The organism is Aquabacterium sp. (assembly GCF_049274795.1).
In the GTDB taxonomy this organism is placed as follows: domain Bacteria; phylum Pseudomonadota; class Gammaproteobacteria; order Burkholderiales; family Burkholderiaceae_C; genus Aquabacterium.
On sequence record NZ_JBASTH010000038.1, the window covers coordinates 111,874 to 169,411 of the forward strand.

Here is a 57,538-nt window from a genome sequence, read left to right on the forward strand (position 1 = left end):
GTGCCCTTTGGCTCCAACTTCAACCTGAGTGCAGGCGTTTCGAAGGTTTCTAACGTGGGCTTTACACAGAACAATGATGCCACCATCGTTGCCGTTAAGGGCGTGTATTCACTGTCCAAGCGAACCGCGCTGTATGGCCTGATAACCAATGTCAGCAACGACAATGGTTCACGTTTGGCTGTTGCCGGTTCGCCCGCCAGCCCTAGCGCAGCGCCTGTGACAAGTGATCGGACCTCGCGCGGTATCGCCTTTGGTGTTCGTCACCAGTTCTGATCAAAACAAGAAACATTCGTTTCTCGTTTGAAAAGGGGCCTTCTGGCCCCTTTTCTTATTTCTGTGTCCGTTTGAATCATCCGCATTGTTGCGATGTTGCGACATTGGGTGGAAACCCGAAATGAGCATCTGAGGGGGCAGGGCAACAATTTGCCGGTCCCCCATCCCGGGGGGGTGTTCACAGGAGCCCTCATGAAAAAAACCGCAATGACCAAGGCAGCACTGCTGGCCCTGGCAACCTTCGGCGCCAGCGCAGCTTTCGCACAATCCAGCCTGACCATTTACGGCAACATCGACATCGGCCTGGACAATGTTAATAAGGGGCAAGGCAACGTATCCGGCACGACGCTGGGTGCGGTACCTGCCCTGTCGGCAGCCTTCTCGAACAAGAGCACTGTCACGCGCCTGAGCTCCAGCATTTCGTCTGTCAACGCCCTTGGCTTTCGTGGTGTTGAAGATCTCGGCGGCGGCTACAAGGGTGGCTTCGTGCTCGAAGGTCAGTTCCAGGTGGACACCGGCGCCCAAAGCGGCCAAGACGGCCGTATGTGGGGCCGCCAAGCCTTCGTCAGCCTGACCACGCCGGGTGGTGAAATCCGTCTGGGTCGCCAATATGCCCCGATGTTCTTTACCTTTGCGTTCACCACGGTGGAAGCACTGGGTGGCGCTGACATCCAGGGTTCCGGCCTGATCGTGAACAACCTGCAGGTTCGTCAGGACAACCAGGTCAGCTACTGGCTGAAGACCGGTGGGCTGACGGCTGCGCTGTCTTACGCGACCAACGCTGGTGTTGATGCCGCCGTCAGCAGCTCGCGTGGTCAAGCAGCCGGTTCAACTAGCGGCCAGATCATTGGTGGTCAGACCGCTGGCAATGAAACCCCCAACTCTGGCAACCGTGGCCAGACCTTCGGTCTGTTCGTGAACTATGCGTTCGATCCTGGCTTCCTGATCAACGGTTCGTACCACTCCAACAAGTTCGGTGATGCTCGGTTGGTCAGTGGTGCGCTCACCTGGGCTGATCTGGACAAGTACGAATCCTTCGCGATTGGCAGCAAGTACACCATTCCTGGTGCTGGCACGATCCTGTCGGGTATCTTCCATCAAGGCAAGTTCACCAACGATTCCGGCAACAACGAAGGCCCGAAGATCAACACTTGGGCCCTGGGTGTGAAGCAGCCGATCGGCAACTTCGCTGTTGGTGCTCAGTTCGCTCAGTCCAAGTTCGCTAATTTCACCGAGGGCAAGGACACCTCGCTGATGCTGATTGGTGACTACAACTTCTCCAAGCGTACCAAGCTGTACATCCGCGCCGGCTATGCCAAGGACGAGGCTGGCAACACTGCTGCAACCGGCCGCGCTACCCCAGGTGGTGGTGTTCGTGGTGGCCCGCTGCCTCTGCTGACCGGCTTCGGGTCGCTGGAAACCCCGTTCTTCTCGGGCGGCGGTGCCAACGTCGATGCCACCACCCGCGTGGTCGCTATCGGTGTCCGCCATCAGTTCTGATCCCTCCGGATCCGAGCCAACAAAAACCGCCCCTCGGGGCGGTTTTTTCATGGGCTGTGCATAAAGAGCCCCGACAGAGGCGCCTTCTTTCGAAGGCGACTTGTCAGCCCGCGGGCAGCAACCGCTCCTGCTTGAACAGTTCGGCCACGGTCTCCCGCTCGCGGATCACCCACACTTGGTCGCCATCGACCATCACCTCGGCCGCGCGGCCGCGCGTGTTGTAGTTGCTGGCCATGGTCATGCCATAGGCGCCTGCCGACAGCACGGCCAGCACGTCGCCGGGCTGCGCGCTCAGTGAGCGGTCGCGGCCCAGCCAGTCGCCCGACTCGCAAACCGGCCCGACCACATCCCACACGGTGGCGGTGGCGGGCTCGGTGCGCTGCTGCACGTTCACGATGCCCATGTAGGCTTCGTACAGGGCGGGGCGCATCAGGTCGTTCATGGCGGCGTCCACCACGCAGAAGTTCTTTTGCTCGCCGGGCTTGAGGAACATCACTTCTGTCAGCAGCACGCCGGCATTGCCTACCAGCGAACGGCCGGGCTCGAACATCACCTCGCGATGGCCGTGGCCGCGCGCATCGATCTTGCCCAGCAGCAGGCCGATCAGTTCGTCGGCGGCGGGGGGCTTTTCGTCGGTATAGGTGATGCCCAGGCCGCCACCCAGATCCAGGTGGTGGATCTTGACGCCGGCAGCCTCGATGGCTTCGACCAGGTCCAGCACGCGGTCGAGTGCGTCCAGGTAGGGGCCGGTGTCTGTGATCTGCGAGCCGATGTGGCAATCGATGCCGACCACCTCGATGCCGGGCAGCGAGGCCGCGCGCTGGTAGGTCTGCACCGCCAGTTCGTGGGCGATGCCGAACTTGTTGCCCTTGAGGCCGGTGGAGATGTAGGGGTGGGTGCCGGCGTCCACATCCGGGTTCACGCGCAGGCTGATGCGGGCGTTCAGCTTGAGGGCGGAGGCCACGTCGGAGAGCACCTCCAGCTCGGCGGTGCTTTCCACGTTGAAGCACTTCACGCCGGCCTTCAGGGCCTCGGTCATTTCGTGACGGGTCTTGCCTACGCCCGAGAACACCACCTTGGCCGGGTCGCCGCCGGCCGCCAGCACGCGGGCCAGTTCACCGGCCGACACGATGTCGAAGCCGCATCCTGCGCGGGCAAAGGTCTGCAGCACCGCGATGTTGGAGTTGGCCTTCACGGCGTAGCACACCAGGTGCGGGCGGCCTTGCAGGGCTCGCTGGTAGGGGGCCAGGGCGGCCAGCATCGCCTGGCGGGAGTAGACATACAGCGGCGTGCCGTGGGCCTGGGCCAGTGCCTGCAGGGAGACGTCTTCCAGGTAGAGGTCAGGCCCGCGGTAGGCCAGGAAGGGGGATCCGGGGAGGGCGGTGCTCATGGTCGTGTGGGCGAAGATGTGGGGGACGATGCCGCATTCGCGGACGATGGTGCGGGGGCTGCGGCCGGGGCGGCCTTGGGTGCCGCACCGTGACGGTGAGAAGCAGGGGCGTTTCCGGGCAGGTACAGCGCCCCCTTCTGCCCACAGGCCGCCAGCAGGGTCAGGCACAGGCTCAGGGCTGCAATCCGGGGGGCGCGCCAGGCCTGTTGGGGGGGCGTAGGCGCAATCCCCAGGTCACCCGGGCGGGCATTGCCGGCGTGCCGATGCGCGCAGGTCACTACAATTTTTGGCTGGCTGTTCATTGTTCCAATTTTAAGGATTGCTTTTCATGTCTGAGACCCCCACGCCATCGGGCCATTCCGACGCGCTCTACGACCAGGCGGCGCAAACGGCCCTGTCGCGCATCGAAGCCCGGATCGATCAATGGCTGGAGGACGACGTGATCGACATCGACAGCGCCCGTTCTGGCGGCATGATCACCCTGACGCTGCCCAACCGTACTCAACTGATCATCAACACCCAGCCGCCCCTGCATGAACTGTGGCTGGCGGCCCGCAGTGGCGGCTACCACTTTCGCTTCGCCGGCGCGCCAGACGGTGAAGGCCGCTGGCCGGACACACGCACCGGCGAGGACTTCTTCGCGGCCCTGTCGCGCTGCGCTTCCGAGCAGGCCGGCAAGCCGCTGCAGTTCTGAGCGGCCTGGGCGCGGCAGGCCGTGAGGCCGTGCCGCTGACACCCGGAAAGGCCGAGCTCAAGGATTGCCGGGCAGCCCGCCGTGCGCGTTGCTGTTCGAGCTGCCCGTACCGAACAGATCCAGGATATTGCGCTTCTCGTCCTCGTTGGCGGGGGCCGGGGCATGCGGATCCTCGCCAGACAGCTCCCGCACGCCAGTGGCCGGGGTGTATTCCTCGTAGTACCACTCGCCACCGATGTTCACGACACCTTCTGGCGCGGTGGGTTCTTCCACAGGGGTGCCCTTGAGCGCCGTGCGCATGTAGTCGATCCACACCGGCAGGGCCAGTCCACCGCCGGTTTCGCGGTCGCCCAGCTTGCGCGGCTGGTCGTAGCCGATCCAGACCACAGCCGCCGTGCGCACCGTGTAGCCGGCGAACCACGCGTCCATCGAATCGTTGGTGGTGCCTGTCTTGCCATACAGGTCAGGACGGCCCAGTTGTGCCTGCGCCTTGGCGGCGGTGCCTGAGCGGGTCACCTCCTGCAGCAGGCTGGACATGATGAAGGCATTGCGCGCGTCGATGGCGCGCATGGATTCGTCCAGCACGGCCGGCCGGCTTTGGGCCAGCACGCGATCGCGTGCGTCGGTGACCTTTGTCACCAGGGCCGGGTTCACGCGGTAGCCGCCGTTGGCGAACACGGCGAAGGCATCGGCCATCTGCATGGGGGTGACCGAGCCCGCGCCCAGGGCCATGGTCAGGTAGGCCGGGTGCTTGGCGCCTTCGAAGCCGAAGCGCGTCACCCATTCCTGGCCGTAACCGGCGCCGATGGAGCGCAGCACGCGGATCGAGATCATGTTCTTGGACTTGGCCAGGCCACGGCGTAGCGTCATGGGGCCTTCGAACTTGCCGTCGTAGTTCTTGGGCTCCCAGGGTTGGCTGCCCGTCACGCCCGAGTCGAAGAACAGGGGGCTGTCGTTGACCATGGTGGTGGGCATGAAGCCCTTTTCCAGCGCGGCCGAGTAGATGAAGGGCTTGAAGCTCGAACCCGGCTGGCGCCAGGCCTGCGTCACGTGGTTGAACTTGTTGCGGTCGAAATCGAAGCCGCCGGCCATGGCCTTGACGGCGCCGGTGTGCGTATCCAGCGAGACCAGGGCGCCTTCCACCGTGGGCAGCTGGGTAATCTGCCAGCGCTCCTTGGCTTGCACGACACGGATCACGGCCCCGCGGCGGATCTGCAGCTTGGGCTGGGCTTTTTCGGTCAGGGCCTGTGCCACGAACTTCAGGGTGTCGCCCTGGATGTCGACCGATTCGCCGGTCTGCAGCAGCGCAACCACGCGCTTGGGCTCGGCCGACAGCACCACGGCGGCCTTGATGTCATCGCTGTCCGGGTGGTCTTCCAGGGCCTCTGCCACGCGCACGTCGATGTGCTTGGGGTCGGCGGGCAGGTCGATGAAGGCCTCGGGGCCGCGCCAGGGCTGGCGGCGGTCGTAGTCGAGCAGCCCCTTGCGCAGTGCGCGGGTGGCGGCGATCTGCTCGCTCATCTTGACAGTGGTGTAGACCTTCAGGCCGCGGGTGTAGGCATCGGCGCCGTACTGCTCGTACATCAGCGAGCGGGCGGCCTCGGCCACGTACTCGGCCTCGGGGGCGATGGGGGCCTTGACGTGGTAGTTGAGCTCTTCATCGCGGGCTTCTTCGTACTGCTCCTGCGTGATGAAGTTGTTCTCGAGCATGCGCTGCAGGATGTACTGCTGGCGTACCGTGGCGCGCTTGGGGTTGCGCAGCGGGTTGTAGGCCGAAGGCGCCTTGGGCAGACCGGCCAGCATGGCCGCTTCGGCCAGGGTGACCTTCTGGAGCGGCTTGCCGAAGTAGGTTTCGGCCGCGGCGGCGAAGCCGTAGGCACGCTGTCCCAGGTAGATCTGGTTCATGTAGAGCTCCAGGATCTGGTCCTTGCTCAACAGGCCTTCGATCTTCAGGGCCAGCAGGATCTCGTAGATCTTGCGCGAGAAGGTCTTCTCGGTGGAGAGGTAGAAGTTGCGCGCCACCTGCATGGTGATGGTGGAGGCGCCCTGGCTGCGCGATTCACCGAAGTTGGCCAGGCCGGCGCGCAGCACACCGATGTAGTCCACACCACCGTGGCGATAGAAACGGGCGTCTTCGATGGCCAGCACCGCGTCCTTCATCACCTTGGGCATCTGGCCGATGGGCTGGAAGTTGCGCTTTTCCTCGCCGAACTCGCCGATCAGGGTGGCATCGGCCGAATAGACGCGCAGGGGCATCTTGGGCCGGTAGTCCATCAGCCCGTCGAGCGGCGGCAGGTTGGGGTAGATCACGGCCAGGCCGATGCTGATCACCATGGCCAGGCCCAGGGCGCCGGCCACACCCAGGCCGATCAGCCAGGCAATGGGCCGGACCAGCCACTGGATCCACCAGGAATCGGCACTGAAGACCCTACTGCGGGACGACGTTGGGGGGCGGGTGTCAGGGGCGCTCATCAATCCAGGGGATCCGAAAGGAGCCCTAATTATAGGAACCCAGGCCTGTCGCACCGGCGTGCCGGGGCACCCCTTACGGGGGAGTCTGAATACCTGACACACCCTGTTGTTTACGTTTGAAACTGCTTGTAATACGTGTGGAACGCGCAACGACTAGGTGAAAAGCCGGGCAACTTTGGCGTTCAACCACAAAAACTTTACTGCTAGCATTGAAGTGGTTTATTAACTTCCCAGCGCCCTGACTGGGTGCATGGAGGAATTTGTGAGCTTTTTAGACACGCTGCTGGGCCGCAAGCACCCGCCCATGGTCGGGCTTGACGTCAGCTCGTCCAGCGTCAAGCTTGTCGAGCTCAGCCAGAATGCAGCAGGAGAATTGACGCTTGAGCGGTTCGCGTCGGAGCCCCTGGACAAAGGCTGGATCGCCGACGGGCAGATTGAGAAATTCGACGAAGTGGCCGAGGCCGTCCGCAAGGTCGTGACCAAGAGCGGCACGCGCACCAAGTTCGTGGCCATGGCCATGCCCCAGTCGGCGGTGATCACCAAGAAGATCATGCTGCCGGCCGGCCTGCGCGAAGAAGAAATGGAAATGCAGGTCGAGGCCGAAGCCAACCAGTACATCCCGTTCTCGCTCGATGAGGTCAGCCTCGACTTCTGCGTCATCGGCCCCGCGCCGCAGTCGGCTGGTGATGTCGAGGTGCTGATCGCCGCATCCCGCAAGGACCGCGTGCAGGATCGCCAGGGCCTGGCCGAGGCCGCAGGCCTCAAGCCGGCCATCCTCGACATCGAGTCCTACTCCTCGCGTCTGGCCATGCAGCGGCTCGTCTCTGCCCTGCCCGGTGGCGGCAAGGATGCCCTGGTCGCACTGTTCGAGATCGGCGCCGAGAACACCAGCCTCAAGGTGCTGCGCGATGACGAGTTGCTCTATGACCGTGACCAGGCCTTCGGTGGGGCGCAGCTCACGCAGTTGATCTCGCGCCAATACGGCTTCTCCTTCGAAGAAGCCGAGTCCAAGAAGCTCTCCGGTGACCTGCCCGAGGATTTCCAGTCCTCCCTGCTGGCACCGTTCGTCGACAGCCTCTCCCAGGAAATCGGGCGGGCGCTGCAGTACTTCTTCACCAGCACGCCGCACCACAAGGTGCATTACGTGATGCTGGCGGGTGGCACGGCCTCGCTGCCGGGCCTCAAGGAGCGGGTGACCGAGCTCACCGGCTTCGCATCGATGGTCGTCAACCCCTTCGATGGCATGAAACTGGGATCTGCCGTGCGTGAAAGCAAGCTGCGCCGAGAGGCGCCCTCCTACCTGACGGCCTGCGGGCTGGCCATGCGGAGGTTCCTCGCATGATCCTGATCAACCTGCTTCCTCACCGCGAAGAAAAGCGCATCCAGCGCAAACAACGCTTCTTCGTGGGGCTGGGCATGGCTGCCCTGGTTGGCGCGCTGCTCGTGGCCCTGTGGTATGGCGTCCAGCAACAAATGATCGGCTCGCAGCAGGCGCGCAACGAGTTCCTGAAATCGGAGATCGCCAAGCTCGACGAAGAAATCAAGGACGTCTCTACCCTCAAGGCTGAAATCGAGGCGCTCAAGGCGCGTCAGAAGGCCGTGGAAGACCTGCAGACCGACCGCAACATGCCGGTACACATCCTCAACGAGCTGGCCCGTCAGACACCCGAAGGCATCTACCTGAAGTCCATCAAGCAGGACGGTCAGTTTGTGCTGGTCTCTGGCGTGGCGCAGACCAACGAACGCGTGTCAGCCTTCCTGCGCAACACGGGCAACAACTCGCCCTGGCTGGAGCGCCCTGAACTTCAAGAGATCAAGGCCGCGGCGGTGACGCTGCCGGACACCAAGGATCCCAAGCGCCTGTTCGAGTTCTCGGTGCGTGTGGGCCTCAAGCGTCCTCAGGACCCCAACGCGGCGCCGGGCGGCGCATCCGCCCCGGCCCATGGTGCGGCCCCTGGTGCTTCTGCGCCTTCTCCTGTCTGAGCGCGCGGAGTCAGCATGGCCAAAGCCAATCTCAACATCGATTTGAATGCCTGGTTCGCGGATGCGCAGGATCAGTTCCGCGGTCTCAATTTCAATGAGCCGGGCCAGTGGCCCATCCTGCCCAAGATCGCCGCGGGTATTGCCGCCGGTCTGCTGGTGCTGCTGCTTGGCTGGGTGCTGCTGCTGTCGGACCAGGCTGATGAGCTGCAGGCCGAGCGTGACCGCGAGCCCCAGCTCAAGCAGGAGTACCAGGGCAAAATGCTGCAGGCCGTCAACCTGGTCGAGTTGCGCAAGCAGCGTGTTCAGGTTCAGGAGTACGTCACGCAGCTCGAGAAGCAACTGCCTGGCAAGGCGGAAATGGACGCCTTGCTCTCTGACATCAACCAGGCGGGCCTGGGGCGTGGTCTGGATTTTGAGTTGTTCAAGCCGGGGCAGGTGGTGGTCAAGGATTACTACGCCGAGCTGCCGATCGCCATCAAGGTGTCTGGCCGCTACCACGACATGGGTGCCTTTGCGGCGGATATCGCCAACCTCTCGCGTATCGTGACCCTGCATGATCTGAACATCAGCACCGTGCAGTCGGGCAGTGCGGGCAAGAGCGGCGCTGCCGCCAGTGGTGGTCCGCTGGCGATGGAGGCCACGGCCCGGACCTACCGGTACCTGGACCAGGCCGAGCTGGATCAGCAGCGGGCCGATAAGGCCAACAAGAAGGGTGAGAAAAAATGATGTCCAGACTCTCGCATGGGGTGCTGCTGGGCGTCGTGGCCATCCTGTCCGGCTGCTCGGGGCAGCAGGAAGAACTCCAGTCTTGGATGGCCCAGGAGCGCGCCCAGGCTCGCCCCAATGTCCAACCTATTTCGGCCCCGCAGAAGTTCGATCCGCAGGGCTACGAGACGGGGGAAACGGTCGAGCCATTCAGCGCGCAGAAGCTGATCGTGGTGCTCAAGCAGGATCGTTCCCAGCCCAACTCTGCCGTGGCATCGGAACTGAGTCGCCGCAAGCAGCCGCTGGAGGCTTTCCCCCTGGACAGTATGTCCATGGTGGGCAGCGTGAACCGCAGGGGCGTGCAATACGCATTGCTGAAGGTCGACAACCTTCTTTATCAGGTCAAGGTGGGTGACTACCTTGGGCAGAACTTTGGGAAGATCATGAAGGTCACGGAGACGGAAATCGAGCTGCGCGAGATCGTGCAGGACGCAGCTGGCGAATGGATCGAGCGGCCTGCCGCCTTGCAACTCCAGGAGGGGGCGTGATGACCATGAACACCATGTTCAAGTGGGTGGGTGGCTGTACGGCAGCTTTGGTGGCCACATGCGCCATGGCGGCCCCAGCTATTCAGTCAGTCACTGCCAGCCAGCAGGCTGGCACCGATGTCGTTCGCATTGAACTCAGCGAGCCCCTGGCCTCACTGCCGGCGGGCTTTGCCGTGCAGGCTCCACCCCGTATCGCTGTTGATCTGCCCGGTGTCAGCAATGCGCTGGGCCGCAATTCGGTGGATGTGAACCAGGGCAATCTGCGCACGGTGAGCGTGGCACAAGCCGGGGAACGTACCCGTCTGGTGCTCAATCTGCGTCAGCCCTCATCCTACCGGGCAAGCCTGCAGGGCAAGGTGCTGCTCCTGACGCTGGACAATGGCAACGCGCCTTCGGAGGCTGCTCCTGTCGCGCCACCGGCCGCGGCGGCCGCCAAGCCTCTGGGTGAGGCGCAGACCGTGCATTTCGCTGAAAACCGCAATGCCGTCACGTTGGACCTCAAGGACATCGATTTCCGCCGCGGCAGCGACGGTGCGGGTCGCGTCGTCGTCGAGCTGCCCAACAACCAGGTCGGTGTGGACATCAAGCAGCAAGGGCAGAACCTGGTGGTGGAATTCCAGCGCGCCAACTTGCCTGATCGACTGCGCCGCCGTTTCGACACGACGGACTTTGGTACCCCTGTGCAGGCGATGACCGCGTCGCAGGTGGGCGAGCGTGTCCGCCTGGTGGTCGAGCCGCGTGGCACGTGGGAGCATTCGGCCTACCAGAGCGACAACCAGTTCGTGCTGGAAGTGCGTCGCCAGAAGGTCGATCCCAACAAGCTCACCCAAGGCCCCGGTTACTCCGGCGAAAAGCTGTCGCTGAACTTCCAGAACATCGAAGTGCGGGCGCTGCTGCAGGTCATCGCAGACTTCACCAACTTCAACGTGGTGACCAGCGACACCGTGACGGGTACCGTTACCCTGCGCCTGAAGGATGTGCCATGGGATCAGGCGCTGGACATCATCATGCAGGCCAAGGGGCTGGGGGTACGCAAGAGCGGCAATGTGCTGTGGATCGCGCCCAAGGACGAGATCAACGCCAAGGAGAAGATGGACCTGGAAGCCAAGGTCGAGGTGGCCAAGCTCGAGCCGCTGCGTACGCAGGCATTCCAGCTGAACTACGTCAAGGCTGCAGACATTGCCAAGGGTCTGACAGGGCAAAGCCTGACGGGCAGTGGCGGCGGCAGCGGCTCGACGGTCACGAAGATGTTGTCCGAACGTGGCAGCGTGCTGTTCGAGACCCGTACCAATCAACTGTTCGTCAGTGACATCCCTTCCAAGCTGGAAGAAATCCAGCAACTGATCACCAAGGTCGACATTCCTGTGCGGCAGGTGTTGATCGAGGCGCGGATCGTCGAGGCCGATGATCGCTTCGGTCGCACCCTGGGGGTGCGCCTGGGGGCGGTGGACATGCGTGGCATACAAGGTGGTACGCCGGGTTATGGGGTGGGTGGTGACAACCGCGTCACCATTGGCGGCAACTACCAGGCGGTGGGCCAGCAGACATTGCAGGTGACTGGCGCGACTGGTGCAACGCTCTACCCCAACAGCAACTTCGTCAGCCTGCCGGCCAATCCGATCAATTCGGTGAACCCGACCACGTTTGCGGTCTCGCTGTTCAGCGCTGGCGCCAACCGTTTCCTGAACCTGGAACTGTCGGCCCTTGAGGCCGATGGCAGGGGCCGCATCGTGTCGAGTCCCCGCGTGATCACCGCGGACCAAGTCAAGGCTTTGATCGAGCAGGGTACGGAACTGCCCTACCTGGTGTCTTCGTCCAGCGGTGCCACCTCGATCGCCTTCCGCAAGGCCAACCTCAAGCTGGAGGTCACGCCGCAGATCACGCCCGAGGGCGGCATCATCCTCGATGTCGATGTGAACAAGGACAGCGTGGGCCTGCTGACCACGGCAGGTTATGCCATCGACACAAAGCATGTGCAGACGCAGGTGCTGGTGGAAAACGGCGGCACGGTGGTGATCGGTGGCATCTTCGTGCAGACCGACAGCAAGAGCGAGAACAAGGTGCCGCTGCTGGGCGATCTGCCGGTGGTGGGGCATCTGTTCAAGAATACCTCGCTCACGTCCAACAAATCTGAACTGCTGATCTTCTTGACACCCAAGGTGGTGAGTGAGCGCTCCGCGCTGCGTTGATGATGGTTTAGGGATTGATTCAAATGACTATCTTGAAATATCGGGCTGCGGCCTTGGCGATGTCTTGCGCAGCCTTGCTGAGCGCTTGTGGTGGTGGCGGCGGCGGCGGTACACCACCGTGGGGCGGTTCAACCCCCGAGACCCCGGATGCCAGTACGACGGCATCGAGCTTGCTCATGACATTGAGCCAAGCCAGTATTCAGAACGGAACCGTCACACCGGTAACTGCCACCGTGACTGCGGTGAATAGCCGTGGGCAGACCTTGAGCAATGTGCCCGTGACGTTCGAAGTATCCGGTGCGCTCTTCTCGACCGCCGGGGCTGTCACCGGGACCGATGGGAAACTGGCAGCCAGCGTGGACGTGACCAACAAGAAGGACAACCGCGTTGTCACCATCAAGGCCACATCGGGCAGTGTCAGCGTCACGAAGAACCTGGTGGTGTCTGGGGTCAAGGTAGCGGCTACGCCTAATCCGGCGATTATCTTGCCGGGCAACTCCGGAACCATTGAGTTCACGGTGCAGGACGCGAACTCCGATCCGATCGATGACATGGCCGTAACGGTCAATAGCCCGTTTGGTTCAACCTCATCGTCGGCCCGGACGGACGCATCCGGAAAGTACACATACAGTTATTCCGTTCCCAGCAACTACGGTGGCTCCGAGTTCATCGCAACCATTTCTGCGGGGGGCGTTTCCTACAATCAGACGGTGGTGGTTCAGCAAGGTGGCGGCGGTGTCACCATTCCTCCTGCCACGTCAGTGAGTACCAGGCGCGTTGAAATCAACCCGTCAGTGGTTGGTACAAACACAGGTGGCTCCACCTCGCAGTCGGCGACTGTTCGCTTCAAGGCCTTTGGTCCCACATCGCTGCCTGTCCCCAATGTGCGGGTGAGCTTTGACCTTGCGGGAGACCCTTCCGCGATCGGCGGGACGCTGACTTCTGGTTCAGGTGTCGTGTACACCGACTCCAATGGCATTGCCACGACCACTTATATTCCGGGCCCGACGGCAACCTCCACCACAGGGCTGACGATCCGCGCGTGTTACTCGTCCACAGATTTCACGCCGTCCTCGAGCGGTAATGCGACATCTGGGACAGCGGCGTGTCCTGCATCCTCCACCGAGCAGATCGTGATCAACAACGAGGCTCTGAACGTCACCATTGGTCCTGACGACACGATCAGCGAAACGGCTGATGGCCTGCGTTATTTGGTGAAGTATGTTGTTCAGGTTGTGAACGCTTCTGGTCAGGCCAAGGAAAACGTGACGATCACGCCGACACTGGACATCATCGGCTTTGAAAAGGGCCGCTTTGAGTATGACGATGCGAATTCCAAGTGGGTGCAGTTGGTCACCTCCACTGGAACCTATCAGGATCTCGATACTCCTTCGATCTCCTACGATGGCTGCGCCAATGAGGACTTGAACCGAAACGGCATCAATGATGTCGGGGAGGACAGGGACGGCGATGGGGTTCTGGAGCCGAGAAAGTCCGACGTGGCCATTTCGTTTGTGGAGGCAGGTGTCAACAGGACTGATGCGACCGGCGCTGTTGCCCTGCAGATCACCTACCTCAAAAATGTGGCGCAGTGGGGACGTATCAAGATCTACGTGAAGGGGGCGGTCTCTGGTACGGAAGGCGTTGGCACTTTCGAGACCGTTCTGCCGGCTCCGACTACGGTGATCAACCGCGAGGCTACGCCGGCTTTCGCGACCAATCCCTATGGGAACGCTGCAAGTTGCACCGCACATTGATTGTTTTGGTCGGCTTGCCCGGCGGTGGTAAATCCACCGTCGGGCGTCAGTTAGCCAGACGCCTGGGTGTCCGCTTTCTCGATGCGGACACCGTGCTCGAAGAGCGGATCGGCATGCCGATCCGTTCTTTTTTTGAGCTTCATGGTGAGCAAGCGTTTCGAGACATCGAAGAGCAGGTGCTCGATGAGCTCACGCGGTCGCCTGCGGTCGCCGCTGCGGGCGAAGCTGAAGATGGCAAGGTCCATGGGCTGGTGCTGGCCACGGGTGGTGGTGCCGTGCTGCGGCAGGCCAACCGTGAACGCCTGCAATCACGCGGGACAGTGGTTTATCTGCGCTCCACCCCGGAAGAGCTGCACAGGCGCCTGCGCCATGACACGCAGCGCCCGCTGCTGCAGGTGGCTGATCCAATGGCCAAGCTCAAGGAGCTTTACCAGCAGCGCCACCCCTTGTACGAGCAGACCGCGCATTACACCGTGGACACAGGCCGTCCCTCGGTGGGCTCGCTGGTGAACATGATCGCCATGCAGCTCGAAATGGCGGGCGTGATTCCCCGGCCGGAAGGCGGCGCTCCCGGCGCATGAGGTGATCAGCCGTCGCGGCCCGTGGCATCAGGCCATGGCCGCCGAGGCCGTGTCAGCGTGTCTCCGCGATGGGGGACCATCGGCCATGAGCCTCGGCCTGGAACAGCGGGATATAGCCTGCCGCATGCACATCGTCAGCGCCGTGCGGCAAGAGCGGTGACAGGGGCTCACGCCAGGCGTGCCCTTCCGTGAGCGCCACCACCAGGCCGCAGACCTCGGCACCCGCACGCTGCAGCAGGCGGATGGCCGCGGCCGCACTGGCCCCGGTGTTGATGACGTCGTCCACCAGCAGGACGCGTCGACCCGCCACACGGCTGAGCAGCGCAGGATCCAGATACAGCCGCTTGGCCTGGTCCGGGCTGGTGGAGGACACCACGGGCTCGCTCAGGGCTTCGTCGTACCAGAACTTGCGGGACAGGCCCAGGGACACGTAGTGGGGCAGTTGCAAGCTGCGGGCGACGCGGCGTGCGTAGTCGAGCCCCATGGTTGGCACGGCGGCCACCATCTGCGGCTTCAGTGGCCGCGCCAGCGATGTCATCTGGTTGGCCAGGGTATCCTCCACCTCGAACGGTGTCTGGTTGGACATCAGCAAGGCGATGGCCTGCTGCCCGCCAGGCAGGGCGCGCAGCGGCAGTTCGAGCACACCGCCCTGGTGGAGCGGCACGGGGTAGTGCGTCTGGAAGGCGGTGACTTGGGCAGGGGGCTTCGCGCCGGGTGGATGCCAGTGGACCTCGTAGGGGGGCAGCATGGTGTTCATGTTTCAGGCAGGGCGTGTTCGTCATGATCGCCATGACCCAGGTGGCAAAAGCCCGCCGGAAAGTGCGCGCACACGCGTTGAAAGACGGCGGAATCGAGCTTGCCCAGGTGCACGCGGCGTACCCTGGAGCGCAGGCCCTCGGGTGTGGGCTGCATGTCGGAGGCGAGCAATGTCTTGACGGTGACGCCAGCAGCCGCCATCAACCGCTGTCGCCCGGTGTTCTCCAGCTTCTCGCCGATGGTGAAGATCTCGACCACCTGAGCGCCTGCCTGGCGCACGGCCCGCACCAGGGCGGCCAGCGTGCCGCCGGTGCTGATGAGATCGTCGACCACCAGCACGCGGTCGTCAGGCCGCACGCCGTTGAGGTAGACCTGTGTGCTGCCCTCGGCCAGGTACTCGTTGGCCAGAGGCACGGCCACCTCGCCAGGGGCGCCGGAGGGTGTCCAGCGTGCCAGGGTGCGGGGCAGGTGGTACTGGCGAAGGATGTCGGCGGTGATCATGGCGCCGCGGTCTTCCTCACCCACACCCAGGGTGGGCTGGAGCGCAGGGTCGATGTGCAAGCGCGAGAGCAGGCACACGGCTTCGGACAGCGCATGCGAGAGCGGCGGGATGTTGTCGGTGATCGCCGTGGGGAAAAACTCGAAGCGCTGCCCACCCATGCCTTGCACGACATGGGTGGGGCGTCCGTCGAAATCCCGCACCACGAGCCGGATGGCCTCGACCAGCTCACCCACATCGCCGGGGAGCGATGGGGCCTGGCTCATTGCGGCATGCCTCCGATCACGCCCTTGACCAGCCAATTCATTTTGAGTTTGTCGGCATCGGGCATGTCCTTGCCGGCGGCCACGCGGGTGGTGCCGGCCTGGTCGATCAGCGGGCCGTTGAACACGGGCCTCTTGCCGGAGATGATGTCCTTGGCGCGCTGCTCGACCAGCTTGCGCACGTCGGCGGGCAGCTTGGGGCTGTAGTGGTCGTAGATGATGGCCTTGTCCTTCAGGCCCAGCCACACATTGCCGGGCTTCCAGCGCTTGGCCAGCACGTCGGCGACGACCTTGTTGTAGTGCACGCTCCAGTCCAGGCGGGCAGCGGCCAACTGGGCCTCGCCGCCCCATTCGGACATGTCCGTGTCCCAGCCGAAGCCCCAGGCGCCGACTTCCTTGGCGGCTTGCAGCGGGGCGGCCGAGTCGGTGTTCTGCATCAGCACGTCCACGCCCTGGCCGAGCAGGGTCTTGGCGGCCTCACGCTCCTTGGGCGGGTCGTACCAGGTGTTGACCCAGACCACGCGGGTCTCGATCTTGGGGTTCACGGCCTGGGCGCACAGCGTGAAGGCGTTGAGGTTGCGCACGATCTCGGGGATGGGGAAAGGCGCGACCACGCCCAGCACGTTCTTGCGCGTCATCTTGCCGGCGATGGTGCCATTGAGGCAGGCGCCTTCGTAGGTGCGGATGTCGTAGATGCCCAGGTTGGGGGCGGTCTTGTAGCCGGTGGCGTGCTCGAAGGCGATGCCGGGATTGTCGCGCGCGGCGTTGACCATGCCGTTCATGAAGCCGAAGGCGCCGCCGAAGATCACCTTGGCGCCCTGGGCCGCCAGGTCGCGCACGACGCGTTCGCTGTCACCCTCGGCCACCTTCTCGACGAAGATGGTCTGGACCTTGTCACCGAAGGTTTTCTGGACCTGCTGGCGGCCCAGTTCATGCGCATAGGACCAGCCCGCGCCGCTGGCGGGGCCGATGTAGACGAAGCCGACCTTGAGGGGCTCGGCCGCCTGGGCGAGGCTGGTGCAGGCCAGCAGGGCTGCGCTGGCACACAGGCGCAGCGAGAGGGTGGATGCGAGGGGGTGTTGGGTGGTGCTCATGGGGCGGACTGTCGGGACACGATGACGATGCCCCAGCTTAGGAGTGCCCCTGCGCGGGCGCCATCACACCTTGGTATAGGTGTGGGCGGGGGCGGGCGCGAGGCTCAGACCGATTCACCGCCTGGATGCACGATGCCGGTGCGTTCGGCATCGCCCAGGCGTGTCATGCAGCGCACCAGGTCGGCCAGGGTGGCCTGGCCCATCTTGCGCATCACCTGGGCGCGGTGCAGCTTGACGGTGACCTCGCTGAGCCCCAGGTCGCCCGCGATCTGCTTGTTGAGTCGCCCGGCGACGATGAGGTGCAGCACCTCGTGCTCGCGGCGCGTGAGGCTGGCGTAACGCTGGCGCCATTCGGACAGCTCCTGGCGCTGGGCGTGGCGTTGGGTGTCCTGGCGCAGGGCTTCCTCGATGGCGCGCAGAAGGTCGGCCTCCTTGAAAGGCTTGCTCAGGAACTCGGTGGCGCCGGCCTTCATGGCCTGCACGCTCATGGGGATGTCGCCGTGGCCGGTGATCAGGATGGCGGGCGGCAGTTCGGCATGCGCGGTGCGGGCGGATGCGCGCAGCAGGTCCAGGCCGCCCAGGCCGGGCAGGCGCACGTCGAGCACGAGGCATTGCGGGAGCGGTGTGCTGGTGTCTCTGGCCAGGAAGGACTCGACGTCGGCGTAGGTGCGTACCTGCAGGCCTACTGAGCGCAGCAAGCTGTCGAGGGCGGTGCGCACGGCGGTGTCGTCATCGACGACGTGCACGGTACCGGTCAGTGGATGCAGCACGGATCAGGTCTCCTGCAGGGGCAGCTGGAAGCGCGCCCGTGTGCCTCGGTCGGGGAGGTCTTCGATCCAGATGCGGCCCCCGTGGGCTTCCAGCAGCGAGCGCACGATGGACAGACCGAAGCCCAGGCCGTCTGGCTTGCTGCTGTGGAAGGGGTCGAAGAGGTGGGGGCGCTGGTCGGCGGGGACGCCGGGGCCGTTGTCGATGACCTGTACCTCTACGCCGTGGATGGGGGCAGTGCAAGGCTGCAGCCGCAGTGAAATCTGCCGCGGGGCCCCCTCGGGCAGATCCTGCAGGGCGTCCAGCGCGTTGACCAGAAGATTGAGCATGACCTGCTGAACCTGTGTGCGATCGGCAAGCACCAGGGGCACGCCGCTGGCCAGGCGTGCTCGCAGCCGTACCTGCTGGCGCTGGGCCCGGGCGGCGACGAGCTGCAGGCTGTCCCAGGCGATCTGCGCCAGCGCGACGGGTTGGCGTCGGGCGGGCTCGCGATGCAGAAAGCGCCGGATACGAGCCACCACCTGGCCCGCGTGCTCACCACTGCGGGCGATGCGCTGGGCCGCGGCGCGGGCTTCAGCCAGGTCGGCCGCCGGGTTGTTCAGCCAGCGCAGGCAGGCGTTGGCGTCGAGCACCATGGCTGTGAGCGGCTGGTTGACCTCATGGGCGATGGAGGTGGCCAGTTCGCCCAGTGTGCTCAGGCGGGTCAGCTGGGCCAGCTCGGCCTGTGCGAGTTCTGCGGCCTGCTCGAGGGCCAGGGTGTCGGTGAGGCCCTGGCCGATCTGGGCGGCCACCAGCTCCAGGAAGGTGCGGTAGTCGGCGTCCAGCCGCTTGTAGGGGTTGAGGCCGGCGAGCAGCCAGGCGGCACGGCGTTCAGGGCGGGGGGAGGGCACGGGCACCACGGCGATCTGTTCGGGGGGCAGGCCCCAGAAGCACGGAGTGTCGGGGGGCAGAACCTGACCAGCCTCCAGCATCTGGAAGATGCCGCTGTGCATGGCGGTGTGCAGCGCGGTGTACGGCACGGCCCACGGCATGTCGGCCGATGCATCGGCCAGCATCCGGGGGGCCGCCGCGGTCTTGGGCGATGGCTCAGGCGTGAGCGCAGCAGGCCAGGGCGCTGTGGCCGGCGCCATGGCCCAGCGCTGCAAGGTCTCCGTCTGCGCGGTGCCATCGCCCTGGGCCAGGTACAGCGCCGCCAGGGGCAGATCATGTGGATGCCGCGCCAGGCATTCGGCCAGTGCCTGGTGGTACTGGGCCTGCGTCCGTGCCGATCGCGTGCTGGTGGCCAGATCGGCCAGCGTCGCCATGCGGCGCTCGTAGAGCACGCGGGCCGTGGTGTCGTAGATGGGGCAGATCACGCCCTGCACGTGCCCTGCGGCGTCCAGCAGCGGGCTGTAGGAGAAGATCTCGTGGATCTCCTCGGTGTAGTCCTTGCGCTGGTAGAGCAGTTGCAACTGGTCGCAGCTGACCGCGCGGCCAGTGCGCTGCACCTGCTGCAGCAAGGGGTGCAGCGTGTCCATCACGTCGGGCTGCACCACGGCCAGGGGCTTGCCCAGGTCGTGCGGATGCTGGCCTTCGAAGAAATGGCGGGCCGCGTCGTTCCAGAAGGTGTGCAGCGCCTCGCCCCAGTAGACGATGTGCGGGAAGTCGGAGTGCAGGGTGACGCGCAGCACGTCGTGCAGGGCCTGGGGCCAGGCGCTGGGCGGCCCCAGCGGTGTGCTGCCCGTGGCCTGGGCCAGCAGGCAACGGCCGACCTCGCCGCCGTCCCGCAGGTAACCCAGAGGGGTCGCGGGGGGCGACAAGGTGGCCCTGTGGTTCACACCAAGGTTATGCCAAGATCACGCCAGGCGCTGGAACTGCGAGCGCACGCGTTCGAGCGCGGTGCTGAAGTCGGCCATGCGCTGCTTTTCCTGCTCCACCACGGCGGCCGGGGCGCGGGCCACGAAGCTTTCGTTGCCCAGCTTGGCCTGCGCCTTGGTGATCTCGCCTTCCAGGCGCTTGATCTCCTTGCCCAGGCGCTCTTTCTCGGCCTCGACGTCGATCTCGACGTGCAGGGCCAGGCGTGCATCACCCTGCACGGCCACGGGGGCAGCGGTGGTGGCGGCGGCGAAGGCGGCCTCGTCGAGCACCTGCACCTCGCCCAGCTTGGCCAGGGCCTTGAGGATGGGCGCGGCCTGCGTGAGGAAGGCGGCGTCGCCCGTGGTCAGCAGCGGCACGCGCTCGGCGGGCGAGAGGTTCATCTCGCCACGCAGCGTGCGCACGGTGCCCACCATGGCCTTAAGCTTGGCCACCCAGGCGTCGGATTCTTCGCAGATGCGGCCCAGATCGGGGCGTGGGTAGTCGGCCAGCATCAGGAAGGCCTCCTCGTCGGCGGCCTTGCGGCCAGCCACCGGGGCCACGGTCTGCCACAGTTCTTCGGTGATGAAGGGCGTGATCGGGTGCAGCAGGCGCAGCACGGTTTCCAGCACGCGGATCAGGGTGCGGCGGGTGGCGCGCTGCTGGGCCTCGGAGCCGGTCTGGATCTGCACCTTGGCGATCTCCAGGTACCAGTCGCAGTACTCGTCCCACACGAACTGGTAGATGGCGTTGGCCACGTTGTCCAGGCGGAACTCGCCGAAGCCTTGCTCAACCGCTGCCTCGACGCGCTGCAGCTCGCTGACGATCCACTTGTCGGCCGGGCTGAAGGCCAGGTACTCGCCGGTGGCGCAGACGCCCGCGGTGTGCGCCTTCAGGCCACAGTCCTGGCCTTCGCAGTTCATCAGCACGAAGCGCGTGGCGTTCCAGAGCTTGTTGCAGAAGTTGCGGTAGCCCTCGCAGCGCTTGCTGTCGAAGTTGATGCTGCGGCCCAGGCTGGCCAGTGCCGCGAAGGTGAAGCGCAGGGCATCCGCGCCGTAGCCGGGGATGCCTTCCGGGAACTCCTTCTCGGTGTTCTTGCGCACCTTGGGCGCGGTCTCGGGCTTGCGCAGGCCGGTGGTGCGCTTGTCGAGCAGCGGGGCCAGCTCGATGCCGTCGATCAGGTCGACCGGGTCGAGCACATTGCCTTCGGACTTGGACATCTTCTGGCCCTGCGCGTCACGCACCAGGCCGTGGATGTACACGTGCTTAAAGGGCACCTTGCCGGTGAAGTGCTTGGTCATCATGATCATCCGGGCGACCCAGAAGAAGATGATGTCGTAGCCGGTGACCAGCACGCTGGAGGGCAGGAAGAGGTCCTGCTCGATGGTCTTTTCAGGCCAGCCCAGCGTGGAAAAGGGCACCAGGGCCGATGAGTACCAGGTGTCCAGCACGTCTTCGTCACGGGTCAGATCGCCCGTGTAGCCGGCGGCGGCGGCCTTGGCGCGGGCTTCTTCTTCGGACGTGGCCACGAACAGCTCGCCGCCCGTGCCGTACCAGGCCGGGATCTGGTGGCCCCACCAGAGCTGGCGGCTGATGCACCAGTCCTGGATGTTCTTCATCCACTGGTTGTAGGTGTTGACCCAGTTCTCGGGCACGAACTTGACCTCGCCGCACTCGACCACGTCGATGGCCTGCTGGGCGATGCTCTTGCCGGAGGGGCCTGGCTTGGTCATGGCCACGAACCACTGGTCCGTCAGCATGGGCTCGATCACCTGGCCGGTGCGGCCGCAGCGCGGCACCATCAGCTTGTGCTTCTTGACCTCGACCAGCAGGCCGTCGGCCTCCAACTGGGCGACGATCTTCTTGCGGGCCACGAAGCGGTCCAGGCCACGCAGATCGGCGGGGATGTCGGCCAGGTCATCCACCACCTTCGCTTCGAGCGTGAAGATGGTGATCATGGGCAGGCTGTGGCGCAGGCCGACCTGGTAGTCGTTGGTGTCGTGCGCGGGCGTGACCTTGACGACGCCGGTGCCGAACTCTTTGTCGACGTAGTCGTCGGCGATCACGGGCACCAGGCGGCCGGTGATGGGCAGACGCACCTGCTGGCCAATGAGGTGGCTGTAGCGATCATCTTCCGGGTGCACCATCACGGCGGTGTCACCCAGCATCGTTTCGGGCCGTGTGGTGGCCACGACCAGGGTGTCGCTGCTGCCATCCACCGGGTAGCGGATGTGCCACAGCGAGCCGTCTTCTTCTTCGCTCTCGACTTCCAGATCGGACACGGCTGACTTGAGGATCGGATCCCAGCTGACCAGGCGCTTGCCGCGGTAGATCAGGCCCTGCTCGTACAGCTTGACGAAGGTGTCGTTGACCACGTTGGACAGCTTCTCGTCCATCGTGAAGTACTCGTGCTCCCAACTGACCGAATCACCCATGCGGCGCATCTGGCGGGTGATGGTCGAGCCGCTTTCTTCCTTCCACTCCCAGATCTTGGCGACGAAGTTCTTGCGGCCCAGGTCGTGGCGGCTCTGGCCCTTGTCCTGCAGCTGGCGTTCCACCACGATCTGCGTGGCGATGCCGGCGTGGTCGGTGCCGGGCACCCACAGCGTGTTGAAGCCGCGCATGCGGTGGTAGCGCGTCAACGAGTCCATGATGGTCTGGTTGAAGGCGTGACCCATGTGCAGCGTGCCCGTGACGTTGGGCGGCGGCAGCTGGATGCTGAAGGAGGGCTTGGCCGCGTCCAGCGTGGGCTCGTACAGGCCGCGCTGCTCCCACAGGGGGCCGTACTTGGCTTCAATGGGGGCGGGATCGAAGGATTTGGCGAGTTCGGTCATGTTCAATGGCGGGCGCTGCGGCAGCGCTGGGGATCGCGGTCACGGTCAGCGGCCGTGCGCGAAGGTGTTCTGGGCGGGATCCCGTGATTTTAGGCGGCGATGGCGCTTCCTGGCGCTCTTCGGCGCATTACCACCTGATTGCGATGCCTCAAGGAATCAAAAGGTTCATCCGCGCTGTCAAGGTGGGTTTTACACAGGGGGATCCCATGGCACTAAGATGGGCTTGCAACGTCAATCAAGAGGCCCTGCGCCGCAGCAAGATCTTCAGAAGGAGACACAGCCCATGTTCGAACACATCCTGGTTCCGGTGGATGGCGGCGATCTGTCGGACAAGTGCATCGAGCACAGCATCGGCCTGGCCAAGATGCTGGGCGCCTCGATCACCGGCTTCACGGTCGAGCCGCCCCTGCCGCCGCTGGTGGTCGAGCAGATGGCCGTGCCTTATTACGTCGAGACCTCCAAGGAGCACCAGGAGCGCTGCGAGGCCCATGCGCGCGAGGTGCTCAAGGCCTTCGCAGACCGCGCCGTGGCTGCTGGTGTGCCCTTCGACGGGCAGTTCATGGTCTCGGACAACGTGCAGCAGGCCATCGTGGACATCGCCCAGCGCCAGAAGTGCGACCTGATCGTGATGGCCACGCACGGCCGGCATGGGCTCGATGCATTGATCAACGGGTCCCTGACCAAGAGCGTGCTGTCGCACAGCCAGGTGCCCCTGCTGGTGCTGCATTGAGCACCGGTTTCAACTTCCAACGTTTTATTACCCTAGAAAAAGGAGCTTGAGATGAGCGATACCGCCGAACACCGCGAAAAGCTGATGGCTGATCTGAAATTGGTCGTGTCCGATGCCGAGGCCCTGCTGCAGGCCACCGCTGGCCAGGCCGGCGAAGGCGTGGCCGAACTGCGCGCCCGCGTGCAGGCCAGCCTGAGCCAAGCCAAGGATGGCCTGATCCATGTGCAGCATGCGGTGGTTGAAAAAGCCAAGGCCACGGCCAAGGCCACCGACGAGTACGTGCACGAGAACCCCTGGTCCTCCGTGGGCATCGCCGCCGGCGTGGGCCTGCTGGTCGGCCTGCTGATCGGGCGCCGCTGACCGTGGCGGGAGAGACCCCTCCGCCGATCTCGTCCCCGCCCTTGACCGGTGGCCTGTGGGCCTCTGCCCAGAACCTGCTGGCCACGGTGATCGCCATCGTGCAGACGCGGGTGGAGCTCGCTGCTGTCGAACTGGAAGAGGAAAAGCGCCGTCTGCTGGCCGTGATGGGCTGGGGGGCGGTGGCCGTGCTGATGGCCTGCTTCAGCCTGGTGTTCCTGGCCTTGTTCATCACCGTACTGTTCTGGGATGACCGCGTGGCGGTGCTGGGGTCGATCACCGTGCTGTTCCTGGTGATCGGCGGCCTGGCCTGGCAGCGGGTGGGCAAATTGCTCACCGGCTCGGGCGGCCTGCTGTCGGCCAGCATCGCCGAACTCGACGGTGACCGCAAGGCCCTGGCCGAAGCGGCCGCGCGCGTGTCCGGTCAGGCCAAACCGCCAACGCAGGAGTGAGCCCATCATGTTGACCGATGAGCAACTGGCGCTCAAGAAGCGCTACCTGCAACTGCACAGCGCGCTGCTGCGCCACAACCTGGCGGAGCAGGTCACCCAGACGCTGTCACCGGTGGCCACTGTCCAGCAGCGGCTGCATGTCGCCAGCACCTGGGCGCGTGCGCACCCTATGCTGTTGGGCGGCGCGGCGCTGGCGCTGATGTTCTGGCGGCCACGTAGCCTGAACCTGCTGGCGCAGCGTGGCCTGTGGCTGTGGCAGACCTGGCAACGGGTGCAGGCGCTGCGCGGGCCGCGCTGATCCATCCAGGCCATTTCAGGCTGCCATGACAGCCTGCGGCGGGCCAGCGTGCTTCAGCGCTGGTCCGCCTCCTTGAAGCGCGCGATGCGTTCGGCATCGGCCGGATGGCTGCTGAAGGCGATGCCGAAGTCATCCTCGTCGTCGCTCTCGTCTTCCGTGTCTGACGAGGTCTCCCGGGGATCCTGGGGCTTGTCCTTGGCCTTCTTGCCATCCTCGTCAGGGGGCGGGCGGCGTCGGTACGCCGCCAGTTCATCGAACAGGCCGGCCATCACGGAGGGGCGAATGTTGTTGGCCCGCAGCAGCTCGATGGAGGCGTCATCCGCCTCGCGCTCGAAATCGCGTGAGTAGGCCATGTGGCCCAGCAGGGCCGGCGTGGCCGCCAGCACCTGGCTGAAATCCCCGAAGGCCACGCTGGCCGCCGCACCCAACAGGCCTGATTGCACCAGCAGGCGCATGGAGTGTCGGTGCTGGACATGGCCCAGCTCGTGGGCGAACACGCCCACCAGCACCTCGTCGCGCCCCTTGAAGAGCTTGACGAGTTGATCGGTGAACACCAGGCTGCCGTCGGGCAGCGCAAAGGCGTTGGGGCCGATGCGCGCATGGCGGAAGTGGATCTTGACGGGCAGGGTCGGCGTGCCGGGGGGCTGAGCGGACTGCCATCGCGCCTGCGCCTGCAGGAACAGCGCGCGCAGGCGCTCCTGCTCGGCCTTGGGCAGCTTGCTGGGGTGTAGCCAGGTTTCTTCCACCGAGCGCATGGCGATCTCGCCGACCTGCTGATCGACCGAGCGGGGCATCACGGCCATCACGCCGCGGCTGGCCAGCGGCAGCCCCCACAGGTAGCCGGCCGCACAGAGGGCCAGCAGCACGACCACGGCCACACCGACCAGGCGCCAGCTCTGCTGCACCTGCACCACCCAGCCTTCGCCGATGTTGTGGCGGCGGGTCCATTGGTCCCATTCGGCGGGCGTGCGGGCATGCAGGGCCCCGCCATCCGGCAGCTGGGCGATGCGGGCGCCGTGCCGGGTGCGCTCGGGCCAGTGGATCTCCCGCAAGGGAATCTGGTTGTTCACCGCAGTGCCAGTGAGCTGCAGCATGTCGCCATGCACGCTCAACGCGACAGGGATGGCCTGCGCGTGCTGGCCGTCGAAGTAATCGGCGATCAGGGGTGTGTCGGCCATGTCCTGCTCAAGTGGCGCACCAACAAGGGTTCACAGGCCGAAGTCGATGCCGGCCATGTCCACGGCCGCATCGCCCGCGCCTTCCCGGTGCTGCGCCGCCTTCTGGCGCGACACCAGGGTGTCCAGATCGATCCGGGCGTGCACGGTCAGGGCCTGCAGGCGCAACCGGGCCATGGCGATGGCGGCAAAAGGCCAGTAGAACCCCAGCGTGAGCACCATCAGCGTCCAGTTGATCAGCGTCTGCTTGAACAGCGGGCCGAAGCCCAGGTGGCTCTTGAAACGCAGGTCGCGGCTGCCGGTCTGTGTCCAGACCAGGTTCTGCATGCGCGATTGCCAGTAGGGGATGGGCACCGCGTAGATGGCCACGATCACGGCGAACACCACCGGTGCGAGCAGTGGCGAGGCCATCCAGGAGGCGCCGGGCCGGCTTCCCTCTACGATGCCTGCCGCCAGCAAGACGGCCACCAGCGTGCTTCCCAGCACCGCCACGGCGATGGTCACGCCCGCCGTCTTGGCGAACACCTTGAACACATCACCAAAACTGACGCGGAACTCCGTGTGCACCTGGCCGTACACGTAGTTGTCGTGCTGGTACTTCTTGAAGCGGTAGAAGATGTAGGGGCCTGCGGCCACGTAGGCCAGGGTCATCAGGACGGCGCCGCCGATGATGCCCGCGGTGTGGCGGGTGACGACCAGCCCGATGCCTGCGGCAATGGCCGCGATCAGGATCAGCGCCGGAATGGCGAAGGCCAGGTAGACGCCCTTCATGGAGCCCGTGAACTGGAAGCGCAGCCCGCGCCAGCTGGTGTTGGACAGCCGGAACTGCAGCGAGGCACGCAGCAGCGCCGGCCACACGGCCATGAAGATCAGGCCAGCGATGCCGCCCGCGGTGGGAGACACGCTGGACGCCATGTTGTAGGCGATGAACAGCGCGCCCACCAGCAGGAAGCCGCGCAGCATGCGCTTGGGATCGCCGTGGAAATCCAGCGCGTGGCCGGCCACGTGCGTGTTGCCGTAGAAGTAGCGGAACTTGCGTACCCGGGCCCAGGGGTAGTACAGCCCGAAGGTGACGAGGGTGAGCAGCAGGTTGACGATCCAGATGCGGAAGTACTCGCTGCCCGAGCCGGTGAACTCGACCGGATAGCGCTCGGTGGTACGCGCCTGGCCTGGGTTGTCGGTGATGAGGGGCGACGCCTGAGCGTCACCCAGAGCGCCTGGCTGGCTGGGGTGCGGCATGAACAACTCTCCCTTGAGTGCCTGTGAATATTTGTGTCCGGTGGCGAAATTTACCCCAGGCGGCCAGGGCGCCTACAATTTTTGGATGAATTTCCCTGACGATGACCGCTCGCCTGACCTCCTGGGCGCCCCTGCCTCCGCCTTGCTCAAAGGGCTCAACCCTGAACAGCTGGCCGCCGTGACGGCGCCGCCCGGCCCCTGGCTGATCCTGGCGGGCGCCGGCTCGGGCAAGACGCGCGTGCTGACCACCCGCATTGCCTGGCTGCTGCAGACGGGGCAGGCCTCGCCGGCTGGCATCATGGCCGTGACCTTCACCAACAAGGCCGCCAAGGAAATGCTGACCCGCCTGTCGGCCATGCTGCCCATCAACGCGCGCGGCATGTGGATCGGCACCTTCCACGGCCTGTGCAACCGCTTCCTGCGGGCGCACTACAAGCTGGCGGGCCTGCCGCAAGCCTTCCAAATCCTGGACACGCAGGATCAGCTCTCCGCCGTCAAGCGCGTCATCAAGGGCCTGAAGTACGACGAGGAAAAGGTGATCCCCAAGCAGACCACCTGGTTCATCGCCAACGCCAAGGAAGACGGCCTGCGCCCCCGGGACATCGCACCGCGCGACGAACTGGGCCGCCTGCAGCTCAGCGTCTACGAGGCCTATGAAGACCAGTGCACCCGCGAAGGCGTGGTCGATTTCGCCGAGCTGATGCTGCGCACCTACGAGCTGCTGCGCGACAACGCCGAGCTGCGCGCGCATTACCAGCGGCGCTTCCGCCACATCCTGGTCGACGAGTTCCAGGACACCAACAAGCTGCAGTACGCCTGGCTGAAGATGTTTTCCGGCCGTCCCGAAGAAACCGGCACCAGCGTGATGGCCGTGGGCGACGACGACCAGAGCATCTACGCCTTCCGTGGCGCGCAGGTCAGCAACATGGGTGATTTCGAGCGCGAGTACAAGGTGCCCGGCGTGATCAAGCTGGAGCAGAATTACCGCAGCTTCGGGCACATCCTGGATTCGGCCAACGCGCTGATCGCCCACAACAGCCGCCGCCTGGGCAAGACGCTGCGCACCGATGCGGGCGCGGGTGAGCCGCTGCGCGTGTACGAGGCCAGCAGCGACTACGCCGAAGCCCAGTGGCTGGTCGACGAGGCCCGCCAGATGCACCGCGAAGGCCAGGCCTACAAGGAAGTGGCCGTGCTCTACCGCAGCAATGCGCAATCGCGGGTGATCGAATCGGCGTTGTTCAACGCCGGTGTGCCCTACAAGGTGTACGGCGGCCTGCGCTTCTTCGAGCGCGCCGAGGTGAAGCACGCGCTGGCCTACCTGCGCCTGATCGAGAACCCGAACGACGACACCAGCTTCCTGCGCGTGGTGAACTTCCCGGCGCGTGGCATCGGCGCGCGCACGGTCGAAGTGCTGCAGGACACGGCCCGCACCAGCGGCCGCAGCCTGGCCCAGAGCGTGACGGCCGTGCCGGGCAAGGCCGGCGCCAACCTGCAGGCCTTTGTGGCCAAGGTGGACGGCATGCGCGAGGCCACACGTGGCCTGACCCTGCGCCACATCATCGAGCACGTGGTGGAGGCCTCGGGCCTGGCTGATTTCTACCGCACCGAAAAGGAAGGCCAGGAGCGCCTGGAGAACCTGGCCGAACTGGTCAACGCCGCCGAGGCCTTCGTGACGCAGGAGGGCTTCGGCAAGGACGCCGTGGCCATGCCGGTGGACGAGCCTGTGGGCACCATCGCTCAGGGCCTGCCCGCCGCCGTGGCCCGCGTGGACACCTTGCCCGATGCCGAGACGGGCGAGATCATCTCGCCGCTGGTGGCCTTCCTGACGCACGCGGCGCTGGAGGCGGGCGACAACCAGGCCCAGGCCGGCCAGGACGCCGTGCAGCTGATGACGGTGCATGCAGCCAAGGGCCTGGAGTTCGACAACGTGTTCATCACCGGCCTGGAAGAGGGCCTGTTCCCGCACGAGAACTCGAAAGACGGCGACAGCCTGGAAGAAGAGCGTCGCCTGATGTACGTGGCCATCACGCGGGCGCGCAAGAAGCTGCACATCAGCTTCTGCCAGACGCGCATGCTGCACGGCCAGACACGCTACAACCTCAAGAGCCGCTTCCTGGACGAGTTGCCGGAAGAGGCGCTGAAGTGGCTGACGCCGCGCAACCAGGGCTTCGGCTCGGGCTATGCGCGCCAGTACCAGGAGGCCTGGGCCAGCGGACGCGGCCTGGGCTCGATGGTGGGCGCGGGGGCGCAGCCCTGGCGTGGTGGTGGTTCCACCAGCGGCGCACCCTATGGCGGCAAGGCCCGTGGCGAAGACAACTTCAAGGACCTGACTGCGCCCTTGCCCAATGCCATGGCCCAGGCCAAGACCGAGAACGGCTTCAAAGTGGGCCAGGGCGTGTTCCACAACAAGTTCGGCGAGGGTGTGATTCTGACGCTGGAAGGGCAGGGGCCCGATGCGCGCGTGCAGGTCAACTTCGGGCGGCATGGCACCAAGTGGCTGATGCTGAGCGTGGCCAAGCTGACCCCGACGGATTGATGGCGACATCGGCAGCGGCCTCTGCCGAATGGGTGATGCCGACCAGCTTCTTCGGTACGGTATTGATCTACCTTGCATCGGTGGCGCCTGCAAAGGCGCTACGATGAAGGCTCAAGCCAACCCCTAGGATCCAGGAGTCATCGCACCATGGCGAAATCCGACAAGAAACCTGCCGCCAAGACGGCTGCCAAGGCCACCAAGGCTGTTGCCTCGATCGACATCGGCATCTCAGGCCCGGACCGCGCGGCCATCGCCAAGGGCCTCAATGGCCTGTTGGCCGACACCTTCACGCTCTACCTGACCACGCACAACTTCCACTGGAACGTGACGGGTCCGATGTTCAACACGCTGCACGTGATGTTCATGGACCAGTACACCGAACTGTGGAACGCGGTGGACCCGATCGCCGAGCGCATCCGCGCGTTGGGCGTGTGCGCCAGTGGCTCCTTCGGTGATTTCCGCAAGCTCAGCACCTTGCCCGATGCGCCCAGCGAGCCGCCCAAGGCCAAGGAGATGATCCGCACGCTGGTGGCCGGTCACGAGGCCGTGGCGCGCACGGCGCGTTCGCTGTTCCCGCTGGTGGACAAGGCTTCCGACGAGCCTACCGCCGATCTGCTGACCCAGCGCCTGGATGTGCACGAAAAGGCTGCCTGGATGCTGCGTTCGCTGCTGGAAGAGTGATATTCCCGCAACGTAAAAACGGGCCTTCGGGCCCTTTTTCATGCCGGAACAGACTGGTCAGACCAGGCCGTTCCTGATGGCGTAGACCGTCAGCTCGGAGTTGTTGGTCAGCCCCAGTTTCTCCAGGACCCGGGCGCGGTACACGCTCACGGTCTTGGGGCTGAGCAGCAATTGCTCGGCAATATCAGACAGCCGCTTGCCCGAGGCGATCATCACCAGCGTCTGCAGTTCCCGGTCAGAGAGTTTCTGGTGGGCATCTTCCGGCGCTGGCGTGGTCAGGTTGTCCACCAGCATCTGCGCCATCTCGGGCGTCACGTACTTCTTGCCCTGCGACACTGTGCGCACCGCTGCCACGATCTGGGCCGCATCGCCGCCCTTGTTCAGGTAGCCGCTGGCGCCGGCTTTGAGCGCCCGCATCGCGTACTGATCCTCCGGGAACATGGACACCACCAGCACCTTGAGCGGCGTGCCTTCTTCCTTGAGCACGTGCAGCACGTCCAGGCCGCTGCGGCCGGGCAGGTTGATGTCCAGCACCAGCACGTCGCAGGAGCGCTCGCGCAGCAGGGTGCGCAACTCGCCGTAATCCCCCGCTTCGCCCACGACCTCGATGTCGCTGGCATCGGCCAGGGTGTCGCGGATGCCGCGGCGGATCAGGGCATGGTCGTCGCAAAGAATGACTTTGATCATGGTTGCCCCCAGATGGTGGGGTCGTCAGGGTCCAGGTCGGAGGCGGCCGGCATGGGGATCAGTTCGGAGCCGAACAGATCGATGAAACCGTTTTCGGGGCCGGACAAAGGCACGGACAGGATCAGGGTGGTGCCCTGCGGGCTGCTGCTGATGTCGACCCAGCCGCCCACGGTCTCGGCGCGCTCGCGCAGGCCGCGGATGCCGAAGGAGCGGGCCTTGGCCAGATCGTCCTGGCTCAGGCCCCGGCCATTGTCGGAGACCTCCAGCGACAGCACGCCGCCCGCCTGGGTCAGGTCGACCGTGACGCAATCGGCATGCGCGTGCTTGGAGATGTTGGTCAGAGCCTCCTGCGCGAAGCGGTAGGCCACCAGCGGCACGGCGTTGGGCAGGTTCAGGGTCTCGTGGCTGGTGCGGAAGGTGGTGTCCACACCGGTGCGCTTGCCGAAGCGGTCGGTCATCCACTGCAGGGCGGCGATCAACCCTTGCTCCAGGATGGCCGGGCGCAGGTTGTGCATGATGCGCTGGCTGGCCTCGTGGGCCATGTTCACGGCTTCCATGGCCTGCAGGGCCCGGTCGGCCACCGGCGTGCCATCAGCATGCCGGACGATCCAGGCCAGGTCCAGCTTGACAGCGGTTAACGCACCCCCGACATCGTCATGGATTTCGCGTGCGATGGCTGCTCGTTCCTGTTCAATGCTGGTTTGAAGGTGCTGTGCGAGTTCGCGCAACTGCTCGCGCGATTGGGTCAGGGCCAGATCGGCCTTCTGCTTGGCGATGCGGGTGCGGTTGGCCTCGATGGCCAGCACGGCCGCCGGGGCCAGGCGGGCCAGGTTGCTCTTGAGCAGGTAGTCGTTGGCGCCGTTGCGCATGGCCTGCACGGCGATGTCCTCGCCGATCTCGCCGGACACCAGGATGAAGGGCACGAGCTTGCCGGTGGCGCGCACCTTGTCCAGCGCCGCCAGGCCCGAATAGCCCGGCAGGTTGTAGTCGGAGAGGATGAGGTCCCAGTCGGCCTCGAGCGCCTCGGTCAGGGCCGCTTCGGTCTCGATGCGTTCGATGTCCGCGTCGATGCCGCCACGGCGAAGGTGGGCGGCAACCAGGGCATGGTCGGCCTCGTTGTCCTCGATGTGAAGGACACGAAGTCGGCGAGGGGTCAGGGCATCGGATTGGGCGTCATCCACTTAAGGGCTCTCAATCTCCGGATTTGCGCCAAGTTTTACCGCGTCATCGGCACGACTTGACGCGCTACAAGATGAAAAATTCTAACAACCATGCACATCATGTGCGTTGATCCGGACCAGGGGATTACACAGGTGTGTATCCCATAAGACGTCTGGGTCTTGGAGCCGCCATGCAGACTCACCAAGAAACCCCAGATTCGCTGGTCGTACGCGAGATCCCCTTGTTCGTCGCTGCCGAGTTGCAGGATCACTTGATGATGGCCACGAACGACCTGGAACGCCTGCAAAGGCTGCTCGACGACGCCTATGGCGTGCTGCAGGAAGGGTTTCATGGCACCGCGCACCAACTTGGACAGGCCATCGACGGCGGGCAGGGGGACATCACCTCCATGCAGACCGCCCTGCAGACCCTTTACAAGGCCGTGACCGCGCTGCAGTTCCAGGACATGGCCACCCAGCTCATCCACCACACCAGCAAGCGCCTGCGCAACTGCGCCGACCAGATTGCCCGCGATGCCATGGGCGATGACCCCGATGGCGAGGCCATCGTGGAGATGGAGCCCCTCAAACCCAACCCGGTGACCCAGGACGAAATGGACGCCGGTTCCGTGGAATTGTTCTAAAGCCTGGCGGTTTTTGGCCGAAAAAGTCGCAAATCGCCCCCCGGCCAGCCATACCAACAGATCTTCGCCTCTCACCTATAAAGCACCGGAGAGAACCATGCATTCGATTCTTGCCGTCGACGATTCGGCTTCCATGCGCCAGATGGTGACATTCACCCTCAAGAGCGCTGGCTACAACGTGGTGGAAGCCGTGGATGGGCAGGATGCCTACGAGAAGGCCCAGGGCCGCAGCTTCGACCTGGTGCTGACCGACCAGAACATGCCCCGCATGGATGGCATCAGCCTGACCAAGAAGCTGCGTGAGACGCCCCAGTTCAAGACCACGCCGATCCTGATGCTGACCACCGAGTCCAGCGATCAGATGAAGCAGGCCGGCCGCGCTGCCGGCGCCACGGGCTGGCTGGTCAAGCCCTTCGATCCGAACAAGCTGATCGAGGTGATCAAGAAGGTGATCTGAGCGCAAGAGGCCCCGGGGGCCCCTTTCAAGCCGAGCAGTAACGAGTTTTTCCCAGGTTTAGCAGCAGGAGCCAGTCATGGCAGAGATGAGCACGGACAGCGGACAGATGGATGCAGGCATCGATCTGAGCCAGTTCTACCAGGTCTTCTTCGAGGAGGCCGGTGAGAACCTGGAGCAGATGGAGCAACTGCTGCTGGAGCTGGACCTGACCGAGGCGGACGACGAAGAGCTCAACGCGATCTTCCGTTGCGCCCACTCGATCAAGGGCGGCGCCGCCACCTTCGGTTTCGCCGACGTGGCCGAGCTGACGCACCAGATGGAGACGCTGCTGGACAAGCTGCGCCGCCATGAACTGGCGCCCAACAACTCCATGGTGGATGTGCTGCTGGCCTCGGGCGATGCGCTCAAGGCCATGCTGGGCCGCCACCAGGGCCTGCACAGCGATGTGATCGACACGACCGAGCTGCTGAGCAACATCCGCGCCTTTGTGGCCGGCGAGACTCCGCCGCCCGCAGCGCCTGCCGTGGCCGCCGCGCCCGTCAAGGCCGAGCCTGCACCGGTGGCCGCACCCGTGGCTGCCGCACCCGCTGCTGCCGCTGCCGCACCCACCACCGGCCAGCGCACGGTGGAGTTGCAGGTCGGCCCGCTGAGCAACCCGGCCCAGGCCGACAACCTGATCGACTTGTTCAAGGAAATCACCGATCTGGGCACCATCGAGCCCTTGCCCGATGACCCCGCCCTGGCCGGCGTGCGACGCTTCACCGTGAGCACCGCCTCGGCCGAGTCCGATCTGCTGGACCTGTTCACCTTCCATGTGGCCCGCGAGCAGGTGAAGTTCGTGGCGCTGGGCTCTGCACCCCAGGTCGCGGCGGATCCTGGCTACGGCTTCTACGAGGCGGATGAGGACCGCCCGGGCCCGCCCGTGGAGTCCCCTGGCTATGGCTTCTTCGACAACGCGCCGGGCGCGCCGGCCCAGACGGCTGCAGCCGTCCAGCCCAGCGGTGCCGAGCCGGCCGCTTCGGCCAAGCCCGCGGCCCCCAAGCAGCCCGCAGCCAAGGCCGAAAAGCCCCAAGCCGCGCTGGAAGCCTCCACCATCCGCGTGTCGGTCGAGAAGGTCGATCAGCTCATCAACCTGGTGGGCGAACTGGTCATCACCCAGGCCATGCTGGCCCAGAACAGCCGCTCGCTGGATCCCGTGGTCTACCAGCAGCTGACCAGCGGCCTGACCGACCTGGACCGCAACACCCGCGACCTGCAAGAGGCCGTGATGTCGATCCGGATGATTCCGATGTCGACGGTGTTCAGCCGCTTCCCGCGCATGCTGCGCGACCTGGCCAACAAGCTGGGCAAGAAGGTCGAGCTGGTCACCCAGGGTGAAGCCACTGAGCTGGACAAGGGCCTGGTCGAGAAGATCACCGACCCGCTGACCCACCTGGTGCGCAACAGCTGCGACCACGGCATCGAGATGCCCGCCGACCGCCTGGCCAAGGGCAAGTCCGAAGTCGGCACGATCACGCTGGCGGCCTCCCACCAGGGCGGCTCCATCGTGATCGAGGTGCGCGACGATGGCCGCGGCCTGAACCGCGAGAAGCTGATCAAGAAGGCTCGCGAGAAGGGCATCGACGCGCCCGACACGATGACCGACTCGGAGGTCTGGAACCTGATCTTCGCACCGGGCTTCTCCACCGCCGAGGAAGTGACCGACGTGTCCGGCCGCGGCGTGGGCATGGACGTGGTCAAGCGCAACATCGCTTCGCTGGGCGGCACGGTCGAGATCGACTCCGCCGAAGGCTACGGCATGCGCGTCTCGGTGCGCCTGCCGCTGACGCTGGCCATCATGGATGGCATGAGCGTGGGCGTGGGCGAAGAGGTCTACATCCTGCCGCTGTCGTCCGTGGTCGAGAGCTTCCAGGTCAATGCCGACATGGTCAAGACCATCGGCGGCTCGGGCCGCGTGGTGGAAGTGCGCGACGAGTACATGCCCGTGGTTGAGTTGGAGAAGGTCTTCCAGGTGCCGCGCTTCGACTGGGAGCACAACAGCGGGATCATGGTGGTCGTCGAGGCTGAAAGTGGCCGCGTGGCCATGCTGGTCGATGAACTGCTCGGCCAGCAGCAGGTCGTGGTCAAGAACCTCGAATCGAACTACCGCAAGGTCAATGACGTCTCGGGTGCGACGATCATGGGTGACGGCCGCGTCGCCCTGATCCTGGACGTGGGTGCCCTGGTGCGCCGTTCGCGCCACTGATCAGCATTAGGAGAACACAAGCCATGGGCATGATGGAAAAGATCGACGTGCAGACCAGCCTGGCGCGCGAGTACCTCACCTTCCGGCTGGGCGACGAAGAGTACGGCATCGACATCCTGAAGGTGCAGGAGATCCGGGGCTACGAGAACCCGACCCGCATCGCCAATGCGCCGCACTTCCTCAAGGGCGTGGTCAACCTGCGTGGCACCATCGTGCCCATCGTGGACCTGCGCATGCGCTTCGGCTGCTCGTCCAGCGAGTACAACAGCTTCACGGTGACTATCGTGCTGCACATCGGGCAGCGCACCATCGGCACCGTGGTCGATTCCGTCAGCGACGTGATGGAGATCCCGGCCGATGCGATCCGCTCGGCGCCGGAGATGTCCTCGGCCATCGATGCCACCTACATTCGCGGCCTGGCCCAGGTGGGCGAGCGCATGGTGATCCTGCTGGACATCGAGAGCATGCTGATGAGCCCCGACATGGGCCTGATCGACTGATCGACCATCAACACAAGGGCCCGGCAACGGACTTTTTTACGTTTGTACCCCGCAGGAGAAAACACATGAAGATGCTTTCTGGTGTGGCTGGCGCGGCCTTGTGCGCCTGGGTGATGTCGATCGGGTCGATGGCCACGGTGGGCGTGGCCCGCGCGGCCGATGGTGGCGCGAGCAAGGACGATGCGATCGCCATGGTCAAGAAGGGCGTCTCGCAGATCAAGGCGCAGGGCGCGGACAAGACCTACGCCGCCATCATCGACAAAGAGAACAAGGACTTTCACGACCGCGACCTCTACCTGGTGGTCTACGGCCTGGACGGCACGGTGAAGGCCCACGGCGCCAACACCAAGATGGTGGGCAAGAACCTCATCGACCTCAAGGACATCGACGGCAAGCCCTTCGTCAAGGAGCGTGTCGAGATGGCGCAGAAGCAAGCCAGCTTCTGGCAGGACTACAAGTTCACCAACCCTGAGAGCAAGAAGATCGAGCCCAAGAGCATGTACTGCGAACGGCTTGATCAGACCGTCGTCTGCGGCGGCATCTACAAGTAAACCCTTGCGATTTAGGGCTTCAGCTTAGGTGATCGACCTGTCGGAACAGGTGGATGCCGGTCAACGCCCGCACCAGGCGTGGCAAGATCCCCGTTGTTGTTTAGTTGACGGAGATCGTTGTGTCCAAGAACGTCATTGCCGCCTTGTTGCTGGGCGTGAGTCTGAGTGCCGGTTTGGCACAGACCCAGCAATCACGGCCTGACGAGGGCCGCGAAACCGAGGTGCGTGTGGCGGCCCTGCGGGCGCTGTGGCCCGCCGACTTGGTGCAGGCCACCAGCGAGTACCTGCTGCAATACCCGCGTGGCCCGTGGGCCGATGTGGCCCGCAACTGGCAGCGTCGCGCCACTGATTCTGTGCGTGTGCTCGAGCGCGGTGATGTCCACCTGTACCGCAGTGCCTTCCAGGGCACGGGCGAGGCTGCCCATATCAACGACGAGATCCGTGAGGCCGCCCTGGGTAGCCAGGCCGCTGCCGTGCGCCTGGCCCACCGCTATCAGAAGGGCGAGGGCGGCCTGACTGCCGATGAGAACCGTTATGTGGGCTGGATGCAGTTCGCCTCGGTGCTGGGCAGTGCCTCTGCTTCGTACGAACTGGCGCTGCACTACCGCAAGGAGGGTCAGCCGGCACTGGCCTCGCAATATGAGGCGCGGGCCGTGAGCCTGGGCTACAACCCCCCCCTGGCGCTGGACCACGTCCGCAAATAGTCACGGAAAACGGCCCTGTCAACAGGCAGTGGCCGGCAAAGCGGTACTAGTACCGCCGCTGTAACCCCCATTTACGTGGAGATCTGCAACACTGCGTCCATCGACAAACCCTTCTGGGGGATTGCCATGACGATCAAAACTGTTGTTGCATCTTGTGTTCTGGGCCTGGCCTTCGTGGCCGGTGTGGCGCACGCCGCCGCGCCTGCACCTGAGCAGACCACGGCGGAAACCACGCTGCGCCAATCGATGCAGGAGGCCCTATGGCCCGCCGACATCGTCCAGGCCGCTGGCGATTACCTGCGCAGCTACCCCAACGGGGCCTGGGCCGATGCTGCCCGCGCCCTCTACGAGCGTGCCTCTGGCAGTGCCCAGGCGCTGGCCCGCAAGGATGTGCGCCTGTACCGTGGCGCGTTCCAGGCCGACCTGCTGCCCCAGGGCGTGAAGGACGATCTGCGCAAGGCCGCGCTGGGTGACCAGGACGCCGCCGTGCGCCTGGCCCATGCCTACAAGCAGTCTGGTGGCGACAAGGCCGGCAGCCGCTACGTGGGCTGGCTGCAATATGCCGCCGTGCTGGGCAACGAGAAGGCCGCCTACGAGCTGGCGCTGCACTTCCGCACGCAGGATCAGCCGGTGCTGGCCTCGCAGTACGAGGCCCGTGCCCTGGCGCTGGGTTATGTGATGCCCACGGTGCTGGACCACGTGCGCAAGTGAACCCAGGGCGTCAGCGCCCGCCCCATGACAAAAGCCCCCGCGGGGGCTTTTGTCGTTTCAGGCCGGGAAGAAGGCCGTTAGCTGTGGGCTTACCCCAATTGCAGCTGGATCTGCCGGTCCAGTTCCAGCAGCTTGCCCACCTCGAACAAGGGCTCGGTGGGGGCCTCGCGCTGTTGCGTGGCCCAGATGGGCTGCGGGAAGTGGGGGTCGTCGCGGTAGCGGGCGATCAGGTGCCAGTGCAGGTGCGGCACCATGTTGCCCAGGCTGGCCAGGTTCACCTTGATGGGCTGCAGGTGCATGCGCATCAGGGATTCGACCAGGGCCACCGCGTCCATGCAGCGCATGCGCTCGGCCTGGGGCAGGTCGCTGAACTCGGCCACGTGGTCGTTCCAGATCACGCGGTAGAAGCCCGGGTGCAGCGCATCGTTCACGCGGATCACGCGCAGCTCGGTGTTGCGCACCACCAGCACACCGCCCGGCTGTTCGCACAGCTCGCAACTGGCGCGGCGGGTGGTGTCCAGCTGTCCCATGGCCACTGCGTCGACCCGGCTCACACCAGCACGCGCTCGATGCCGCCTTCGTTGGCGCGCTTGACGTACGCGGGCATCCAGTCTTCGCCCAGGATCTGGCGGGCCATCTCCACGACGATGTAGTCGGCCTCGAGCAGGCCGTTGCTGGTGTCCTCGCCGTAGCGGCTCAGGCCCTGCAGGCAGGCGGGGCACGAGGTCAGGATCTTGACGTTGTCCTTGGCGCCCAGCAGGCCCTGGTCGCGCAGCGCGGCCTCGCCCTTGCGGATCTCTTCTTCCTTGCGGAAACGGATCTGCGTGGATACATCCGGGCGGCTGACGGCCAGCGTGCCGGCCTCGCCGCAGCAGCGGTCGGACTTGAGCACGTTGTCGCCCACCAGCGCCTTCACCGTCTTCATCGGGTCCTGCAGCTTCATGGGCGTGTGGCAGGGGTCGTGGTACAGGAAGGCGTCCTTGCCCTGCAAGGTGATGCCCTTTTCCAGCAGGTACTCGTGGATGTCGATGATGCGGCAGCCCGGGAAGATCTTCTCGAACTGGTAGCCCTGCAGTTGGTCGTAGCAGGTGCCGCAGGACACGACCACGGTCTTGATGTCCAGGTAGTTCAGCGTGTTGGCCACGCGGTGGAACAGCACCCGGTTGTCGGTGATCATCTTCTCGGCCGTGTCGAACTGGCCGGCGCCGCGCTGCGGGTAGCCACAGCACAGGTAGCCCGGCGGCAGCACGGTCTGCACGCCCGCATGCCACAGCATGGCCTGCGTGGCCAGGCCCACCTGGCTGAACAGGCGCTCCGAACCACAACCGGGGAAGTAGAACACCGCCTCGGTGTCGGCCGTGGTCTTGAGCGGGTCGCGGATGATGGGGACGTAGTTCTTGTCCTCGATGTCCAGCAGGGCGCGGGCCGTCTTCTTGGGCAGGCCGCCCGGCATCTTCTTGTTGATGAAGTGGACGACCTGTTCCTTGATCGGCGCGGTGCCGACCGAGGCGGGCGGCGCATTGGTTTGCTTGCGCGCGGCCAGCTTGAGCACCTCATTGCCCAGGCGCTGCAGCGGCATGGCCACGTCCACCAGCGCCGAGCGGACCACCTTGATGGTCTGCGGGTTGTTGGTGTTGAGCATGAGCATGCCGGCCTTGGCGGCGGGGCGGAACGACTTCTTGCCCAGCTTGTTGAGCAGGTTGCGCATGTTCATCGACACGTCGCCGAAGTCGATCTTGACCGGGCAGGGCGTCAGGCACTTGTGGCAGACGGTGCAGTGGTCGGCCACATCCTCGAACTCGGACCAGTGCTTGATCGACACGCCACGGCGCGTCTGCTCTTCGTACAGGAAGGCCTCGACCAGCAGCGAGGTCGCCAGGATCTTGTTGCGCGGGCTGTACAGCAGGTTGGCGCGCGGCACGTGGGTGGCGCACACGGGCTTGCACTTGCCGCAACGCAGGCAGTCCTTGACGCTGGCGGCGATGTCGCCGATGTCGCTCTGCTGCATGATCAGCGACTCGTGGCCCATCAGGCCGAACGATGGGGTGTAGGCCTCGGTCAGGTCGGCCGCGTGGACATCATCGCCCAGGGCCTTGAGGTGCGCGCCGCGCAGCAGCTTGCCCTTGTTGAATCGGCCCTGCGGGTCGACCTTGAGCTTGTAGGCCGTGAAGTTGGCGATCTCGTCGTCGGTCAGGAATTCGAGCTTGGTGATGCCGATGCCGTGCTCGCCCGAGATCACGCCGTCCAGGTTGCGCGCCAGCTTCATGATGCGCGCCACGGCCTCGTGGGCCGTCTGCAGCATCTCGTAGTTGTCGCTGTTGACCGGGATGTTGGTGTGCACATTGCCGTCACCGGCGTGCATGTGCAGGGCCACCCACACGCGGCCGCGCAGCACCTTCTTGTGGATGCGCTTGAGCTCGTTGATGACCTCGGCCATGGCGTTGCCATTGAACTCCTTGGCCAGCTCGTCGCGGATCTCCTTCTTCCAACTGACGCGGATGCTCCACGTCTGCAGCAGGTTGAAGACGGTGTCGCCATCCTGCGGGGCATAGGTGCCGTCGCGGTGCTGCTCGTAACCCAGCGCGACCAGGTGATCGCCGGCCACGCTCAGCGGCGTGTCGATGCGGTCGTGCAGGAACTGCCAGCGCTCGCGCACACGGGCCAGGTGGGCCAGCGCGAACTGCACCTTCTCGCCCAGCTGTTCGGGGCTGGGCAATTCGGCGGAATCCTCCACCTTGCCCAGGGGCAGGTTGCCGGTCTTGAAGAAGGCCTCGAAGGCGTCGATCAGGGCCAGCTTGTTGCGCAGGCTCAGTTCGATGTTGATGCGCTCGATGCCCAGGGTGTACTCGCCCATGCGCGGCAGCGGGATCACCACGTCCTCGTTCACCTTGAAGGCGTTGGTGTGCTTGGCGATGGCGGCCGTGCGCTTGCGGTCGGCCCAGAACTTCTTGCGGGCGTCGGCGCTCACGGCCACGAAGCCTTCACCGCTGCGGCCATTGGCCAGGCGGATGACCTCGCTGGTGGCGCGGGCCACGCGGTCTTCATCATCGCCCACGATGTCGCCGATCAGCACCATCTTGGGCAGGCCCGAGCCGCCGGCGTTGCGCTTGCTCTTGGTGGCATAGCCCACGGCGCGCAGGTAGCGGTCATCAAGATGCTCCAGGCCTGCGAGGATGGCGCCGCCAGGCTGCTTCATCTCGTCGAACATGAAGTCCTTGATCTCGACGATCGAAGGCACGCAGTCCTTGGGGTTGCCGAAGAACTCCAGGCACACGGTGCGCGTGTGCTTGGGCATGCGGTGCACCACCCAGCGGCAGCTGGTGATCAGGCCGTCGCAGCCTTCCTTCTGGATGCCGGGCAGGCCGGCCAGGAACTTGTCGGTGACGTCCTTGCCCAGGCCTTCCTTGCGGAAGATGCGGCCGGGGATGTCCAACTGCTCCGTGCGGATGTGGGTCTTGCCGTCGGCCTGGAAGTAGCGCAACTCGAAGTGCGCCACGTCCACGTCATGGATCTTGCTCATGTTGTGGCCGATGCGGTGCACCTCCAGCCATTGCGCGTCGGGCGTGACCATGCGCCAGCTGGCCAGGTTGTCCAGCGCGGTGCCCCACAGCACGGCCTTCTTGCCGCCGGCGTTCATGGCGACGTTGCCGCCCACGCAACTGGCTTCGGCCGAGGTGGGGTCCACCGCGAACACATAGCCTGCGCGCTCGGCCGCATCGGCCACGCGCTGCGTGACCACGCCAGCGCCTGTCCACACGGTGGCCACGGGGTGGTCCATGCCGGGCAGGGTGATGTGCTCGACCTCGGTCATCTGCTCGAGCTTCTCGGTGTTGATCACCGCGCTGCGCCACGTGAGGGGCACGGCGCCGCCGGTGTAGCCGGTGCCGCCCCCACGCGGGATGATGGTCAGGTCTAGATCGATGCAGCCCTTGACCAGGGCGGCCATCTCTTCCTCGGTGTCGGGCGTGAGCACGACGAAGGGGTACTCGACGCGCCAGTCGGTGGCGTCGGTCACGTGCGAGACGCGGCTCAGGCCGTCGAACTTGATGTTGTCCTTGGCAGTGACCTTGCCCAGCACCTTGGCCGTGCGCTCGCGCAGGGTGCCCATCTGGTCGAAGGCCTTGGCGAAGCGGTCCACGGCGCCACGGGCGGCGGTGAGCAGCTCGCCGACCAGCGTGTCGCGCGAGGTGTCGCCATCAGGGGTGCGGCGCTTGTCGACCTCGCCCAGGCGGTGGTGCAGGGCCTCGATCAGCTGGCCGCGGCGCTTGGGGTTGTCCAGCAGGTCGTCCTGCAGGTAGGGGTTGCGCTGCACCACCCAGATGTCGCCCAGCACTTCATAGAGCATGCGGGCAGAACGGCCGGTCTGGCGCTCGGTGCGCAGCAGGCTGAGCAGTTCCCAGGCGCGCTGGCCCAGCAGGCGCTGGACGATTTCCCGGTCGGAGAACGAGGTGTAGTTGTACGGAATCTCGCGCAGGCGGGGTTGGCCATCGCCGTGGTCGGCGGCGGCCTGGGCGGTCATGTGGGTCAGCTCGGTGGGTGCGTTCATGAGGGCGCCAGACGCGAAAGGGGCCTGAAAACTGAAAAGATCAAGCGTCCGGAGACAGTTTTTGCGTCCGGACGCGATGGGGAGGTGGTTTTTCGCGGCTGAGGCGTGATGGTACCGCAGCGGGGCATGTCCTGACCGGAAATGGGGCATCGGACGCCCCGGGCGTGGGGTGCCGGATGCGCGTTTGCGGACGCTTTTCCGCCCTGTGCGGCCAGCGTGGTGCGTGGGCGCGACGCCGGCCCGGCGCGTGGGGGCGGTTTTGCTAAGCTGGGGTGTCCGAACATGCCCCTGAGATGAGGTTTTTGATGCAGGCCACAAGGGATCCGCTCGCTGAATCCGCCCCGGCAGGGCCCTGGCCGTATCCGCGCTGGATCGCGCACCGGGGGGCCGGCAAGCTGGCGCCGGAGAACACCCTGGTGGCGTTCAAACGGGGGGCGTCATACGGCTATCAGATGTTCGAGTGCGATGTGAAGCTCAGCGCCGATGGCGAGGCCTTCTTGCTGCATGACGCCGAACTGGCGCGCACGACGAGCGGGCACGGCTTGGCCGGTGCGATGAACTGGGCAGAGCTTTCCCGCCTGGATGCTGGGGGTTGGCACAGCCCGGCTTTCGCGGGCGAGCCTTTGCTGCACCTGGACGCGCTGGCCGCCTGGCTGCAGGCCGAGGGCCAGGCGGTGAACCTGGAGATCAAGCCCACGCCCGGCACGGACAGGCTGACGGGTGAGGTGGTGGCGAAGCGGGTTGAGCAGCTCTGGGCGGGCAGCGAGGTCAAGCCCCTGCTGAGCTCCTTCCAGTCGGAGGCGCTGGCGGCGGCGCGCGATGCGGTGCCGTCGCTGCCCCGGGCCTTGCTTCTGACGGAATGGGTGCCCAACGCGGTGGCCTTGGCGCTGGACCTGGGCTGTATTGCCCTGGTGGTGCAGCACGCTGGGCTGGATGCACCCCGTATCGCCGAAGGGCACCGCGCGGGGCTGCGCATGCTGACCTACACCGTCAATGAGCCTGAGAGGGCGCAGGCGCTGTGGTCTGCGGGACTGGACGGCCTGATCACGGACCGCGTGGACCTGTTCGATCCGCGGTCCGTTCCCGGCGCCTGATCAACCCAGCGCCTTCAGCAGCTTCTCGTGGATGCCGCCGAAGCCGCCATTGCTCATGCACAGGATCTGATCGCCCGGCTTGGCGGCCTTGATCACCTTGGTCACCAGCGTGTCGATGTTGTCGGCCACGACGGCCTTGTCGTCCATGGGCGCCAGGGCCTCCTGTGCGTCCCAGCCCAGGCCACCACTGTGGCAGAAGGCCAGATCAGCCTCTTCCAGCGACCAGGGCAGCAGGGCCTTCATGGTGCCCAGCTTCATGGTGTTGGAGCGCGGCTCGAACACGGCCAGGATGCGCTGGTCCGGGCCCACCTTGCGTCGCAGACCGTCCATGGTGGTGCGGATGGCGGTGGGGTGGTGGGCGAAATCGTCGTAGACGGTGATGCCGTTCACCTCGCCGCGCAGCTCCAGCCGGCGCTTCACATTCGCGAAGCGGCACAGGGCTTCGCAGGCGGCCTGGGGCGCCACACCGGCGTTCTCCGCCGCGGCGATGGCGGCCAGCGCGTTCATCTGGTTGTGCTCGCCCAGCAGGGGCCATTCGACACGGCCGATCAGCACGCCGGCCTTCATCACGTCGAAGGCGTGGGGCTCGCCCCGGGCGCGGAAGCCCGGCGTGTCACCGCGCACGCCGAAGCGCGCCACGTCGCTCCAGCAGCCGCGCTCCAGCACGCGCTGCAAGTTGTCTTCACGCGCATTGACGACCAATCGGCCGCCGCGCGGCACCGTGCGTACCAGGTGGTGGAACTGCGTCTCGATCGCGGCCAGGTCCGGGAAGATGTCGGCGTGGTCGAACTCGAGGTTGTTGAGCACGGCCGTGCGCGGACGGTAGTGCACGAACTTGCTGCGCTTGTCGAAGAAGGCGGTGTCGTACTCGTCCGCCTCGATCACGAAGGGGTGGCCGGTGGTGGGGCGGCTACTGTCATCGATACGGCCCAGGCGGGCCGACACGCCGAAGTTCTCGGGCACGCCGCCGACCAGGAAGCCGGGCTGGTGGCCGGTGTTTTCCAGGATCCAGGCCAGCATGGAGGTGGTGGTGGTCTTGCCGTGCGTGCCGGCCACGGCCAGCACATGACGGCCGCGCAACACGTTCTCGCTGAGCCACTGCGGGCCGCTGGTGTAGGGCAGGCCGGCGTCCAGGATGGCTTCCATCAAAGGGTTGCCACGCGAGACAACGTTGCCCACCACGAACAGATCGGGTTCCAGATCGATCTGTTCAGGGCCGTAACCTTCGATCAGGTCGATGCCCAGGGCCCGCAACTGGTCGCTCATGGGCGGGTAGACCCCCGCATCGCAACCCGTGACCTTGTGGCCTGCCTCGCGTGCCAGGGCGGCGACACCGCCCATGAACGTCCCGCAGATGCCGAGGATATGAATGTGCATGAGGCGGATTCTAAGCCGCTCACCCGCGCCGGCAATGCGCCTGTTTGGGTGAACCCAGAGGGTGGGCGGGAAGGGCGCCAGGCCCCTCGGCCGATCAGCCCGCGCTCAGCGCCTGGCGTGCGGCGTCCACCGTGGCGGCGATGTCGTCGGCCGTGTGGGCGGCGCTGACGAAACCGGCCTCGTACAGGGCTGGCGCCAGGTACACGCCCGCATCCAGCATCTGGTGGAAGAAGCGGTTGAAACGGTCCTTGTCGGTGGCGAGCACGGCCGGGTAGTTCTGCGGCAGTTCGGGCCCGAAGAAGAAGCCGAACATGCCGCCTTCGCAATCACCGGCCATGGGCACGCCGGCCTCGCGGGCCACCTGGGCCAGCCTTTGCGACAGCTCGCGCGTACGCTGGCTCAGGGCCTCAAAGAAGCCGGGGCGCTGGATCAGCTTGAGCGTGGCCAGACCACAGGCCGTGGCCACCGGGTTGCCCGAGAGCGTGCCGGCCTGGTAGACCGGGCCCAGCGGTGCCAGTTGCGACATGATGGACCGGGGGCCGGCGAAGGCTGCCAGCGGCATGCCGCCGCCGATCACCTTGCCGAACACCGACAGGTCGGGCTTGAAGCCTGGAATCTGCCGGGCGTAAATGCTCTGTGCGCCGCCCAGGGCCACGCGGAAGCCCGTCATCACCTCGTCGAGCACGAGCAGAGCGCCGTGCTGGGTACACAGCTCGCGCAGGCGCGTCATGAAGGGGATGCTGGCGCGCACGAAGTTCATGTTGCCGGCGATGGGCTCGATCATCACGCAGGCGATCTCGCTGCCTTGCTCGGCAAAGGCTTCTTCCAGCTGGGCGACGTTGTTGTACTCCAGCACCAGGGTGTGCTGCACCACCTCGGGAGGCACGCCCGCGCTGGTGGGGTGGCCGAAGGTGGCCAGGCCCGAGCCGGCCTTGACCAGCAGCGCATCGGCGTGGCCGTGGTAGCAGCCCTCGAACTTGACCAGCTTGGCGCGGCCCGTGGCGCCGCGCGCCAGGCGGATGGCGCTCATGGCGGCCTCGGTGCCGGAGCTGACCAGGCGCACCTGCTCGGCGCTGGGCACCAGCTTCAGGATCTCTTCGGCCAGCTCGATCTCGCGCTCGGTGGGCGCGCCGAAGGAGAAGCCTTCTTCCACGGCCTTGCGCACGGCTTCGAGCACCTCGGGGTGGCCGTGGCCCAGGATCATCGGGCCCCAGGAGCCGATGTAGTCGATGTAGCGCCGGCCCTCGGCATCCCACATGTACGCGCCCTGCGCGCGGGCGATGAAACGCGGCGTGCCGCCTACGGCGCGGAAGGCGCGCACGGGCGAGTTCACGCCGCCGGGGATGACGGCCTGGGCGCGTTCGAACAGGGCCTGGTTGGTGGCAGAGGGTGAGGAGATGCGGGAATCAGTGGACATGACGCGGGTTGGGCGGGGAGGTGGGCTCGTCGGTCCCGAGGCCTTCGGCACCATCGGGATCGCCTTCGCCCTGTCCTTCGGGCGGCAGTGCCCAGAAGAAGCGGTCGGGGATGACGCCGCCCATGCCGGGGCGGAAGCCCGCGTCGAGCGACTGGTCCAGGAAGCTCAGGGCCTCGGACACGGCCTGGTCCACCGCCTCGGTGGTGGCCAGGATGGCGGTGAGCGCGGCGGACAGGGTCTCGCCGGCACCCACGAAGCTGGTGTCGAAGCGCTCGAAGCGCTCGCCGGCCAGGGCGCCCTGGGGCGAGGCCAGCACGTTGTCGATGAACTGGTCGGGCAGCTGGATGCCGGTCACCAGCACGAATTGGGTGCCCAGGCCGTTGGCGGCCACGGCCAGCTCGCGGGAGGAGGGCGGGCGCTCGGATTCCCAGTCGGGCAGCAGCAGGTCGGTCAGCGTCTGGTGGTTGCCCACCAACACGGTGGCCGAGGGCAGGATCAGTTCCTTGAAGGCGTCCAGGTAGGACACCTGGCGCTCTTCGTCCAGGAAGGACACATTGCCCAGGTAGGCCACCAGCGGCACGTCGGAGTAGTCGGCCAGGATCTCGGCGACGGCGCTCACGTTCTCGGCGTTGCCCAGGAAGCCCACCTTCCAGGCGGCGATGGGCGCGTCTTCAAGGATCGTGCGGGCCTGCTCGACCACGGCGTCCGGGTCGATGTCGTAGCTGTCCAACACCTCGGCGGTGTCGCGCACCAGCACGCCGGTGAGCACGGGCAGCGCGTGGGCACCCATGGAGGCCACGGTGGTGATGTCGGCGGCGATGCCGGAGGCACCGCTCGGATCGTTCACGTTGAACGTGAGCACGCAGGCCGGGGAGCTCAGTTCTTGCGCCTGATCATCGGGGAGACCGGGATCCTGAGGGGTTGCGGAGATGGGCGTCATGTAGTCTGCCAGTGTGATTCCGTGATGGAAGGCCCTGTGTGCACAGAAGAGTTGTATTGAATCGTTACACCAGGGAGCCCGAGGGTAGAAGTGCCCAGAAACCCTGCGTTTCGTGAGGGTTGGCGTGGCTACAATGGGTCGATTGTATTCATGCTGGCCCTGAAAACGTGAAAGCTTCCCGTACTTGGATGTGTCTGATTTGTGGGTGGATCTATGACGAGGCAGCCGGGTTGCCAGACGAGGGCATCGCGCCGGGCACTGCCTGGGAAGACGTGCCGATGAACTGGGTGTGCCCGGAGTGCGGCGCCCGCAAGGACGATTTCGAGATGGTGCAGATTTGACGCATCGTGCCGGCCTGGGCTCGGCCATCGCAGGAGGATTCGTTTCGTGAGCGACATGGGATCTGACGCAGGGGAACGAGGGCCCGCCCGGGTGCTCGTGATCGATGACAGCAATACCATCCGGCGCAGCGCCGAGATCTTCCTGAAGCAGGGGGGCTACGAGGTGCTGCTGGCCGAAGACGGCTTCGACGCCTTGTCCAAGGTCAATGACCACGCCCCGGACATCATCTTCTGCGACATCCTGATGCCGCGGCTCGATGGCTACCAGACGTGCGCCATCATCAAGCGCAACCCCAAGTTTGCCGGCACGCCCGTGATCATGCTGTCGTCCAAGGACGGCCTGTTCGACAAGGCCCGTGGCCGCATGGTGGGCTCGCAGGATTACCTGACCAAGCCCTTCACCAAGGACCAGTTGCTGCAGGCCGTGGCCGCACACACCGCGGGCCGCACGGCCACCGAATCGCCGGGCGCCTGAGCGTTCGAGCGCCTGAAGAATCCCAAGGATGTAGAAACATGCCGATTCAGAAGATTTTGTTGGTCGACGATTCCAAGACCGAACTGCACGTGCTGTCCGAGCTGCTGACCAAGCGCGGCTACCAGGTGCGCACCGCCGAGAACGGCGAGGACGCGCTCAAGCGCCTGCAGGAAGACCGCGCCGACCTGATCCTGATGGACGTGGTGATGCCCGGCCAGAACGGCTTCCAGCTGACCCGCGCCATCACGCGCGATCCGCTGTACGCCGATATCCCCGTGATCATCTGCTCCAGCAAGAACCAGGAGACCGACCGCGTGTGGGGCCTGCGCCAGGGCGCGAAGGACTACGTGGTCAAGCCCGTCAACCCCGAAGAGCTCTTGTCCAAGATCAAAGCCTTCGGCTGAGAGCACAACTGAGCGCCGCGCCACGGGAGGGGCATCGACGACATGGCCAACAAGGAAGCATTGCGCGAGCTGCAACAGCGGCTGGCCGAACGCCTGCGCCTGGCACGCGAAAGCGCGCCCACGCGCAGCTGGCTGGCGGTGGAAGCCGGCTGCCACGGGTTCCTGCTGCCGCTGGAGCAGGCTGGCGAGATATTCTCGCTGGTCGGGCTGCAGGCCGTGCCGCACAGCCAGCCCTGGTTCCTGGGCGTGGCCAACCTGCGCGGCCAGTTGCATGGCGTCATCGACCTGGCTGCCTTCATCGGGCTGCCGGCGCGCCCGGCCTCGCCGCTGGATCTGGCCAGCAAGGACGCGGGCCGGCTGGTGGCGTTCAACGCGTCGCTGCAACTGAACTCGGCGCTGCTCATCGACCGCCTGCTGGGCCTGCGGCGCCCGCAGGACATGAGCGAAGCCCCGGCCACCACGGCGGGGCGCCCGCACTTCATCACGGCCGAACTGGCCGATGCCCAGGGACGCCCCTGGTACGAACTCAATCTCGCCGCACTGGCCTCGGACGAGGCCTTCCTGAAGGTGGCGGCATGAGGGGCCTGACGGCCTGCCGCACCCTCGGGATCTGAAGAATCACTGGAGCACCTAGCAATGAGCTTTCTGAGCCGTATCAAGGATCTGGGCAAGTCGCGCGACGAGGACGAAGTCCAGCCCGACGCGCTGGTGGCCGATGGCCTGGTGACGGCCAATGGCGCCCAGACGGTGGACACGCAGACCGCCCATTCGGGCCTGCCCACCACCTCGGTGCAGGAAGAATCCATCATCTCCGAGGCAGCGCCCTCCGAGTTCCCGGCCGATTACCACGACACCAGGCTCAAGCCCGAGCTCGATCTGCTGGGCGACCAACTGCCCCCCGAGCCCAAGACCAGCCTGCCGCTGATCGGGCAGCAGCCCCTGGAGCGCCAGCAGCGCCTGCTGGTGGGCGGGGTGGTGCTGGGGGTGATCGGCCTGGTGGCCAGCGCCATCTTCGCGGTGAACGCCGCCGACCGCCGTGCCACGCAGGCCGCGGCCACCGGTCAGGCGCTGATGCAGTCGCAGCGTCTGGCCAAATCGGTGTCGCAGGCCCTGGTGGGCCGGGCGCAGTCCTTCGATGAAGTGGCCGACTCGGCCAAGGTGCTGGCGGCCAATGTGCGGGGCCTGACGCAGGGCGATGCGGCCCTGGGCATTTCCGCGGCGCCCACTGGCGTGCAGAGCGTGATCACGCCCTTGCTGCCCTTTGTGGACCGCGCCGAGAAGAACGCCGGCTTCGTGCTCAAGCAGAAGGACGTGCTGACCAAGGTGAGCACCTCGCTGCGCGAGGTCAACGGCCACTCGTCGGACCTGCTGGACTTGGCCGAGAGCATCGCCACCACCAAGATCGAGAAGGGCGGCGTGACGCCCGATGAGCTCAAGGCGCTGAACCAGCTGGTGATGCTGACGCAGCGGATCGGCAAATCCGCCAACGAGTTCCTGACCGTGGAAGGCGTGTCCACCGAGGCCGTGTTCCTGCTGGGCAAGGATTTGAACTCCTTCAAGGAACTGGCCGAGGGCCTGACCAAGGGCAATGCCGAACTGCGCCTGCCCGGCACGCGTGACCCGGAGGTGCGCGAGCAGCTCGAAGCGCTGCTGGCCCTGTTCGAAGAGATGCGCACGCAGTCCAGCTACATCCTGGGCTCGCTGCAGGGCCTGGTGGCCGCGCGTGATGCGCAGGTCAGCATCGTCGATGACAGCGAACCGCTGCGCAAGGGCCTGGAGCAGGCCCAGAAGCAACTGGCCGAAGGCGCCGGCATTGGTGGTGTCAACGTGGCCCTGCTGCTGGTGTTCCTGGCGCTGGCCGGTGCGGCCGGTTACGGCCTGGTCAACGTCTACCTGGCCGAGCAGCGTCATCGTGCGCAAGTGGCTGAGTTCCAGCGCCAACAGGCCGAGCGGCAGGAGCACGAAGCCAAGCGCGTGAACGACGCCAACCAGGCGGCCATTCTGCGCTTGATGAACGAACTGCAGATGGTGGCTGAAGGCGACCTGACACAGCAGGCCACGGTGACGGAAGACATCACCGGCGCCATCGCCGACTCGGTGAACTTCACGGTGGAAGAGCTGCGCACGCTGGTGGCCCAGGTGCAGGGCACGGTGTCGCGGGTGTCGGACACCACAGGTCAGGTGGAAGCCACGTCGACCGAGCTGCTGGCCGCTTCCGACGAGCAACTGCGCGAGATCCGCGAAACCGGCGAATCCGTGCTGAACATGGCGGGCCGAATCAACGAAGTGTCGGCCCAGGCCCAGCACTCCGCCGAGGTGGCACGCCAATCGCTGAGCGCCGCGGATTCGGGCCTGAAGGCCGTGCAGGACGCCATCGGCGGCATGAACACGATCCGCGAGCAGATCCAGGAAACCTCCAAGCGCATCAAGCGGCTGGGTGAATCCTCGCAGGAGATCGGCGAAATCACCGAGCTGATCTCCGACATTACCGAACAGACCAACGTGCTGGCGCTGAACGCTGCCATCCAGGCGGCCTCCGCCGGTGAAGCGGGCCGCGGCTTCTCCGTGGTGGCCGAGGAAGTGCAGCGTCTGGCTGAACGTTCGGGCGACGCGACCAAGCAGATCGCGGCGCTGGTGCGTACCATTCAGACCGATACGCAGGATGCGGTGGGCGCCATGGAGCGCTCCACGCAGAAGGTGGTGGAAGGGGCTCACCTGTCCGATGCGGCCGGTGCGGCGCTGAACGACATCGACCGCGTGTCGCGCCAACTGGCCGAGCTGATTCAGGAGATCTCCTCGCAGGCGCTGCGTGAGGCCGAATCGGCCAACGTGGTGGTGGCCAACATCCAGCACATCTTCGCCGTGACCGAGCAGACCGGTGATGGCACGCGCTCGACCGCCCAACTGGTGCGCGAGCTGTCCAAGACCGCCGATGAGTTGCAGCAATCGGTGGCCCGTTTCAAGATCGCCTGAGCCTGCTGACGCACGCCGACGACCGCCCCCTGGACGAACCCTTCGATGGACGATCTGATGGACAGCCCGCAAGCCTCTCCCGTGTCGGACGACCTCAGTGCCCTGGCCTGGGTGCACGATGAAGTCCGCAAGTCGCTGGAGGCCGCGCACAAATCCCTGCACCGCTGCCTCAAGGAGGCCGAGGCCACCGGCTTCTCGGATGTGGATGCGCTGGATCCGGCCGTGCTGCGCACCGCCCGCCAGCAGATCCACCAGGGCGTGGGGGCGCTGGAGCTGGCCGGCTTGCCGGCCGGTGCCATGCTGCTGCGCGCCAGCGAGGCCGTGGTGCAGAAGATCGTCGCGCGCCCGCAATCCATCAATGCCCAGGCCATCGAGGCCGTGGAGGCCGCGTCGTTCGCGCTGCTAGACCTGATGCGCCGCCGCCTGGCGGGCAAGCAGGTGTCGGCGCTGGCGCTGTTCCCGCAGTACGAGGCGCTGATGGCCTTGTCGGGCTCCGAGCTGGCCCGCCCTTCGGACCTGTGGGTGCAGGAATGGCCGCCGCTGTCGCTGGATGTGCCGCTGGCCGCGCCGGCCGACGCCACGCCGCGCGGGGTGGATGCCCAAGCGGTGGCCGCGTTCGAGACCACCTTGCTGCAGCTGCTCAAGGGCGCGCCGGTGTCCCAGGCGCGGCCGCTGGTCGAGCTGTGTGGCCAACTGGCCGCTGATGCCGAGGGCCGCCAGGCCCACCGTGAGGCCGCCACCTGGGTGCTGGCCTGCGGCTTCCTGGAGGCCCTGGCTGAAGGGCGCCTGCCGCTGAGCCTGCATGTGAAGCGCGTGCTGTCGGCTCTTTTGAGTCAACTGCGTACGCTGGCACGCCAGCCCGGCATGCCGTCCGATCGGCTGGCGCATGAGCTGCTGTTCTTCTGTGCGCAGGCCGAGCCTGCCGCATCGGCTGCGTCGCCGGCTGGCGGGGTGCTGGACCGCCTGCGAGAGGCCTTCCGACTGGGCGGGCATGAGCCGGTGGACCTGGTCCAGTCGGCGCTGGGGCGTTTTGATCCGGCGTGGGTGGCCCAGGCCGTCAAGCGTGTGGCGTCGGCCAAGGAGGCCTGGTCGTCCGTGGCCGGTGGCGAGTTGCTGCGCCTGAGCGGCCTGCACGAGCCTTTCTCGCTGGTGGCCGATTCGATCCGGCGCCTGTACCCCGATGGCGAAGCCCTGGGCACGGCCCTGCTGGCCGCGGCCGACGGCACGGTCAAGTCGGGTGCGGCACCCGAGGCATCGGCCGCCATGGAAGTGGCCACCAGCCTCCTGTACCTCGAAGCCTCGCTGGACGAGGCCGAGTTCGAACACCCGCAAGAGCGCCAGCGCGCGCAGCGCCTGGCGCAGCGTCTGCAGGCCGTGCTGGCTGGCCAGCCCGCCGAGCCGCTCGAGCCCTGGATGGAAGCGCTGTACCGCCACGTGTCTGATCGTCAGACCATTGGCAGTGTGGTGCAGGAGTTGCGCAGTTCCCTGGGCGAGGCCGAAAAGCGCATCGATCAGTTCTTCCGTGACCATGAGCACGTGACGCCGCTGGTCGAGGTGCCTTCGCAGCTGCAGTCCATGAAGGGTGTGCTGGCCGTGCTGGGCCTGGACGCGGCGGCGCAGGCCGTCTCGCGCATGCGCGGCGATGTCGAATCCCTGCTGGCCCCGGGCGCTGATCTGTTGCAGGCCGCGCACAGCGGCGTGCATGACCGGCTGGCCTCCAACCTGGGGGCCGTCGGCTTCCTGGTGGACATGCTGGCGGTGCAGCCCGGCCTGGCCAAGAACCTGTTCGTGTTCAATGCCGACACGGGCGTGCTCTCGCCCATCATGGGTCGCGCACCGCAGCCTCAGCCTGATGTCGATCCCATCGAGGTGATGGCCCGCCCGGCCGAGCAGGTCGAGCGCGTGCGCACCCAGGAAGTGGCCGAGACGCTGGCCGAATCCGTCGGGCGCGAAGACGTGCCCCTGGCCACCCTGTCCGACGAGATCCAGCACCTGGCCGACACGCCGCTGGTGCAGGACCAGCCTTCGCTCGCTGCCAGCCTGGCCAACGCCCAGGCCGCGCTGGACCGCGCCGCCGCCACCGACGACCAGTCCGAGCAGCAGCAGGCCCGTGACGAAGCCGTGGCCGCACTCAACGATTTCGTGCAGTCCGTGACCGAGCCGGTCGGTGTCGACGAGCCCATCGACCTGTTGCCCGAGCCCGTGCCGCAGGCGCCGCTGGTGCCAGAGAAGCCCGCTGCGCCCGAGGCCACCGGCCTGGAAGAAGACGATGAGATGCGCGACATCTTCATCGAAGAGGCGCGCGAGGTGATCGGCGATGCCCGCACGGCCCTGGCCGGCCTGTCGCGCCAGCCTGATGACGTGACCTTGCTCACCACGGTGCGCCGCGCCTTCCACACGCTCAAGGGCAGCTCGCGCATGGTGGGCCTGGGCGATTTCGGCGATGCCGCCTGGGGCTTCGAGCAGCTCTACAACGCCTGGCTGGCCTCGCAGAACCCCGCCAACGATGAACTGATGGGCCTGAGCATCGAGGCGCTGACCCATCTGGAGCGCTGGGTGGACGCCATCGCAGCCCGCCAGGCCCAGGGCTGGTCGCCCGCCAGTTTGGTGCAGGCGGCCGAGGCACTGCGTCTGCACAACCGGCGTGAGGCCGTGGTGCCGCCGGACCGGTTGTCGGTGGCGTCGGCGGCGATCGCTGAGCCGGCTGAGCCGGAGCCTGCCGCGCTGGCCGATGTCATCGAGCCCATCGAACCGGCTTTGTCGGTGCAAGCGCCTGTCGACGCCACGGCCGATCTGCCTGTGGCCGAGGCTGTACAGATCGCGGAAGCCGCCGAGCCGGCTGCCGAGCCAGTGGCGTCTGAGCCTGAACTGCGCATCGAGTCCGGCGAACTGCCCGCCGAGATCGATCTGATCGAGGTGTCCCTGGTCGACGACGATGCCGTGTCCCGCGAAGCCGAGGCCCAGGCCCTGGCAGCGGCCGCCGCCAAGAACGAGCCTCCGCCCCTGGATGAAACGGTGGCCGACGTGCTGTCGCCGCCCGAGGTCGAGTTGCCTGCGCATGCGGGCGATCCCATCGAAGCGCCGCCCCTGCTCGAAGAGGCGCTTGACCTCATCGTGCTGGACCTCAAGGAGGACGAGGCCTTCCGTGAGGCGCCTGCTGCCGCTGCTATCGAGACCCTTGTGCCCGAGGCTCCGCAGCCCTTCCTGGATATGGCGCCGCCAGCGTTCGAGGACACTGCGCCGCCCGTGCTGGACGTGCCTGAGGCATCGCCTGACGCTGCTTTGACGCAGGGCGATTCTGCACACCCCGTCGCTGACATGGCACTGCCGGAGTTGCATGAACTGGCCGAGCTGCCGCTGGACAGCATCGAAGTGATCGAGGCCGGTGCCGATCTGAGCCTGCCCGAGCCGGATGTGTTCACGCTGCCCGATGACTCGCAAGCCCCCGCTGAGCTGTCGCTCGACTTGTCGTCGGTGTCCTTGGCTGAGCCATCACCAGAGCCTATCGCCGAAACCGACCTGAGCGACGATGATCAGGTCAAGGTGATCGGCCCGCTGCGCATCAGCATCCCGCTGTTCAACATCTACCTCAACGAGGCCGATGAGCAATCGCGCCGCCTGAGCATGCAGCTGGGCGAATGGGCGCTGGAATGGCAGCTGCCCGTCAGTGACGAGGCCGTGGCGCTGGCGCATTCGCTGGCCGGTAACTCCGGCACGGTGGGCTATACCGAGCTGTCGCGCCTGGCGCGTGCGCTGGAACATGCCCTGGCCCGCTCGCAAAGCGCTGGCCGTGGCGACGAGGCCTCGGCCGCGTTGTTCAACGATGCGGCCGAAGAAATCCGCCGCCTGCTGCACCAGTTCGCCGCGGGCTTCCTCAAGTCGCCGAACGAAGAACTGCTGCACCGCCTGGAGCACTACGAGCCGCCCGAGCCCTTGCGCGCGGACGTGGCTGCCCGCCAGCACCTGCGTTTGGTTCGCGCTGAAGACGAAAACCCCGAGTTGACGGGCGAGAGCGCCGAGGCGCCTCAGTCGCTTGCTGGCGACGATGCTGTCCAGGTCACCGTTGACGAGTCTGCGCTGGCACAGCCGCTGGACGACGCTTCCATCGATCTCGCCATCGAGCCTGCCGCTGATGAGCCGCTGCCAGAGCCCGAAGCCGCCCAGGTGAGCGCGGAGCCCGTGCTGGATACGCCCGCCGAGGACTTTGCGCCTTCCGTGGTGACGCCTGCCATCACGCTGGGCCTGCCCGAGGTCAAGCCCTTCGAGCCCTTGCCCGAGCAGCCCGCCAGCGAGCACCTGGTGCGCGCCGTCGGCACCGATGTGGACCTGGGCGCCGATGCCGACATCGAGGCCGTCGATGCCATCGATGCCGACCTCTTCCCCATCTTCGAAGAAGAAGCCCTGGAGCTGCTGCCCCAGTTGGCCGCCGACATGCGCCAGTGGGTGCAGCACCCGCAGCGCCGTGATCTGGCCGATGCCTGCATGCGCACGCTGCACACCTTCAAGGGCGGTGCACGACTGGCCGGGGCCATGCGTCTGGGCGAACTGGCGCACCGCATGGAATCGGCCATCGAGCGGCTGATCGCCAGCGACCATATCCAGGCCGTTGACCTGGAGCCGCTGGAGGCCCGTGGCGACGTGCTGGCCGAGGTCTTCGAATCGCTGCAAAAGCGTGATCAGAGCACCCAGCAGGACCTGGCCCAGCGCCCGGCATCGCTGGTGGCTGCCAGCGCCCAGGATCAGCCTGAGGCTGTATCTGGTGCCGTGCCCAAGGCGACCGACAGCGAACTGGCCGCTTTGCCATCCGCCCAGGTCGCGCCAGCACAGCAGGCTGTGGCGCCGGTGCCGGGCGATGCGCCTTCATCCAGCGTCACGCCGATCGACTGGTCCAGGGTGCGCGCAGACTTCCAGCCCGGCGGTGCCCAGGCCGGTGCCGAAGCGGCCACCGCGTCCAGCATTGCAGCGGTGCGCGTGCGTCCGCGCCTGCTCGACCGCCTGGTCAACCATGCGGGCGAGGTGTCCATCGCGCGCACGCGCCTGTCGGCGCAGATGCAGCAGATGCGTGGCTCGGTGGGCGATCTCACCGAGAACCTGGACCGCCTGCGCCAGCAACTGCGTGACATCGAACTGCAGGCCGAGACACAGCTGAGCACCCGCATGGAAGCGGCGCGGGCCCAGCAGCAGAACTTCGATCCGCTGGAGTTCGACCGCTACACGCGCTTCCAGGAACTCACCCGCATGATGGCCGAGTCGGTGAACGACGTGGCCACCGTGCAGCGCGGCCTGATCCGCAACCTTGAATCGGCCGAAGACCAGTTGGCCGCCCAGTCCCGTCTCACGCGTGATCTGCAGGACGACCTGCTGCGCACGCGCATGGTGGAGTTCGAAGGCCTGTCCGACCGTCTGTACCGCGTCGTGCGCCAAGCCGCCAAGGAAACCGGCAAGCAGGTGCGCCTGGACCTGGTCGGCGGCCATACCGAGGTTGACCGTGGCGTGCTGGACCGCATGGCCGGCGCCTTCGAGCACCTGCTGCGCAACAGCGTCACCCACGGCATCGAGGATCCGGCCACGCGCCAGGCCCAGAGCAAGGACCCCACGGGCACCGTGATCGTAGCCGTGCATCAGGAAGGCAATGAAGTGGCCATCGAGTTCCGCGACGATGGCGCGGGCCTGGATCTGTCGCGCATCCGCGCCAAGGCCGAGGCTCAGGGCCTGCTGGCTCCGGGCGTAGAAGCCACCGAGGCCGAGTTGTCGCAGCTGATCTTCACGCCCGGCTTCTCCACTGCGGAGGCCGTGACCGAACTGGCCGGCCGTGGCATTGGCATGGACGTGGTCCGTGCCGACGTGAACGCCATGGGCGGCCGCATCGAAACCGCCACGGCGGCGGGGCAGGGCACCAGCTTCAAGCTGATCCTGCCGCTGACCACTGCTGTGACCAAGGTGGTGATGGTGCGTTGCGGCGATCTGGTCGTCTCCATCCCGACCAACCTGGTCGAGCTGGTGCGCCGCGCGCGTGCCGAAGAGATCGAACACGCCTACGTCACCGGCACGATGCCCTATGCGGACCTGACGCTGCCCTTCTTCTGGTTCGGTGCGTTGCTGCAGCACAGTGCGCGCGGCCTGGCCGAAGGGCGCACGCTGCCGGTGGTGGTGGTGCGCTCGGCCCAACAGCGCGTGGCCCTGCACGTCGACGAAGTGCTGGGCAACCAGGATGTGGTGGTTAAGAACCTGGGCCCACAGCTCTCGCGCGTGCCTGGCCTGGCCGGTATGACGCTGCTGGCCTCGGGCGCCGTGGCCCTGATCTACAACCCCGTGGCCCTGGCCACCGTGTACGGCAACGAAGCCCAGACCTGGGCCCGCCAGGCCCGCGTGGCCGATGCCGTGGCAGGGCAGGGTGATGCGCAGGCCCAGGCACCACGCATTCAGGCCCCGCTGGAAGCGCCCGCGGCGCCGCTGGTGCTGGTGGTGGACGATTCCCTCACTGTGCGCCGGGTCACCCAGCGCCTGCTCACGCGTGAAGGCTACCGTGTCACACTCGCCAAGGACGGCCTGGACGCGCTGGAAAAGATGGTCGAGGAAATCCCGCTGATCGTGCTCTCCGACATCGAGATGCCGCGCATGGACGGCTTCGATCTGGTGCGCAACTTGCGGGGTGACGAACGCTGGAAGGATGTGCCGATCGTGATGATTACGTCACGGATCGCC

48 protein-coding genes (2 of these 48 running past the window's edge) are annotated in these 57,538 nt (G+C 65.9%); 30 read left to right on the forward strand and 18 right to left on the reverse strand.

The window, feature by feature from the left end; genetic code table 11:
• Positions 1–273 carry the 3' end of a porin gene (locus tag WAQ08_RS06470; RefSeq protein ID WP_422190147.1) on the forward strand. 783 nt of this gene lie to the left of the window's left edge, so 273 of the gene's 1,056 nt are visible here — the last part of the coding sequence; the start codon falls outside the window, past its left edge; the stop codon is at positions 271–273.
• A 108-nt stretch (positions 274–381) separates the two neighbouring features.
• Positions 382–1,773 (forward strand): porin, encoded by a 1,392-nt coding sequence (locus WAQ08_RS06475; RefSeq protein WP_422190149.1) that lies wholly within the window; start codon positions 382–384, stop codon positions 1,771–1,773.
• A gap of 103 nt (positions 1,774–1,876) precedes the next feature.
• Here WAQ08_RS06475 and lysA read toward each other — a convergent pair whose 3' ends face one another.
• Both lysA and lptM read right to left on the reverse strand, forming a co-directional pair.
• Complete coding sequence (gene lysA, locus WAQ08_RS06480; RefSeq protein ID WP_422190151.1) at positions 1,877–3,163, reverse strand: diaminopimelate decarboxylase; 1,287 nt, start codon at positions 3,161–3,163, stop codon at positions 1,877–1,879.
• Complete coding sequence (lptM, locus tag WAQ08_RS06485) at positions 3,160–3,465, reverse strand: LPS translocon maturation chaperone LptM (RefSeq protein WP_422190153.1); 306 nt, start codon at positions 3,463–3,465, stop codon at positions 3,160–3,162. Before lptM ends, lysA begins: the two co-directional genes overlap by 4 nt.
• 26 nt (positions 3,466–3,491) lie before the next feature.
• Here lptM and cyaY point away from each other — a divergent pair, with 26 nt between their 5' ends.
• Positions 3,492–3,857, forward strand: a complete 366-nt coding sequence (cyaY, locus tag WAQ08_RS06490) for an iron donor protein CyaY (RefSeq protein WP_422190156.1) — start codon at positions 3,492–3,494, stop codon at positions 3,855–3,857.
• Positions 3,858–3,914: 57 nt separating this feature from the next.
• On the opposite strand, the gene WAQ08_RS06495 is transcribed toward cyaY, so the two are convergent.
• Positions 3,915–6,329 carry a penicillin-binding protein 1A gene (locus WAQ08_RS06495; RefSeq protein ID WP_422190157.1) on the reverse strand — a complete coding sequence of 805 codons (2,415 nt, stop codon included), beginning with the start codon at positions 6,327–6,329 and terminating at the stop codon, positions 3,915–3,917.
• Positions 6,330–6,633: 304 nt separating this feature from the next.
• On the opposite strand from WAQ08_RS06495, the gene WAQ08_RS06500 reads away from it, so the two are divergent.
• The 7 genes from WAQ08_RS06500 to WAQ08_RS06530 are packed head-to-tail and all read left to right on the forward strand — an operon-like array spanning position 6,634 to position 14,092.
• On the forward strand, positions 6,634–7,671 hold the full coding sequence (locus WAQ08_RS06500; RefSeq protein WP_422190291.1) for a pilus assembly protein PilM: 1,038 nt from the start codon (positions 6,634–6,636) through the stop codon (positions 7,669–7,671).
• Positions 7,668–8,312, forward strand: coding sequence for a PilN domain-containing protein (locus WAQ08_RS06505; protein WP_422190159.1), 645 nt, complete (start codon positions 7,668–7,670; stop codon positions 8,310–8,312). Before WAQ08_RS06500 ends, WAQ08_RS06505 begins: the two co-directional genes overlap by 4 nt.
• 15 nt (positions 8,313–8,327) lie before the next feature.
• Positions 8,328–9,038, forward strand: a complete 711-nt coding sequence (locus tag WAQ08_RS06510) for a type 4a pilus biogenesis protein PilO (RefSeq protein WP_422190161.1) — start codon at positions 8,328–8,330, stop codon at positions 9,036–9,038.
• On the forward strand, positions 9,035–9,565 hold the full coding sequence (locus WAQ08_RS06515; RefSeq protein ID WP_422190163.1) for a pilus assembly protein PilP: 531 nt from the start codon (positions 9,035–9,037) through the stop codon (positions 9,563–9,565). Before WAQ08_RS06510 ends, WAQ08_RS06515 begins: the two co-directional genes overlap by 4 nt.
• Positions 9,565–11,754 carry a type IV pilus secretin PilQ gene (pilQ, locus tag WAQ08_RS06520; RefSeq protein ID WP_422190165.1) on the forward strand — a complete coding sequence of 730 codons (2,190 nt, stop codon included), beginning with the start codon at positions 9,565–9,567 and terminating at the stop codon, positions 11,752–11,754. Before WAQ08_RS06515 ends, pilQ begins: the two co-directional genes overlap by 1 nt.
• 23 nt (positions 11,755–11,777) lie before the next feature.
• Positions 11,778–13,511, forward strand: a complete 1,734-nt coding sequence (locus tag WAQ08_RS06525) for a hypothetical protein (protein ID WP_422190167.1) — start codon at positions 11,778–11,780, stop codon at positions 13,509–13,511.
• Positions 13,496–14,092 (forward strand): shikimate kinase, encoded by a 597-nt coding sequence (locus tag WAQ08_RS06530; RefSeq protein ID WP_422190169.1) that lies wholly within the window; start codon positions 13,496–13,498, stop codon positions 14,090–14,092. Before WAQ08_RS06525 ends, WAQ08_RS06530 begins: the two co-directional genes overlap by 16 nt.
• 52 nt (positions 14,093–14,144) lie before the next feature.
• Here the strand turns inward: WAQ08_RS06530 and WAQ08_RS06535 are convergent, their stop codons facing one another.
• The 6 genes from WAQ08_RS06535 to WAQ08_RS06560 form a co-directional block, all read right to left on the reverse strand.
• Positions 14,145–14,849, reverse strand: a complete 705-nt coding sequence (locus tag WAQ08_RS06535) for a phosphoribosyltransferase (protein ID WP_422190171.1) — start codon at positions 14,847–14,849, stop codon at positions 14,145–14,147.
• A complete protein-coding gene (locus WAQ08_RS06540; RefSeq protein WP_422190173.1) occupies positions 14,846–15,613 on the reverse strand; it encodes a phosphoribosyltransferase family protein in 768 nt (255 codons plus the stop codon). Before WAQ08_RS06540 ends, WAQ08_RS06535 begins: the two co-directional genes overlap by 4 nt.
• A complete protein-coding gene (locus WAQ08_RS06545; RefSeq protein WP_422190175.1) occupies positions 15,610–16,704 on the reverse strand; it encodes a BMP family ABC transporter substrate-binding protein in 1,095 nt (364 codons plus the stop codon). Before WAQ08_RS06545 ends, WAQ08_RS06540 begins: the two co-directional genes overlap by 4 nt.
• Before the next feature lie 104 nt (positions 16,705–16,808).
• Positions 16,809–17,474, reverse strand: a complete 666-nt coding sequence (locus WAQ08_RS06550) for a response regulator transcription factor (RefSeq protein WP_422190177.1) — start codon at positions 17,472–17,474, stop codon at positions 16,809–16,811.
• Between the two features lie 3 nt (positions 17,475–17,477).
• Entirely contained in the window at positions 17,478–19,271 is a 1,794-nt protein-coding gene (locus WAQ08_RS06555) for an ATP-binding protein (protein ID WP_422190179.1), read from the reverse strand.
• Between the two features lie 36 nt (positions 19,272–19,307).
• Positions 19,308–22,139, reverse strand: coding sequence for a valine--tRNA ligase (locus WAQ08_RS06560; protein WP_422190181.1), 2,832 nt, complete (start codon positions 22,137–22,139; stop codon positions 19,308–19,310).
• A gap of 283 nt (positions 22,140–22,422) precedes the next feature.
• Between WAQ08_RS06560 and WAQ08_RS06565 the strand changes: the two genes are divergently transcribed.
• The 4 genes from WAQ08_RS06565 to WAQ08_RS06580 are packed head-to-tail and all read left to right on the forward strand — an operon-like array spanning position 22,423 to position 23,976.
• Positions 22,423–22,869: a universal stress protein gene (locus WAQ08_RS06565; protein ID WP_422190183.1), complete on the forward strand. Its 447-nt coding sequence runs from the start codon at positions 22,423–22,425 to the stop codon at positions 22,867–22,869.
• Between the two features lie 51 nt (positions 22,870–22,920).
• Positions 22,921–23,229, forward strand: coding sequence for a DUF883 family protein (locus WAQ08_RS06570; RefSeq protein WP_422190185.1), 309 nt, complete (start codon positions 22,921–22,923; stop codon positions 23,227–23,229).
• Between the two features lie 2 nt (positions 23,230–23,231).
• Complete coding sequence (locus WAQ08_RS06575; RefSeq protein WP_422190187.1) at positions 23,232–23,678, forward strand: phage holin family protein; 447 nt, start codon at positions 23,232–23,234, stop codon at positions 23,676–23,678.
• Between the two features lie 7 nt (positions 23,679–23,685).
• Positions 23,686–23,976 (forward strand): hypothetical protein, encoded by a 291-nt coding sequence (locus tag WAQ08_RS06580; RefSeq protein ID WP_422190189.1) that lies wholly within the window; start codon positions 23,686–23,688, stop codon positions 23,974–23,976.
• Positions 23,977–24,029: 53 nt separating this feature from the next.
• Here the strand turns inward: WAQ08_RS06580 and WAQ08_RS06585 are convergent, their stop codons facing one another.
• Positions 24,030–25,154, reverse strand: coding sequence for a M48 family metallopeptidase (locus tag WAQ08_RS06585; protein ID WP_422190191.1), 1,125 nt, complete (start codon positions 25,152–25,154; stop codon positions 24,030–24,032).
• Positions 25,155–25,184: 30 nt separating this feature from the next.
• Complete coding sequence (locus tag WAQ08_RS06590) at positions 25,185–26,390, reverse strand: YjgN family protein (RefSeq protein WP_422190193.1); 1,206 nt, start codon at positions 26,388–26,390, stop codon at positions 25,185–25,187.
• Between the two features lie 85 nt (positions 26,391–26,475).
• Here WAQ08_RS06590 and WAQ08_RS06595 point away from each other — a divergent pair, with 85 nt between their 5' ends.
• A complete protein-coding gene (locus WAQ08_RS06595; RefSeq protein ID WP_422190195.1) occupies positions 26,476–28,926 on the forward strand; it encodes a UvrD-helicase domain-containing protein in 2,451 nt (816 codons plus the stop codon).
• Between the two features lie 147 nt (positions 28,927–29,073).
• Positions 29,074–29,607 (forward strand): Dps family protein, encoded by a 534-nt coding sequence (locus tag WAQ08_RS06600; protein ID WP_422190197.1) that lies wholly within the window; start codon positions 29,074–29,076, stop codon positions 29,605–29,607.
• Positions 29,608–29,664: 57 nt separating this feature from the next.
• On the opposite strand, the gene WAQ08_RS06605 is transcribed toward WAQ08_RS06600, so the two are convergent.
• The gene (locus WAQ08_RS06605) at positions 29,665–30,294 is read right to left on the reverse strand and encodes a response regulator (RefSeq protein WP_422190199.1); all 630 of its coding nucleotides are present in this window, start codon (positions 30,292–30,294) and stop codon (positions 29,665–29,667) included.
• Complete coding sequence (locus tag WAQ08_RS06610) at positions 30,291–31,475, reverse strand: response regulator (RefSeq protein WP_422190201.1); 1,185 nt, start codon at positions 31,473–31,475, stop codon at positions 30,291–30,293. The genes WAQ08_RS06605 and WAQ08_RS06610 overlap by 4 nt, the downstream gene beginning before the upstream one ends.
• A gap of 170 nt (positions 31,476–31,645) precedes the next feature.
• On the opposite strand from WAQ08_RS06610, the gene WAQ08_RS06615 reads away from it, so the two are divergent.
• From WAQ08_RS06615 to WAQ08_RS06645, 7 genes are all read left to right on the forward strand, one after another.
• On the forward strand, positions 31,646–32,098 hold the full coding sequence (locus tag WAQ08_RS06615) for a hypothetical protein (RefSeq protein ID WP_422190203.1): 453 nt from the start codon (positions 31,646–31,648) through the stop codon (positions 32,096–32,098).
• A gap of 97 nt (positions 32,099–32,195) precedes the next feature.
• Positions 32,196–32,555: a response regulator gene (locus tag WAQ08_RS06620; protein ID WP_422190205.1), complete on the forward strand. Its 360-nt coding sequence runs from the start codon at positions 32,196–32,198 to the stop codon at positions 32,553–32,555.
• Between the two features lie 76 nt (positions 32,556–32,631).
• Positions 32,632–34,800, forward strand: coding sequence for a chemotaxis protein CheA (locus WAQ08_RS06625; RefSeq protein ID WP_422190207.1), 2,169 nt, complete (start codon positions 32,632–32,634; stop codon positions 34,798–34,800).
• Between the two features lie 23 nt (positions 34,801–34,823).
• The gene (locus WAQ08_RS06630) at positions 34,824–35,300 is read left to right on the forward strand and encodes a chemotaxis protein CheW (RefSeq protein WP_422190209.1); all 477 of its coding nucleotides are present in this window, start codon (positions 34,824–34,826) and stop codon (positions 35,298–35,300) included.
• Positions 35,301–35,365: 65 nt separating this feature from the next.
• Complete coding sequence (locus WAQ08_RS06635; RefSeq protein ID WP_422190211.1) at positions 35,366–35,851, forward strand: cache domain-containing protein; 486 nt, start codon at positions 35,366–35,368, stop codon at positions 35,849–35,851.
• A gap of 119 nt (positions 35,852–35,970) precedes the next feature.
• Positions 35,971–36,555, forward strand: coding sequence for a hypothetical protein (locus WAQ08_RS06640; RefSeq protein ID WP_422190213.1), 585 nt, complete (start codon positions 35,971–35,973; stop codon positions 36,553–36,555).
• Positions 36,556–36,681: 126 nt separating this feature from the next.
• The gene (locus WAQ08_RS06645) at positions 36,682–37,266 is read left to right on the forward strand and encodes a hypothetical protein (RefSeq protein ID WP_422190215.1); all 585 of its coding nucleotides are present in this window, start codon (positions 36,682–36,684) and stop codon (positions 37,264–37,266) included.
• An 89-nt stretch (positions 37,267–37,355) separates the two neighbouring features.
• Here the strand turns inward: WAQ08_RS06645 and WAQ08_RS06650 are convergent, their stop codons facing one another.
• Positions 37,356–37,796 carry an HIT family protein gene (locus tag WAQ08_RS06650; protein WP_422190217.1) on the reverse strand — a complete coding sequence of 147 codons (441 nt, stop codon included), beginning with the start codon at positions 37,794–37,796 and terminating at the stop codon, positions 37,356–37,358.
• Between the two features lie 20 nt (positions 37,797–37,816).
• Positions 37,817–41,812, reverse strand: coding sequence for a DUF3683 domain-containing protein (locus WAQ08_RS06655; RefSeq protein WP_422190219.1), 3,996 nt, complete (start codon positions 41,810–41,812; stop codon positions 37,817–37,819).
• Positions 41,813–42,117: 305 nt separating this feature from the next.
• Here WAQ08_RS06655 and ugpQ point away from each other — a divergent pair, with 305 nt between their 5' ends.
• A complete protein-coding gene (gene ugpQ / locus WAQ08_RS06660; protein ID WP_422190221.1) occupies positions 42,118–42,906 on the forward strand; it encodes a glycerophosphodiester phosphodiesterase in 789 nt (262 codons plus the stop codon).
• Here the strand turns inward: ugpQ and mpl are convergent, their stop codons facing one another.
• From mpl to thiD, 3 genes are all read right to left on the reverse strand, one after another.
• A complete protein-coding gene (mpl, locus tag WAQ08_RS06665; RefSeq protein WP_422190223.1) occupies positions 42,907–44,283 on the reverse strand; it encodes a UDP-N-acetylmuramate:L-alanyl-gamma-D-glutamyl-meso-diaminopimelate ligase in 1,377 nt (458 codons plus the stop codon).
• A gap of 94 nt (positions 44,284–44,377) precedes the next feature.
• Positions 44,378–45,700, reverse strand: a complete 1,323-nt coding sequence (gene hemL / locus WAQ08_RS06670; RefSeq protein WP_422190225.1) for a glutamate-1-semialdehyde 2,1-aminomutase — start codon at positions 45,698–45,700, stop codon at positions 44,378–44,380.
• A complete protein-coding gene (gene thiD / locus WAQ08_RS06675) occupies positions 45,690–46,640 on the reverse strand; it encodes a bifunctional hydroxymethylpyrimidine kinase/phosphomethylpyrimidine kinase (RefSeq protein ID WP_422190227.1) in 951 nt (316 codons plus the stop codon). The genes hemL and thiD overlap by 11 nt, the downstream gene beginning before the upstream one ends.
• A 188-nt stretch (positions 46,641–46,828) precedes the next feature.
• Between thiD and WAQ08_RS06680 the strand changes: the two genes are divergently transcribed.
• The 6 genes in view from WAQ08_RS06680 to WAQ08_RS06705 are tightly spaced (at most 57 nt apart) and all read left to right on the forward strand, a layout consistent with a single transcriptional unit that may run on beyond the window.
• The gene (locus WAQ08_RS06680; protein WP_422190293.1) at positions 46,829–46,981 is read left to right on the forward strand and encodes a rubredoxin; all 153 of its coding nucleotides are present in this window, start codon (positions 46,829–46,831) and stop codon (positions 46,979–46,981) included.
• A 55-nt stretch (positions 46,982–47,036) separates the two neighbouring features.
• On the forward strand, positions 47,037–47,456 hold the full coding sequence (locus tag WAQ08_RS06685; protein WP_422190295.1) for a response regulator: 420 nt from the start codon (positions 47,037–47,039) through the stop codon (positions 47,454–47,456).
• Between the two features lie 38 nt (positions 47,457–47,494).
• A complete protein-coding gene (locus tag WAQ08_RS06690) occupies positions 47,495–47,860 on the forward strand; it encodes a response regulator (RefSeq protein ID WP_422190229.1) in 366 nt (121 codons plus the stop codon).
• Positions 47,861–47,902: 42 nt separating this feature from the next.
• Positions 47,903–48,439: a chemotaxis protein CheW gene (locus WAQ08_RS06695; protein WP_422190231.1), complete on the forward strand. Its 537-nt coding sequence runs from the start codon at positions 47,903–47,905 to the stop codon at positions 48,437–48,439.
• A gap of 57 nt (positions 48,440–48,496) precedes the next feature.
• A complete protein-coding gene (locus WAQ08_RS06700) occupies positions 48,497–50,833 on the forward strand; it encodes a methyl-accepting chemotaxis protein (RefSeq protein ID WP_422190233.1) in 2,337 nt (778 codons plus the stop codon).
• Between the two features lie 57 nt (positions 50,834–50,890).
• A protein-coding gene (locus tag WAQ08_RS06705; RefSeq protein ID WP_422190235.1) for an Hpt domain-containing protein crosses the window boundary here: on the forward strand, positions 50,891–57,538 show its 5' portion. The gene runs 135 nt beyond the window's last position; only the first 6,648 of its 6,783 coding nucleotides appear in the window; the start codon lies at positions 50,891–50,893; the stop codon falls past the right edge of the window.

Bases quoted from the DNA above. Each gene is read 5' to 3' on its own strand.
- WAQ08_RS06515 (WP_422190163.1), top strand. From the start codon at position 9,035: ATGATGTCCAGACTCTCGCATGGGGTGCTGCTGGGCGTCGTGGCCATC.
- WAQ08_RS06620 (WP_422190205.1), top strand. From the start codon at position 32,196: ATGCATTCGATTCTTGCCGTCGACGATTCGGCTTCCATGCGCCAGATG.
- WAQ08_RS06540 (WP_422190173.1), bottom strand. From the start codon at position 15,613: ATGAGCCAGGCCCCATCGCTCCCCGGCGATGTGGGTGAGCTGGTCGAG.
- pilQ (WP_422190165.1), top strand. From the start codon at position 9,565: ATGACCATGAACACCATGTTCAAGTGGGTGGGTGGCTGTACGGCAGCT.
- WAQ08_RS06605 (WP_422190199.1), bottom strand. From the start codon at position 30,294: ATGATCAAAGTCATTCTTTGCGACGACCATGCCCTGATCCGCCGCGGC.
- WAQ08_RS06545 (WP_422190175.1), bottom strand. From the start codon at position 16,704: ATGAGCACCACCCAACACCCCCTCGCATCCACCCTCTCGCTGCGCCTG.
- ugpQ (WP_422190221.1), top strand. From the start codon at position 42,118: ATGCAGGCCACAAGGGATCCGCTCGCTGAATCCGCCCCGGCAGGGCCC.
- WAQ08_RS06630 (WP_422190209.1), top strand. From the start codon at position 34,824: ATGGGCATGATGGAAAAGATCGACGTGCAGACCAGCCTGGCGCGCGAG.
- WAQ08_RS06600 (WP_422190197.1), top strand. From the start codon at position 29,074: ATGGCGAAATCCGACAAGAAACCTGCCGCCAAGACGGCTGCCAAGGCC.
- WAQ08_RS06690 (WP_422190229.1), top strand. From the start codon at position 47,495: ATGCCGATTCAGAAGATTTTGTTGGTCGACGATTCCAAGACCGAACTG.
- WAQ08_RS06510 (WP_422190161.1), top strand. From the start codon at position 8,328: ATGGCCAAAGCCAATCTCAACATCGATTTGAATGCCTGGTTCGCGGAT.
- WAQ08_RS06560 (WP_422190181.1), bottom strand. From the start codon at position 22,139: ATGACCGAACTCGCCAAATCCTTCGATCCCGCCCCCATTGAAGCCAAG.
- WAQ08_RS06565 (WP_422190183.1), top strand. From the start codon at position 22,423: ATGTTCGAACACATCCTGGTTCCGGTGGATGGCGGCGATCTGTCGGAC.
- WAQ08_RS06680 (WP_422190293.1), top strand. From the start codon at position 46,829: ATGTGTCTGATTTGTGGGTGGATCTATGACGAGGCAGCCGGGTTGCCA.
- thiD (WP_422190227.1), bottom strand. From the start codon at position 46,640: ATGACGCCCATCTCCGCAACCCCTCAGGATCCCGGTCTCCCCGATGAT.
- WAQ08_RS06615 (WP_422190203.1), top strand. From the start codon at position 31,646: ATGCAGACTCACCAAGAAACCCCAGATTCGCTGGTCGTACGCGAGATC.
- WAQ08_RS06685 (WP_422190295.1), top strand. From the start codon at position 47,037: ATGGGATCTGACGCAGGGGAACGAGGGCCCGCCCGGGTGCTCGTGATC.
- WAQ08_RS06525 (WP_422190167.1), top strand. From the start codon at position 11,778: ATGACTATCTTGAAATATCGGGCTGCGGCCTTGGCGATGTCTTGCGCA.
- WAQ08_RS06500 (WP_422190291.1), top strand. From the start codon at position 6,634: ATGGTCGGGCTTGACGTCAGCTCGTCCAGCGTCAAGCTTGTCGAGCTC.
- WAQ08_RS06645 (WP_422190215.1), top strand. From the start codon at position 36,682: ATGACGATCAAAACTGTTGTTGCATCTTGTGTTCTGGGCCTGGCCTTC.
- lysA (WP_422190151.1), bottom strand. From the start codon at position 3,163: ATGAGCACCGCCCTCCCCGGATCCCCCTTCCTGGCCTACCGCGGGCCT.
- WAQ08_RS06635 (WP_422190211.1), top strand. From the start codon at position 35,366: ATGAAGATGCTTTCTGGTGTGGCTGGCGCGGCCTTGTGCGCCTGGGTG.
- WAQ08_RS06700 (WP_422190233.1), top strand. From the start codon at position 48,497: ATGAGCTTTCTGAGCCGTATCAAGGATCTGGGCAAGTCGCGCGACGAG.
- WAQ08_RS06580 (WP_422190189.1), top strand. From the start codon at position 23,686: ATGTTGACCGATGAGCAACTGGCGCTCAAGAAGCGCTACCTGCAACTG.
- WAQ08_RS06595 (WP_422190195.1), top strand. From the start codon at position 26,476: ATGAATTTCCCTGACGATGACCGCTCGCCTGACCTCCTGGGCGCCCCT.
- cyaY (WP_422190156.1), top strand. From the start codon at position 3,492: ATGTCTGAGACCCCCACGCCATCGGGCCATTCCGACGCGCTCTACGAC.
- WAQ08_RS06570 (WP_422190185.1), top strand. From the start codon at position 22,921: ATGAGCGATACCGCCGAACACCGCGAAAAGCTGATGGCTGATCTGAAA.
- lptM (WP_422190153.1), bottom strand. From the start codon at position 3,465: ATGAACAGCCAGCCAAAAATTGTAGTGACCTGCGCGCATCGGCACGCC.
- WAQ08_RS06495 (WP_422190157.1), bottom strand. From the start codon at position 6,329: ATGAGCGCCCCTGACACCCGCCCCCCAACGTCGTCCCGCAGTAGGGTC.
- WAQ08_RS06655 (WP_422190219.1), bottom strand. From the start codon at position 41,812: ATGAACGCACCCACCGAGCTGACCCACATGACCGCCCAGGCCGCCGCC.
- hemL (WP_422190225.1), bottom strand. From the start codon at position 45,700: ATGTCCACTGATTCCCGCATCTCCTCACCCTCTGCCACCAACCAGGCC.
- WAQ08_RS06535 (WP_422190171.1), bottom strand. From the start codon at position 14,849: ATGAACACCATGCTGCCCCCCTACGAGGTCCACTGGCATCCACCCGGC.
- WAQ08_RS06585 (WP_422190191.1), bottom strand. From the start codon at position 25,154: ATGGCCGACACACCCCTGATCGCCGATTACTTCGACGGCCAGCACGCG.
- WAQ08_RS06695 (WP_422190231.1), top strand. From the start codon at position 47,903: ATGGCCAACAAGGAAGCATTGCGCGAGCTGCAACAGCGGCTGGCCGAA.
- WAQ08_RS06505 (WP_422190159.1), top strand. From the start codon at position 7,668: ATGATCCTGATCAACCTGCTTCCTCACCGCGAAGAAAAGCGCATCCAG.
- WAQ08_RS06650 (WP_422190217.1), bottom strand. From the start codon at position 37,796: ATGGGACAGCTGGACACCACCCGCCGCGCCAGTTGCGAGCTGTGCGAA.
- mpl (WP_422190223.1), bottom strand. From the start codon at position 44,283: ATGCACATTCATATCCTCGGCATCTGCGGGACGTTCATGGGCGGTGTC.
- WAQ08_RS06590 (WP_422190193.1), bottom strand. From the start codon at position 26,390: ATGCCGCACCCCAGCCAGCCAGGCGCTCTGGGTGACGCTCAGGCGTCG.
- WAQ08_RS06625 (WP_422190207.1), top strand. From the start codon at position 32,632: ATGGCAGAGATGAGCACGGACAGCGGACAGATGGATGCAGGCATCGAT.